Origin of the sequence: Natronococcus sp. A-GB1 (assembly GCF_029688845.1) — an archaeon.
In the GTDB taxonomy this organism is placed as follows: Archaea; Halobacteriota; Halobacteria; order Halobacteriales; family Natrialbaceae; genus Natronococcus.
In genome coordinates this window covers 112,559-167,547 of record NZ_JARUKW010000002.1, presented here as the reverse complement: position 1 = coordinate 167,547, position 54,989 = coordinate 112,559, and the positions used below count along the sequence as shown (strand labels likewise).

At 65.1% G+C, this 54,989-nt stretch carries 55 protein-coding genes, 1 tRNA gene and 1 pseudogene (2 of these 57 running past the window's edge); 32 read left to right on the top strand and 25 right to left on the bottom strand.

Going from position 1 to position 54,989, the window contains the following annotated elements; translation table 11 throughout:
• Nucleotides 1-809, bottom strand: the 5' portion of a protein-coding gene (locus tag QA600_RS03495; protein ID WP_278290571.1) for an alkaline phosphatase. The gene continues 727 nt to the left of window position 1, outside the view; 809 of the gene's 1,536 nt are visible here — the first part of the coding sequence; it begins with the start codon at nucleotides 807-809; its stop codon lies beyond the left edge, outside the window.
• A 103-nt stretch (nucleotides 810-912) separates the two neighbouring features.
• Nucleotides 913-6,624: a DNA-directed DNA polymerase II large subunit gene (locus QA600_RS03490; protein WP_278290570.1), complete on the bottom strand. Its 5,712-nt coding sequence runs from the start codon at nucleotides 6,622-6,624 to the stop codon at nucleotides 913-915.
• A 359-nt stretch (nucleotides 6,625-6,983) separates the two neighbouring features.
• Here QA600_RS03490 and QA600_RS03485 point away from each other — a divergent pair, with 359 nt between their 5' ends.
• From QA600_RS03485 to QA600_RS03460, 6 genes are all read left to right on the top strand, one after another.
• Entirely contained in the window at nucleotides 6,984-8,663 is a 1,680-nt protein-coding gene (locus QA600_RS03485) for an ABC transporter substrate-binding protein (RefSeq protein WP_278290569.1), read from the top strand.
• A 95-nt stretch (nucleotides 8,664-8,758) separates the two neighbouring features.
• Nucleotides 8,759-9,757: an ABC transporter permease gene (locus QA600_RS03480; protein WP_278290568.1), complete on the top strand. Its 999-nt coding sequence runs from the start codon at nucleotides 8,759-8,761 to the stop codon at nucleotides 9,755-9,757.
• Between the two features lie 2 nt (nucleotides 9,758-9,759).
• The gene (locus QA600_RS03475; RefSeq protein WP_278290567.1) at nucleotides 9,760-10,761 is read left to right on the top strand and encodes an ABC transporter permease; all 1,002 of its coding nucleotides are present in this window, start codon (nucleotides 9,760-9,762) and stop codon (nucleotides 10,759-10,761) included.
• Nucleotides 10,762-10,763: 2 nt separating this feature from the next.
• Nucleotides 10,764-11,879, top strand: a complete 1,116-nt coding sequence (locus QA600_RS03470; RefSeq protein WP_278290566.1) for an ABC transporter ATP-binding protein — start codon at nucleotides 10,764-10,766, stop codon at nucleotides 11,877-11,879.
• Nucleotides 11,872-13,203, top strand: coding sequence for an oligopeptide/dipeptide ABC transporter ATP-binding protein (locus QA600_RS03465; protein ID WP_278290565.1), 1,332 nt, complete (start codon nucleotides 11,872-11,874; stop codon nucleotides 13,201-13,203). Before QA600_RS03470 ends, QA600_RS03465 begins: the two co-directional genes overlap by 8 nt.
• 175 nt (nucleotides 13,204-13,378) lie before the next feature.
• Nucleotides 13,379-13,534, top strand: coding sequence for a hypothetical protein (locus QA600_RS03460; RefSeq protein WP_278290564.1), 156 nt, complete (start codon nucleotides 13,379-13,381; stop codon nucleotides 13,532-13,534).
• Nucleotides 13,535-13,586: 52 nt separating this feature from the next.
• Here QA600_RS03460 and QA600_RS03455 read toward each other — a convergent pair whose 3' ends face one another.
• Nucleotides 13,587-14,087, bottom strand: coding sequence for a hypothetical protein (locus tag QA600_RS03455; protein WP_278290563.1), 501 nt, complete (start codon nucleotides 14,085-14,087; stop codon nucleotides 13,587-13,589).
• 78 nt (nucleotides 14,088-14,165) lie between these two features.
• Nucleotides 14,166-14,327 (bottom strand): hypothetical protein, encoded by a 162-nt coding sequence (locus QA600_RS03450; RefSeq protein ID WP_278290562.1) that lies wholly within the window; start codon nucleotides 14,325-14,327, stop codon nucleotides 14,166-14,168.
• A gap of 119 nt (nucleotides 14,328-14,446) precedes the next feature.
• Between QA600_RS03450 and QA600_RS03445 the strand changes: the two genes are divergently transcribed.
• From QA600_RS03445 to QA600_RS03420, 6 genes are all read left to right on the top strand, one after another.
• Nucleotides 14,447-15,298, top strand: a complete 852-nt coding sequence (locus QA600_RS03445; protein ID WP_278290561.1) for a CBS domain-containing protein — start codon at nucleotides 14,447-14,449, stop codon at nucleotides 15,296-15,298.
• Entirely contained in the window at nucleotides 15,291-17,066 is a 1,776-nt protein-coding gene (gene glyS, locus QA600_RS03440) for a glycine--tRNA ligase (protein ID WP_278290560.1), read from the top strand. The genes QA600_RS03445 and glyS overlap by 8 nt, the downstream gene beginning before the upstream one ends.
• A 93-nt stretch (nucleotides 17,067-17,159) precedes the next feature.
• Complete coding sequence (locus tag QA600_RS03435) at nucleotides 17,160-17,465, top strand: acetamidase/formamidase family protein (protein ID WP_345782005.1); 306 nt, start codon at nucleotides 17,160-17,162, stop codon at nucleotides 17,463-17,465.
• A 174-nt stretch (nucleotides 17,466-17,639) separates the two neighbouring features.
• Nucleotides 17,640-18,767 carry a bacterio-opsin activator domain-containing protein gene (locus tag QA600_RS03430; RefSeq protein ID WP_278290559.1) on the top strand — a complete coding sequence of 376 codons (1,128 nt, stop codon included), beginning with the start codon at nucleotides 17,640-17,642 and terminating at the stop codon, nucleotides 18,765-18,767.
• A gap of 47 nt (nucleotides 18,768-18,814) precedes the next feature.
• Nucleotides 18,815-19,147 carry a HalOD1 output domain-containing protein gene (locus QA600_RS03425; RefSeq protein ID WP_278290558.1) on the top strand — a complete coding sequence of 111 codons (333 nt, stop codon included), beginning with the start codon at nucleotides 18,815-18,817 and terminating at the stop codon, nucleotides 19,145-19,147.
• Nucleotides 19,148-19,244: 97 nt separating this feature from the next.
• Entirely contained in the window at nucleotides 19,245-19,829 is a 585-nt protein-coding gene (locus QA600_RS03420; protein WP_278290557.1) for a dolichol kinase, read from the top strand.
• A gap of 246 nt (nucleotides 19,830-20,075) precedes the next feature.
• On the opposite strand, the gene QA600_RS03415 is transcribed toward QA600_RS03420, so the two are convergent.
• The 3 genes from QA600_RS03415 to QA600_RS03405 form a co-directional block, all read right to left on the bottom strand.
• Nucleotides 20,076-20,375: a hypothetical protein gene (locus QA600_RS03415; protein ID WP_278290556.1), complete on the bottom strand. Its 300-nt coding sequence runs from the start codon at nucleotides 20,373-20,375 to the stop codon at nucleotides 20,076-20,078.
• A gap of 437 nt (nucleotides 20,376-20,812) precedes the next feature.
• The gene (locus QA600_RS03410) at nucleotides 20,813-21,079 is read right to left on the bottom strand and encodes a hypothetical protein (RefSeq protein ID WP_005554906.1); all 267 of its coding nucleotides are present in this window, start codon (nucleotides 21,077-21,079) and stop codon (nucleotides 20,813-20,815) included.
• A 27-nt stretch (nucleotides 21,080-21,106) separates the two neighbouring features.
• Nucleotides 21,107-21,751 carry a helix-turn-helix domain-containing protein gene (locus QA600_RS03405; protein ID WP_278290555.1) on the bottom strand — a complete coding sequence of 215 codons (645 nt, stop codon included), beginning with the start codon at nucleotides 21,749-21,751 and terminating at the stop codon, nucleotides 21,107-21,109.
• 83 nt (nucleotides 21,752-21,834) lie between these two features.
• On the opposite strand from QA600_RS03405, the gene QA600_RS03400 reads away from it, so the two are divergent.
• On the top strand, nucleotides 21,835-22,767 hold the full coding sequence (locus QA600_RS03400) for a hypothetical protein (protein ID WP_278290554.1): 933 nt from the start codon (nucleotides 21,835-21,837) through the stop codon (nucleotides 22,765-22,767).
• A gap of 40 nt (nucleotides 22,768-22,807) precedes the next feature.
• Here the strand turns inward: QA600_RS03400 and QA600_RS03395 are convergent, their stop codons facing one another.
• Entirely contained in the window at nucleotides 22,808-23,308 is a 501-nt protein-coding gene (locus tag QA600_RS03395) for a TspO/MBR family protein (protein ID WP_278290553.1), read from the bottom strand.
• A 64-nt stretch (nucleotides 23,309-23,372) separates the two neighbouring features.
• Nucleotides 23,373-23,600, bottom strand: coding sequence for an antitoxin VapB family protein (locus QA600_RS03390; RefSeq protein WP_278290552.1), 228 nt, complete (start codon nucleotides 23,598-23,600; stop codon nucleotides 23,373-23,375).
• 99 nt (nucleotides 23,601-23,699) lie between these two features.
• Here QA600_RS03390 and QA600_RS03385 point away from each other — a divergent pair, with 99 nt between their 5' ends.
• From QA600_RS03385 to QA600_RS03375, 3 genes are all read left to right on the top strand, one after another.
• Nucleotides 23,700-26,156 carry a DEAD/DEAH box helicase gene (locus QA600_RS03385; RefSeq protein WP_278290551.1) on the top strand — a complete coding sequence of 819 codons (2,457 nt, stop codon included), beginning with the start codon at nucleotides 23,700-23,702 and terminating at the stop codon, nucleotides 26,154-26,156.
• Between the two features lie 274 nt (nucleotides 26,157-26,430).
• On the top strand, nucleotides 26,431-28,029 hold the full coding sequence (locus QA600_RS03380; protein WP_278290550.1) for an HTTM domain-containing protein: 1,599 nt from the start codon (nucleotides 26,431-26,433) through the stop codon (nucleotides 28,027-28,029).
• 76 nt (nucleotides 28,030-28,105) lie between these two features.
• The gene (locus QA600_RS03375) at nucleotides 28,106-28,522 is read left to right on the top strand and encodes a thiol-disulfide oxidoreductase DCC family protein (RefSeq protein WP_049891584.1); all 417 of its coding nucleotides are present in this window, start codon (nucleotides 28,106-28,108) and stop codon (nucleotides 28,520-28,522) included.
• Here the strand turns inward: QA600_RS03375 and QA600_RS03370 are convergent.
• The 5 genes from QA600_RS03370 to QA600_RS03350 all read right to left on the bottom strand — a co-directional run bounded on the left by QA600_RS03370 (nucleotide 28,519) and on the right by QA600_RS03350 (nucleotide 32,050).
• The gene (locus QA600_RS03370) at nucleotides 28,519-29,259 is read right to left on the bottom strand and encodes an Sjogren's syndrome/scleroderma autoantigen 1 family protein (RefSeq protein WP_278290549.1); all 741 of its coding nucleotides are present in this window, start codon (nucleotides 29,257-29,259) and stop codon (nucleotides 28,519-28,521) included. The two genes, QA600_RS03375 and QA600_RS03370, sit on opposite strands and share 4 nt — an antisense overlap.
• 41 nt (nucleotides 29,260-29,300) lie before the next feature.
• Nucleotides 29,301-29,723, bottom strand: coding sequence for a GNAT family N-acetyltransferase (locus QA600_RS03365; protein ID WP_278290548.1), 423 nt, complete (start codon nucleotides 29,721-29,723; stop codon nucleotides 29,301-29,303).
• 38 nt (nucleotides 29,724-29,761) lie between these two features.
• Nucleotides 29,762-30,196: an ester cyclase gene (locus QA600_RS03360; RefSeq protein ID WP_278290547.1), complete on the bottom strand. Its 435-nt coding sequence runs from the start codon at nucleotides 30,194-30,196 to the stop codon at nucleotides 29,762-29,764.
• Nucleotides 30,197-30,334: 138 nt separating this feature from the next.
• Nucleotides 30,335-30,781: a TIGR00725 family protein gene (locus QA600_RS03355; protein ID WP_278290546.1), complete on the bottom strand. Its 447-nt coding sequence runs from the start codon at nucleotides 30,779-30,781 to the stop codon at nucleotides 30,335-30,337.
• A 45-nt stretch (nucleotides 30,782-30,826) separates the two neighbouring features.
• Complete coding sequence (locus QA600_RS03350) at nucleotides 30,827-32,050, bottom strand: MFS transporter (RefSeq protein ID WP_278290545.1); 1,224 nt, start codon at nucleotides 32,048-32,050, stop codon at nucleotides 30,827-30,829.
• A gap of 181 nt (nucleotides 32,051-32,231) precedes the next feature.
• Here QA600_RS03350 and mdh point away from each other — a divergent pair, with 181 nt between their 5' ends.
• Nucleotides 32,232-33,146, top strand: coding sequence for a malate dehydrogenase (mdh, locus tag QA600_RS03345; protein ID WP_278290544.1), 915 nt, complete (start codon nucleotides 32,232-32,234; stop codon nucleotides 33,144-33,146).
• Nucleotides 33,147-33,279: 133 nt separating this feature from the next.
• Nucleotides 33,280-33,486: pseudogene (locus tag QA600_RS03340) on the top strand (HAD-IA family hydrolase); the annotation flags it as partial.
• A gap of 92 nt (nucleotides 33,487-33,578) precedes the next feature.
• Here the strand turns inward: QA600_RS03340 and QA600_RS03335 are convergent.
• Complete coding sequence (locus QA600_RS03335; protein WP_278290543.1) at nucleotides 33,579-35,030, bottom strand: cytochrome P450; 1,452 nt, start codon at nucleotides 35,028-35,030, stop codon at nucleotides 33,579-33,581.
• Nucleotides 35,031-35,110: 80 nt separating this feature from the next.
• Between QA600_RS03335 and QA600_RS03330 the strand changes: the two genes are divergently transcribed.
• Nucleotides 35,111-35,764 (top strand): helix-turn-helix domain-containing protein, encoded by a 654-nt coding sequence (locus QA600_RS03330; RefSeq protein ID WP_278290542.1) that lies wholly within the window; start codon nucleotides 35,111-35,113, stop codon nucleotides 35,762-35,764.
• Nucleotides 35,765-35,772: 8 nt separating this feature from the next.
• On the opposite strand, the gene QA600_RS03325 is transcribed toward QA600_RS03330, so the two are convergent.
• Nucleotides 35,773-36,018 (bottom strand): ferredoxin, encoded by a 246-nt coding sequence (locus QA600_RS03325; RefSeq protein ID WP_278290541.1) that lies wholly within the window; start codon nucleotides 36,016-36,018, stop codon nucleotides 35,773-35,775.
• Nucleotides 36,019-36,209: 191 nt separating this feature from the next.
• Here QA600_RS03325 and QA600_RS03320 point away from each other — a divergent pair, with 191 nt between their 5' ends.
• From QA600_RS03320 to QA600_RS03310, 3 genes are all read left to right on the top strand, one after another.
• Complete coding sequence (locus tag QA600_RS03320) at nucleotides 36,210-36,566, top strand: hypothetical protein (protein ID WP_278290540.1); 357 nt, start codon at nucleotides 36,210-36,212, stop codon at nucleotides 36,564-36,566.
• Complete coding sequence (locus QA600_RS03315; protein WP_278290539.1) at nucleotides 36,563-37,297, top strand: DICT sensory domain-containing protein; 735 nt, start codon at nucleotides 36,563-36,565, stop codon at nucleotides 37,295-37,297. Before QA600_RS03320 ends, QA600_RS03315 begins: the two co-directional genes overlap by 4 nt.
• Before the next feature lie 91 nt (nucleotides 37,298-37,388).
• Entirely contained in the window at nucleotides 37,389-38,597 is a 1,209-nt protein-coding gene (locus tag QA600_RS03310) for an inorganic phosphate transporter (protein ID WP_278290538.1), read from the top strand.
• A 2-nt stretch (nucleotides 38,598-38,599) separates the two neighbouring features.
• On the opposite strand, the gene QA600_RS03305 is transcribed toward QA600_RS03310, so the two are convergent.
• Entirely contained in the window at nucleotides 38,600-39,034 is a 435-nt protein-coding gene (locus QA600_RS03305; protein ID WP_278290537.1) for a universal stress protein, read from the bottom strand.
• Nucleotides 39,035-39,146: 112 nt separating this feature from the next.
• Here QA600_RS03305 and QA600_RS03300 point away from each other — a divergent pair, with 112 nt between their 5' ends.
• The 3 genes from QA600_RS03300 to QA600_RS03290 all read left to right on the top strand — a co-directional run bounded on the left by QA600_RS03300 (nucleotide 39,147) and on the right by QA600_RS03290 (nucleotide 43,258).
• Nucleotides 39,147-41,492, top strand: coding sequence for an ATP-dependent DNA helicase (locus tag QA600_RS03300; RefSeq protein ID WP_278290536.1), 2,346 nt, complete (start codon nucleotides 39,147-39,149; stop codon nucleotides 41,490-41,492).
• Nucleotides 41,492-41,989, top strand: a complete 498-nt coding sequence (cgi121, locus tag QA600_RS03295; protein WP_278290535.1) for a KEOPS complex subunit Cgi121 — start codon at nucleotides 41,492-41,494, stop codon at nucleotides 41,987-41,989. Before QA600_RS03300 ends, cgi121 begins: the two co-directional genes overlap by 1 nt.
• Before the next feature lie 117 nt (nucleotides 41,990-42,106).
• Nucleotides 42,107-43,258, top strand: coding sequence for an LEA type 2 family protein (locus QA600_RS03290; protein ID WP_278290534.1), 1,152 nt, complete (start codon nucleotides 42,107-42,109; stop codon nucleotides 43,256-43,258).
• Nucleotides 43,259-43,274: 16 nt separating this feature from the next.
• Here QA600_RS03290 and QA600_RS03285 read toward each other — a convergent pair whose 3' ends face one another.
• Together QA600_RS03285 and QA600_RS03280 are read right to left on the bottom strand one after the other, a co-directional pair.
• On the bottom strand, nucleotides 43,275-44,036 hold the full coding sequence (locus QA600_RS03285; RefSeq protein WP_278290533.1) for an iron-sulfur cluster assembly protein: 762 nt from the start codon (nucleotides 44,034-44,036) through the stop codon (nucleotides 43,275-43,277).
• The gene (locus QA600_RS03280) at nucleotides 44,036-45,100 is read right to left on the bottom strand and encodes an amidohydrolase family protein (protein ID WP_278290532.1); all 1,065 of its coding nucleotides are present in this window, start codon (nucleotides 45,098-45,100) and stop codon (nucleotides 44,036-44,038) included. Before QA600_RS03280 ends, QA600_RS03285 begins: the two co-directional genes overlap by 1 nt.
• A gap of 152 nt (nucleotides 45,101-45,252) precedes the next feature.
• On the opposite strand from QA600_RS03280, the gene QA600_RS03275 reads away from it, so the two are divergent.
• Nucleotides 45,253-46,296, top strand: coding sequence for an NAD(P)-dependent alcohol dehydrogenase (locus tag QA600_RS03275; RefSeq protein ID WP_278290531.1), 1,044 nt, complete (start codon nucleotides 45,253-45,255; stop codon nucleotides 46,294-46,296).
• Between the two features lie 13 nt (nucleotides 46,297-46,309).
• Here the strand turns inward: QA600_RS03275 and QA600_RS03270 are convergent, their stop codons facing one another.
• A complete protein-coding gene (locus QA600_RS03270; RefSeq protein ID WP_278290530.1) occupies nucleotides 46,310-46,840 on the bottom strand; it encodes a GNAT family N-acetyltransferase in 531 nt (176 codons plus the stop codon).
• A gap of 110 nt (nucleotides 46,841-46,950) precedes the next feature.
• Between QA600_RS03270 and QA600_RS03265 the strand changes: the two genes are divergently transcribed.
• Nucleotides 46,951-48,303, top strand: coding sequence for an NADH:flavin oxidoreductase (locus tag QA600_RS03265; RefSeq protein WP_278290529.1), 1,353 nt, complete (start codon nucleotides 46,951-46,953; stop codon nucleotides 48,301-48,303).
• 4 nt (nucleotides 48,304-48,307) lie between these two features.
• Here the strand turns inward: QA600_RS03265 and QA600_RS03260 are convergent, their stop codons facing one another.
• From QA600_RS03260 to QA600_RS03250, 3 genes are all read right to left on the bottom strand, one after another.
• A complete protein-coding gene (locus tag QA600_RS03260; RefSeq protein WP_278290528.1) occupies nucleotides 48,308-49,051 on the bottom strand; it encodes a rhodanese-like domain-containing protein in 744 nt (247 codons plus the stop codon).
• A 127-nt stretch (nucleotides 49,052-49,178) separates the two neighbouring features.
• Nucleotides 49,179-49,251 (bottom strand) — tRNA-Gln (locus tag QA600_RS03255).
• Between the two features lie 111 nt (nucleotides 49,252-49,362).
• Nucleotides 49,363-50,154 (bottom strand): hypothetical protein, encoded by a 792-nt coding sequence (locus QA600_RS03250; RefSeq protein WP_278290527.1) that lies wholly within the window; start codon nucleotides 50,152-50,154, stop codon nucleotides 49,363-49,365.
• A 112-nt stretch (nucleotides 50,155-50,266) separates the two neighbouring features.
• Between QA600_RS03250 and QA600_RS03245 the strand changes: the two genes are divergently transcribed.
• From QA600_RS03245 to cysE, 4 genes are all read left to right on the top strand, one after another.
• On the top strand, nucleotides 50,267-50,857 hold the full coding sequence (locus QA600_RS03245) for an IMP cyclohydrolase (protein WP_278290526.1): 591 nt from the start codon (nucleotides 50,267-50,269) through the stop codon (nucleotides 50,855-50,857).
• 97 nt (nucleotides 50,858-50,954) lie between these two features.
• On the top strand, nucleotides 50,955-51,353 hold the full coding sequence (locus tag QA600_RS03240) for a hypothetical protein (protein ID WP_278290525.1): 399 nt from the start codon (nucleotides 50,955-50,957) through the stop codon (nucleotides 51,351-51,353).
• Nucleotides 51,354-51,398: 45 nt separating this feature from the next.
• A complete protein-coding gene (locus tag QA600_RS03235) occupies nucleotides 51,399-52,067 on the top strand; it encodes a metallophosphoesterase family protein (RefSeq protein WP_278290523.1) in 669 nt (222 codons plus the stop codon).
• 218 nt (nucleotides 52,068-52,285) lie between these two features.
• A complete protein-coding gene (gene cysE / locus QA600_RS03230) occupies nucleotides 52,286-52,795 on the top strand; it encodes a serine O-acetyltransferase (RefSeq protein WP_278290521.1) in 510 nt (169 codons plus the stop codon).
• A 4-nt stretch (nucleotides 52,796-52,799) separates the two neighbouring features.
• Here the strand turns inward: cysE and QA600_RS03225 are convergent, their stop codons facing one another.
• Both QA600_RS03225 and QA600_RS03220 read right to left on the bottom strand, forming a co-directional pair.
• Nucleotides 52,800-53,183, bottom strand: coding sequence for a hypothetical protein (locus QA600_RS03225; RefSeq protein ID WP_278290520.1), 384 nt, complete (start codon nucleotides 53,181-53,183; stop codon nucleotides 52,800-52,802).
• A gap of 53 nt (nucleotides 53,184-53,236) precedes the next feature.
• On the bottom strand, nucleotides 53,237-54,625 hold the full coding sequence (locus tag QA600_RS03220; RefSeq protein WP_278290519.1) for a phosphoglucomutase/phosphomannomutase family protein: 1,389 nt from the start codon (nucleotides 54,623-54,625) through the stop codon (nucleotides 53,237-53,239).
• 89 nt (nucleotides 54,626-54,714) lie between these two features.
• On the opposite strand from QA600_RS03220, the gene QA600_RS03215 reads away from it, so the two are divergent.
• Nucleotides 54,715-54,989, top strand: partial view of an NAD(P)H-dependent oxidoreductase gene (locus tag QA600_RS03215; protein ID WP_278290518.1) — the start only. The gene runs 310 nt beyond the window's last position; only the first 275 of its 585 coding nucleotides appear in the window; the start codon lies at nucleotides 54,715-54,717; its stop codon lies beyond the right edge, outside the window.

The window sequence follows — 54,989 nt, the reverse complement described above, 5'->3', positions numbered from 1 at the left end:
TCCACGTCTGCGAGTTCCTCGTCGGTCTCGACGATCCGGTACCCCTGCTCTTCCGCGGCGCCGAGCAAATCCCGACCGTCGTCGCGCTGCTCTGGGTCGAAGTGGGCCTTCCCGCCGCCCAACAGGACGTCGACGTCGGCCGCGTCGATGTACTGTTCGGCGATCTCGTCCTCCATCGACCGGTGGGGGACGTGGGCGGCGAACGCAGCCGGCGTCGCGTGGGTGATCCGCGTGGTCGTCACCAGCCCCGTCGCGAGCCCCGCGTCGCTGGCCGCCTCGAGGATCGTCTCGACGGGAACGAACTCGCCGTCCTCGTTCCTGATGCCGCCGATCGCGCCGTTGTACGTCTTGACCCCGGCGCCGATCCCGGTGGCCGAGGCGGCGCAGTCGATCGCGCCCGGACTCGTCGCTCCGGCCGCCGAGTCGATGACGACCTCGTTAGGATCGTCGGGGAAGACGGTCATCGTCCCGTGGGCCTCGTGGCGGTCCATGTGCAGCGGCGTCTCGGACGGATCGGCGTTCAGCGGGAACTGCTCTGGGTCCTCCTGGTAGGCCTTCAGGTAACGGGCGCCCGTGACCTGAGTCGGGCCCATTCCGTCGTGGATGAACGTGATCGCGTTTCGACACTCCTCCGCGCGATCCGCGTCGCTCTCCTCGTCACCGTCGTCGGCGGCCGCTCGACCGGAGAGGGCAGCACCCCCGGTGAGTGCACCGACTCCCTTGATGAACGATCGCCGCTCGGTCGCGACCGACGGGAGCGCCTCCGGATCGGGTTCGATACTACCACTACAACAGTTATCGTGGCTCATAAAAGGGTGTCAACATACCACACTATTTGATTTCCGCCTTCTAATTAATGGTAAATATAAGATCCGTCCAGACGGAGAGTGGCCGGCGAGCGACGACGCGAAATTACATGAAGTCCTCGATCCCGGACTGCTTGTTTTTGTCGTTCTCGAAGATGCTCTCGAGCGATTTCTCGAGCACCTCGAGGCGCTGTTTCGTGTAGTCCCGGCAGTCGTACTCGTCAGCAACCTGGATCGCGGTCTGCATGTACTTGTTGACCGACCCCTGGTGGACGGTGAGGTTGACGCGGCCACCACACTTCCGGCAGTCCCCCGTCAGGGGCATCCGGCGGAACTTCTCGCCGCAGTCGAGACAGCGGGTCTCCTGACGCGAAAAGGCCCGCAGGTTCCCGATCAGATCCGGCAGGAAGTGGTACTCGATCACCCGTTCGGCGACGTCGGTCTCGTCGACGGCCCGGAGCTTCCGGGAGAGCTCGAGCTGGGCGTCCATCTTCTCCATCATCGACCCGAGCGTCTTGTACGCCGAGAGGTCGGGTCCCATCGCGATGTCGGTGACGTCGTGGGTGTGTTCGAACCCGGTGTACTCGAGGTCGGTGCCGAGGGTGTCCTCGCCGATCCGAATGTCGACCTCGCCGGGGTCGGCCTGCTCTAAGGTCGCCTCGTAGAACTCGCGGGGGTACTGCGAGGCGATGTCGATGTTGTGGGCCTCGTCGTCGATCTCGGAAGGGTCGATCCTCGAGGACATGACCAACGGTGCGTCCATCGAGTTGTGTGCGTAGAGCCAGTTCGCTGTGAAGATCGGATCACCGCCGACCTGCAGATCGTAGAGATAGCCGTCGTACTCGACGCGTTTGATATCAGTAATCCGAAGGTACGAGAGATCACCGTCGACCAACGGCCGGATTTCCTCGAGTTTCGTCTCGGCTTCGTTCGGAAGATCGCGACGATCGAGTTCGTCGATGATCTCCTCGAGTTTCTCGAGCGAGATGTTGTCGCGTCGCTTCAGATACTTCGGAATCAGCTGTTTGATCCCCTCGATCTCCATCTCACGGATTCCCATCAGTTCGTCGGGAATGGAGACGACGAGACTTTTCGGCTGGTACGGTTCGTTCCCGTCGAGAATTTGCTCGAGCGGATTTCGGGAGGCACCCCCGGAGACGGAGACCGTATAGATCGGTTGTCGTGACGAATCTCGCTCGCGATGCGAGACGTTCGCGACGAGTCCGAGGCGGTGACAACAGAAGACGATCCCGTCTTTGACGTTCTCACTCGTCGTGTGGAATTCGATCGACGTGTAGTTGTCGTCGCTGGATTCGGAGCCATCGCCAGCGATGAATCCGCGCAAGAAGGCGAGGACGACGTCGCGTTCGGCTCGGAGGATACGGTCGGGAACGATCTTTTCGCTCGAGTTGTACGAATCGCAGTCCTCGAAACCGAGCTCGTGCAACACGTCGAAGAAGACGGCCGGAAATGCGACCTCGTAGGCCTTGTTCGACCAGCGAACGCTTGGCTCGCAACCGAGCACGGACTCGGTCGTCTCGACAACTCGATCGACGAGTTTCTCGTCCGCGTTGTGGATCGCCGGTCGCGTTCCCGAAAGCGATCCTTCCGCGACGAACATCCCGAGTAGCCACGCGAAGTTCTCGTCGACGTCGATGTGGCGATCGATGCAGTCCGACGATCCCTTCCAGCCGATCGAACAGCCAGCGGGGAGATCGGCATCGTCGTGTTCGGATTCGATTTCTTCGAGCGTTTCACGACAGACTTTCTTCTTCGAGAGCCGGTAAGAGAGGCCACCGTCGAAGGCAACGCGTGTATCACCGCCGCGTTCCGCGTCGTTCCAGACTTCGGTCAGCCACTCCTCGTGCTCGGTATCGAGTAACACGTACGGATCGTCGACGCATTTGAGCGTATCGATCGTCGTTTCGATCGGTTCTACGCCGAGATTTTGTGGTGCAACGATGAGGTCTCCTTTCTCGAGGTCGGAGCCGGCGATCTCCTCGATCCCGTCGTCGTACCGGAAGAGGCTGTGATCGGTCGTGATCTCGAGTTCGCGTCCGAACTGCGTGGAGATCCGTAGTAGCTCCTCGTCGTCGTCGGCCTCGTACCGGATCGCCTTCTCGATCGGCTTCGGTGCCGCCTCGTGCTCGTCGTCGAACGCGTAGGTTGTCCATCCCTCGAGCGCGGCGGCCTTCTTGTGGAACTTGCCGTCGATCTCGATCGGGACGTCGAGTTCGTCCCAGAACTCGTCGAAGGTCATGAACCGCAGGTTACCGTCGGGATCGAACGCGATCAGTCGCGAATCCTCCGCGACGCTGCCGCCGCGCTTGTCCGGGAGATACGACCGGGAAAAGTTCAGGAGTCCGTCCATAAGCAACATTACGCAGTCCTCGTCCCCGTCGCATTGCGCCGTGTGCAGTCCGTTCGCCACGAGCGTGTTCGTGTCCGAAACCGTGAGACAGTAGGTGTACTCGACATCGGATGGAACGATTTCGACTCGTTTCACTATATCAACCGTCTGACCGCTACCGTCCGCGATACCCGCTGTTCGTGTACTCGAGTTCGCTCCGTTCGTCGAGCCAGCGCCCGCCGGAGTCGGAATCTCGTCGTCGGCCTCGAGTTCGCTTGCGACGACCCGCTCGAGACCGTCGTTCCAGACGACCATCGTGTGGTCCGGTGTAACCGTCAACGACCGACCGTTGCGAGTTTCGACGCGGATCAGATGGTCGGGTGCGGGATGTTTCGAAACAGCTTCGACCGACCGGGTTACGTGGCGTCCGTCGTCATCGATCGACGGAACGGCGACGGATCCGTCGAACTCCTGAATCAACGTACCGAAATCGTCTTCGCGAGGATCAGTCAGTCGCGACTCGACGAACGTCTCGATCGATTCCTCACGGACGACTCCCGATTCATCTTCGTAACGAATCGTTGTCTCAGGGTGGAAGCAATTGCGGCGTTTCGCGGCGTGAAAGTACGGATGTGCGTATCCGACCGCAGCGCTCGTGAATCCAATCACTCTTCCGACAGTTGCCGCACTCGTGTGTGGCGCCATCCCGAACACCAGCTCGCCGACGAGCTCCTGTCGATCCTCGAGCTCGTAGAACGGCTCGAGCCCGTAGTACTGCTCGAGGAGGTCGTCGATGAAGTCGGCGGTCTGCATCATGTGCTCGGCGGCCCCGTCCGAGAGGACGATATCCTGTACCTTCAGCTCGACCAGCTGGTCCTCGTGGACGAGAGGGTCGCCGTGGATGTCCGTCTCGTAACCGAGCGCCTGGAGCTGGCCGACGTCGACGTCGAGTTCGGTGGCCCGTACGGAGGTGACGGGCAGGTCGGTCATGTCGTATCGGACGGTGCCGTCCTTGAACGACGAGACGTCGTGTTTGGCCCGCAACACGCCCTTCTCGATGGGCTCGGGGACTTTCGTCGTCGAGGTCAGCCCCTTCACGCCCTTGAGGATCTCGAAGGCGTTCTCGCGCTCGCCGACCGACTCGAGGGCGTCGCGATACTCCTCGTTGAGGTCGACCTCGCGGCGCTCGACGCAGGTGGCCTCGACCTCACAGCGGCCACACTCGACGCGACCCGCCTCGTCAGGTTCGATCTGCGTCTCGCAGTCGGGACAACGGTAGTCGGGCGTCGTCCGTTCGTTACAGTCCGGGCACCGGTTCTTGAACGTCTCCGTTCCGCAGTTCTCACAGCGCTGGCGACCGATCTCGAGTTCGACGACGCCGGGTGTATCCGACATCGTCTCGGCGTGTTTGGCCGCGTCCGCGACGTTGCGCTGTGGACCTCCGGCCTCGCCGATCGGGAACAGGGTGTGGACCGGCGGGCTCAGGTCCCGGCGCTCCGACTTCTCGGGACGGCCCATCCGATTGCCGATACGCGTGGGCGCGCGCTCTCGAACCGCGAAGGGGGCGACCTCGTTGACCGCCTCGATGGCGTTGTCGCCTTCCTCCTCGTGGCCCCACGTGCGGGCACGCTCGGAGAGGTCGCCGTCGCTCCAGGTGCGCTCGAGTTCGACGCTCGGACGTCGATCCCGAGCGTCGGGGTCGGCCGCCGCGCCGTCGGCGACCGTTTCCCTGGGCTCGCAGCCGATCGTGTGCGCGAACGGTTTCCAATCGTCGATCTCGATCCGGCCGTCGTCGGGACGCTGGCGGTGCTCGACGATGATCGCCTCGAGGGCCTCGCGGACGGCGTCGTCGTGGTCGAGGACGAGCGTTCCGTCGCCGCTGTCGGCGCGTTCGATCCGACCGTTCGCGACCGCGTCGGCGAGCCTACGGAACTCCGCGACGGAGACGTCGTGCCAGAGGTAGGTGTACTGCGGGTGAAGCGGCGCGTCGTACGACGTTGCCCACTCGAGGGCCCGGTCGGCCTCGGGGTTCTCGAGGTCGATCCGGGGGTCGTCCTCGAGGGCCTGGACGTCCGCACCCGCGGCCTCGAGATCCTGGATCCACCACTCGAAGACGTACGATGCGGGCGAGAGGGGATGGTTGTTCTCGACGAACTCGCCGTAGTTGACCAGGTACTCGCCGGCGTCGAGGATCCGCTCGACGCCGTTTCTGATCTCGAGGGCCTCCTGGGGGTCGTCGATTCGGCGGACGTCGCCGTTGGCCAGTTTGACCGTCGGGCCGTCGATCGTGTCGACCGGGACGATCCCGTGGGCCTTACCGGGTCGCTCGGTCTTGATCTGGGTCCCGGTCGCGAGGAAGTCGTCGAGGAGGTGCATCGTCGCGGGGTGGACCCCGCCGGTCGCGAAGCCGTGGTTGCGCGCGCGGCCGTACCGGAGCCGGAAGCCGCCCGCGGCGCTCGGATGCGAGAAGACGGGACGGCCGGCGATCAGATCGCGGAGGAACTTCTGGGAGGGCTTCGCCCGGACGGGGCCCTCGGGGTCGGCGGGCTCCGTCTCGCGCTCGCCGTCACCGTCGGACTCATCGTCTGCCTCATCATCTTCGTCCTCCGCCGCGTCGGCCGCGTCGTCGGCGTAGTTGCCGTCGATGAGGTCCTGGAGCCAGGGCCAGTCGATCTCGTCGAGCGCGGAGGTGTAGCGCTGGATCTTCGGGGCCTTCAGGGCGATCCCCTCGGCCAGGACGAGACACATCCCGCCGCGGGCGTTGTTGGTGTCGACGCGCTCTAAGTCCCGGAACCCGGAAACCTCCTCGTCGCCCGTGGCCTCCCCGTCGAGCATGATTGGGAGGTGTTTGGCGATGAACTTCGTCTCCTTATCCTTCGGAGTGTACTGTAGTCCCGTCTCCTTGTCGTAGAGGCCGATCTCCTCGGCGTAGCGTTCGACCTCCTCGCTGCGAGCATCGTACTGTTCGATGCCGACGAGTGCGCGCGTGTAGTCGGCGACGAGCACCGAGAGGGCCTGGGCGGTCCCGCCGGCCGAGCGGATCGGCCCCGCGTAGTAGACGTTGACGAACTCCGTGCCGTCGTCGTTCTCGAGCAGTTCGACCCTATCGATCCCCTCGATGGGGGCGGCGACGACGCCCTCCGTGAGCAGGGCGACCGCCGTGCGAACCGCCCCCTCGACCTTGCCGGCTCTCGTCTCGTAGTCGCCGACTCGCCCCTCCGCAAAGTCCTCTGCGAGCTCTAGAGCGGCCTCCTCGCGGCTCATCTCGCCCTCGAGTTCGCGGACGCGCTCGGCGACACCGTCGATCCCGAGGATGTTCTCGACGCGGTCGGCCATGTCCTTGGCGACCGGGATCTCGACTTCGGGTTCGGGATCGGCGCCCCGCTCTTTGGCCCGTTCGGCGACGTCGAACGCGGTATCGAGCTGGGACTCGAGTCGGCGGAAGTAGCGTTCGTCTTCCTCGCGCATCTCAGAACCGGTGGTCGAGTTCGGTCGTCTCGTTACCCTCGTGCTCGGCGCTGGCGACGTCCACGTCCTCGGTCGCGGGTTCGGCGGCTCGATAGTTCATACGAGACTACTGTGGCGGCCGAGTGAAAAAGCACACCGGTCCGGACGACGGAGAAATATTCGGTGCGGCCGACCGATCGTGCGAGGAACACCGGCGGCTACGTCCGGCAGGAGTTTGTAATTATAAACCCCGATGTTTTAAAAAATCAAGAGTGATGTCCACAAGTGGATGTTGTTGTATAATATCGAGTATTGGTCGCTCGTCTTTTGAGTGGGAACCAAAACATATATACTTTGGTGCTACGGCCATTACTGTGAGAATGGCAAACAATCAGCAGGTATGGACCCGACGGCACATGCTCGCCTCGGGTGCTGCGGTTTCCGCAGCGGCTGTTGCAGGGTGCATCGGTGGGAACGGCGACGACGACAACGGCAACGGTAACGGAGAAGACGAGGTCGCGGACATCAGCGAGTATCAACACGACGGGGAGGAGCCTGACGACGAGGATCGGAGCGACCAACTCGAGTTCCTCCAGCCAGCTGACCGCGACGAGGACTTCGACCCCGTCGTCACGTTCGACTCCTACAGCCAGCAGGTCGTCAACCTCGTGTTCGACGGCCTCTACGAGTGGGACGACGGCCTCGAAGTCGAGCCGAAGATCGCTGACGGGATGCCAGAGGAGGACGACGACGGCGAGACGTACTATATCGACATCCAGGAGGGTATCGAGTTCCACAACGGCGACGAGGTCACTGCAAGCGACGTCGCCCACTCCTTCCTGGCCCCGGTCGAGGAGGAGACCGAGAACGCGGCGACCTACGCGATGATCGAGTCGGCCGAGGCGATCGACGACTACTCGCTCGAGGTCAACCTCGAACACCCCTACGGTCCCTTCACGCTCTCGACGGTCGCGATCAACGTCGTTCCCGAGGAGGTCCGAACGGAGGACACCGACGCGTTCAACACGGATCCGATAGGTTCGGGTCCCTTCCAGTTCGACGAGTTCCAGGAGGGCGAGTACGTCGAACTCGAGCGCTGGGACGACTACTGGGACGAACCGCAGCCGTATATCGAACGAATTCGGTTCGAGGCAACGCCCGACGACGCCAACCGCGTCGCACAGATCCTCGCTGGCGACACCGACGTCATCGACACCGTGCCCGCGACGGAGTGGGACGAGGTCGACGGCGCCGACGGAGTCCGGATCCACGGCTCCCGCAGCCCGTCGTACATGTACCTGGCGTTCAACTGTAACGAGGGCGAAACGACCGATCCCGACGTGCGACGTGCGGTCGGTCACTCGTTCTCGATGCAGGATTTCGTCGACGACCACCTCGGTCCCGCGGCTGACGCGCTCTCGAGCCCGGTCCCGCAGATCACCAACGAGGAGGGTGGCTGGGACTTCCCGGTCGACGACTGGCAGGAGCAGATGCCCGAGTACGATCCGGATCAGGCCGAGGAACTCCTCGAGGAGGCCGGCGTTCCGGACGACTGGGAGCCCCGAATCATCGCACCCGAGGGTGGACCCCGCGAGGCGCTGGCCGAGCGGATCGGCTCGCGACTCAGCGAGATCGGATACGGCGCCGACGTCCAGGGCATGTCGTTCGCGACGCTCGTCGACACCTACCCGACCGGCAACGCCGACGACTACGAGATGTACCTGCTGGGCTGGACCGGTGGTCCCGACCCCGACGTCTACTACTACAACCTCTTCCACGAGAGCCAGGAGGGCGTCGGCCAGGGGCACTTCTACGAGGGGCAGGGCGAGTTCCACGACAACATCCTGAACGCCCGCGAGAGCGCCGACCAGGAGGAACGACGTGAGCTGTACATCGACGTTACCGAGGAGATCATCGAGTACATGCCAGTGTTGCCGGCCTACTCCGAACACAACACGATGGCAGCCCGTGAGGAGGTCCAGGACCTCCACGCACATCCGTCGGTGAGCTACAACCCGCGCATCGTCTCCGAGTACCAGAACACCTGGATCGACGAGTAACGTCGCCACACGCCAGCCTTTGCCTCTCGTACTCGAACCGTTTTGTACGGAAGGAATTAACTAACCCGAAAAATAATCCAATTACAGCCCGATATATGGGACTCCTTCGCTACACGACCTATCGACTCATTCAAGCGATCCCGGTTCTGATCGGTGTCTCTATCCTTACGTTCGCTCTCGCTAACCTGACCCCCGGCGATCCGGTCAGGCTCATGCTACAGGGACAGGAAGCCGATCAGGAGACGATCGAGCGGCTCGAAGCACAGTACGGCCTCGACCAACCGATACACGAGCGGTATCTCACCTACATGGGGGGTCTCGTGCAGGGCGATATGGGCCATAGCTTCCACCGGAACGCGCCGGTCTCTGAGCTGATCGCCAACCGGATCGGCCCGACCCTGCTGCTCGTACTCTCGGCGTACGTGTTCGCGCTCGCCACGTCGATCCCCCTCGGTATTATCGCCGCCAAGCGACGCAACGATCCCTTCGATCACGTCTCGCGCATCGTTGCGCTGTTCGGCGTGAGTACGCCGTCGTTCTGGATCGGGATCATGCTGATCCTGATCTTCGCGGTTCAGCTCGGTTGGCTGCCCTCCAGCGACCTCGTCTATCCGTGGTGGTCGCCGGAGACGTACGGCCACGACGGGTACGGCGAACACTTCTATCAAGTGATACGCCACCTGCTGTTGCCGATGATCGCGCTCGGAACGCTCCAGATGGCAACCCTGATGCGGGTCGAACGAACCCAGATGATCGAGTCGCTTCAGGGAGAGTACGTCAAGCTCGCGCGAGCCTACGGCGTCCCCGAACGGACGATCATGCGGAAGCACGCATTCCAGGTCGCTCAGCTGCCGATCATTACGATCGTCGGACTCAACCTCTCGACGGCGCTGGGGGGCTCCGTCCTCATCGAGTTCGTCTTCGATATCAACGGGCTCGGACGGCTGTTCTACGAGGCGATCATACAACTCGACTACCAGCTTATTATGGGAATTACGATGATCATCGCAACGATGTTCGTTATCGGTGTCGTCATCACCGACATCGCGTACGCCTACATCGATCCACGCGTCACGTACGGGGAGAGTGAATAATCATGGCGGTAGGTGAATCACAGATCGGAAGCGGCTCCGAACCGGCCGAAAAGGAAGTCGAACCCGACACCGGGTGGCGAAACACCGCCAGAAAAATAAAACAGGATACGACCGCCCGCTGGGGGATGTACGTTATCGGGTTCGTACTCGCTATCACGGCCTACACGCTCGTCGACGGCAATCTGTCTCGGCTCACGTTCGGCACGATGTCGGACTTTACCTTCGCCGAGGCACTCCCGTTCTTCGAGCACCCCGAGCGGCTGCCGGCACCGGGCGAGGCCGAGACGAACCAGCCGCCCGCGTTCCACGCCGACGGGTCGCTCTCGCACCCGCTGGGTACCGACCCGAACGGCCGGGACTACTTCACTCGGATCGTCTACGGGGCCCAGGTATCAGTCACCGTCGGGATCGCCGCGACGTTTCTCGGACTGGTCGGCGGCACGGCCGTCGGGGCCGTCGCCGGCTACTACGGCGGCTGGGTCGACGACGCACTGATGCGCGCCGTCGAGACGGTGTACGCGATCCCACCGCTGATCCTCATCATCGTCTTTACCGTCTTCGTCAGCGGCGGCAGTCCGGACGTCCAGTTCGCGATCGTCGGCGTCGGACTCGCGTTCGTGCCGGTGTTCGCCCGGATCATCCGCAGCGAGGTGTTGTCAGTCCGCGAGATGGATTACATCGAAGCCGCGCGGGCGGCCGGGGTAAAGGACCGAAACATCATCCTCCGGCATGTCATCCCGAACAGCTTCGCACCGGTGATGGTTTATGCGACCCTCCAGATCGGCGTGACGATCCTCATCGTCGCCGGTCTCTCGTTCCTCGGATTCGGGGCACAGCCCCCGACGCCGGACTGGGGCGAGATGCTTAACACTTCCCACGGATACATGCACTCGAACGTCTGGCTGTCGATCTGGCCAGGAGTAGCGATCATGATCACGATTATGGGATTCAACCTCTTCGGAGACGGTCTCCAGGACGCTCTCGATCCACGGCTTGAGGACTAACAATGAGTTCCGAACCACTACTTCGCGTCGAGAATCTCAAGACGCAGTTCTTTACGAACGCTGGTACAGTGCGCGCAGTCGACGGGATCTCCTTCGAGGTCCACGAGGGCGAGATCGTCGGCCTCGTTGGGGAGAGCGGCGCCGGTAAAAGCGTCGCCTCGATGAGCCTGTTACGGCTCGTCGAACACCCCGGCGAGATCGTCGCCGGCGAGATTACCTACAAGGGGGAGACGCTCTTCGGCCTCGAGGAGGGCCCCGACGGCGAACTCCGCGAGCGCGAGGACATGCTCTCGAACCAGGCAGTGCGAGATCGGATCCGGGGCAACGAGATCGCCGTCATCTTCCAGGACCCGATGGAGTCGCTCAACCCCGTGTTCAAGGTTGGCGGGCAGATCCGGGAGTTCATCGAACTCAACCGCGATCTCTCGGGGAAGGAGGCCAAGGCGGAAGCAATCCAGATGCTCCGGGAGGTCGGCATTCCCGACCCCGAGGAGCGCTACGAGGAGTACCCCCACCAGTTCTCGGGCGGGATGCGCCAGCGCGTGCTAATCGCGATGGCGCTGGCCTGCGAGCCGAGTCTCATCATCGCCGACGAGCCGACGACGGCGCTGGACGTCACCGTCGAGGGCCAGATCATCGATCTCGTCGACGATCTCCAGGAGAAGTACGACACGAGCTTCGTCTGGGTCACCCACGATATGGGCGTCGTCGCGGAGATCTGCGACCGAGTCAACGTCATGTATCTCGGGGAGATCATCGAGCAGGCACCGGTAGACGAACTGTTCTACGACACCAAACATCCCTACACGCAGGCGCTATTGAAGTCGATGCCACGGCCCGACCGCACGGTCGAGGAGCTCGATCCGATCGAGGGTGTGATGCCCGAAGCGATCTCGCCGCCGTCGGGCTGTCGGTTCCACCCGCGGTGTCCGGACGCCAGGGAGGTTTGTCAGCGAGTGCATCCGGAGCCCAAAGAGGTCGACCGCGCCGACGGATACCCGCACAACGCGGCCTGCGTCAAACACGACGTCTTCGACGTCGGCTACGACGAGAGCCCGCCGCTCGAGACGGAGCCACAGCTGACCGCGAGCACGCCCGGAGGTGAGAACGGTGAGTAGTCCGGCCGAGTCGGGGCCGACAAACGAGCCCGGCAGCGAGCCGCTGGTCCGCGTTCGAAATCTCAAGAAGTACTTCAACCAAGATTCGGGCCTTCTAAGCGGGATCTCGTTCGACTCGAGCCAGTTCCCGCCGATCGACGTCGGCCAGCAGCGGGTCAAGGCCGTCGACGACGTGGACTTCGAGATCCGACGGGGTGAAACCCTGGGGCTCGTCGGCGAGTCCGGCTGCGGAAAGAGTACGCTCGGGCGGACGCTGTTGCGGCTGCTCAAGCCGACCGAGGGAACGATCGACTTCAAGGGCGAGGACCTGGCGGAAATGACCGGCGAGGAACTCCGCCAGAAGCGCTCGGATATCCAGATGATCTTTCAGGATCCCCAGGCGTCTCTCGACCCGCGGATGAAGGTCGGCAAGATCGTCGAAGAGCCGATGCAGGCCCACGGAATGTTGGACGGCGAGGGCCGCGAACAGCGGGCGAAGGAACTGCTCGAGAAGGTCGGGCTCGACCCCCACCACTACAACCGCTACCCCCACGCGTTCTCCGGCGGGCAGCGCCAGCGGGTCAACCTCGCGCGGGCGCTGTCGGTCGATCCTGAGTTCATCGTCTGCGACGAGCCCGTCTCGGCGCTCGACGTTTCGATCCAGGCCCAGGTGCTGAACACGATGGAAGAGCTCCAGGAAGAGTTCGGGCTGACCTACCTCTTTATCGCCCACGATCTCTCGGTGATCCGGCACATCTCCGACCGGGTCGCCGTGATGTATCTCGGCAACATCGTCGAACTCGCCGACAAGGAAGAGCTGTTCGAGAACCCCCAACATCCCTACACGAGGGCGTTGCTCGACTCGATCCCCGTCCCCGATCCTCGGGAGCGAGACGCCCGGGGGGTCCTCGAGGGCGAGGTCCCCAGTCCGGTCAATCCGCCGTCGGGCTGTCGATTCCGCACCCGGTGTCCGCGTCTGATCGCCCCCGAGGGGTACGAGTGGACCGACGAGGAGTGGGCCCACACCCGAACGTTCATGCGCTCGGTCAAGCGTCGGACGTTCGAGCCGATGCCCGCGGGCGAGCTCCGGCAGGAGTTCTTCGGTGGTGACCTTCCCCATGGCGAGGCCGGCGAGATCGTCACGGAGGCGATCGATCTCGTCGCGACCGATCACGACGACAGCGAGGAGCACGACGAGGACCACGACGACTGGGAGGAGGCCCGCGAACTGCTGCTCGAGTCGTTCGCCCGCGAGAGTATCTGTGCGACCGAGCGACCGGCCTACGAGATCCAGCCGGAGTACGGTACCGATACTCACTTCGCGGCCTGTCACCTCCACCGCTGATCTCCGGCGACCTTCTCCGAGGCGTGCTCCGATCCGTGAGCCGTAGGCTCGTTGGGTTCGATCGCTCCGCTCGACGCCGTTTGATAGGGTGAGACGTATCCCGTGGGAACTATCATACAGAACTATCTTTGGTGGTATAAAGTCTTAAGCGGCCGACATCACTATTAACTCGTGAATGAGTAAGATTATGTCAATCCTGGCGACGACCACGGTGTTCGGTATGAAGGTGCGACGAGCGATCGACAACTCGCCGGAGTTCACCGGCGTTCAGACGAGCGACGACGGCCGACCCGAGACGCAGGCTCCGGCCGGCGGGATGCTCACCGGGTAGTCGGCGGTCGTACTCGAGCGGAATCAGCATTCAATCGACGCAACGGGTTTTGTCAACGGATCGTGACGGTCGTACTGTCGCTCGGTCGGAAGCTTCCCTCGTGAGTCGCCACGAAGACCCTGATCTCGTACTCATCGGGATCGGGAACGACCGACTCGCGGTAGTCCCCGCGGTGGCGTTCGAACCGACCGTTCCAGACGAACGACGTTCGCTTCCGTTCCCCGCCGCCGAACGAGAAGGAACTCGGCCGACTGCGGGTGTAGCGATCCTCGTCGCTGGCCTCGAGGAGCCCGTCGATCGTCCACCCCCAGCGGCGCTGTTCGGGTGTCGGGATATCGATCGGCACCGGCAGGGGGTTCTTGAACTCGACGGTGATCTCGACGGGGTCGTCGCGGTCGTAGACCTGCCGATCGGTTTCGACGGAGACCCGAAGCAGCCGTCGCGCCAGCGCCGTCGGAACCAGCGCGGCGAGGAAGTTCGCGGTCGTGTACCTGGAGTCGTCGTCGGCGCCGGATCGTTCGCTCCGGTCGCTCCGAGGGGTCGGTCCAACCATCTATCGAAAAGCAAGCGCCTGAGGTGCAAGTACTGTGGGGAGACGGAACCGCTACTCACCGGAGTTCGGGCGACCGGTTCACCGCATCGACGGCAGCGTCGGCGCGTCGTCGGCCCGCATCGAGAGCCACGCGTCGTCCACCGAGATGTCCGCGATAACGTAGCGGTCGCCGAACTCGGTCGGATCGACCGCGCCGACGACCGTCTCGTCACCGGCGAGAGTGAGATCGGATGACATCATACATGAATGTGAATGCCTGACACATATAAACGCGTCGGAACGGACCGTTCACCGTCGGCGCGCCCGTCCGCAAATGAAACACTGGGTTTATACTCATTTTCGCCGTACCGGGTACCATAATGAACGTAGCCGACGCGATGACGCCTCGAGAAGACGTGGTGACCGTCGAGTTACCAGGCACTCGCGAGGACGTCCTCGAGTACCTGCAGGAACAGTCGTTCTCGTCAGTTCCGGTCGTCGCGGAGGAAGGGGGCAGCATGGAGTACCGCGGCCTGGTCTCCCGAGACGTCCTGATCGAACAGCCCGACGAGGACCAGCTCGTCATGCTGATGGACGACGTCCCGTCGACGACGGCCGACACCTCCCTCGAGGAGGTCGCCCGACTGATGTTCGACGAGGGCGAGCGCCGGATTCCCGTGGTCGACGGGGAGTTCGAGGGAATCGTCACGGTGACCGACGTCGTCCACGCGATCGCGACCGGCGACCAGGAGACCGACGACACCGTCGAGGGCCACTCGAGCGGGAACGTCAACACGACCTACGAGGGTGCGCCGCTGCCGGTCGCCGAGCGCGAGCTGTACTACGCGAACGTTCCCTACACCGTCGCACTCGACGACGACGGCGAGATGAGCGGCGTCCTCACCGAGGTCGACATCATCGACGTCGCCCGCATCGTCGAGGGCGAGGAGGAGACCGGTGACAACTTCCCGGATCAGGACGCCCAGTGGTCCTGGGAGGGGATCAAGGGCGTCGGGAGTCGCTACCTGCCGACACGGGACATCGAGATCCCGAACGGCGCCGTTCGGGAGTTCATGAGCGAAGACGTGGTGACGGTCTCGGCACAGACGTCGATCCAGGAAACCGCCCAGCGGATGATCAGCAACGATATCGAACAGCTCCCGATGGTGACGGGCGAACAGCTCGTCGGCGTCGTGCGAGACGTCGACCTCCTGGAGGCCCTCTATGAGTGAGGCGAACGACTCCGACGCGACCGACCAGCCCACAAGCGAGAAGCTGGTCGAACTCGCCAAGCGGCGGGGGTACTTCTTCCAGTCCTCGGGCGCCTACGGCGGCGTCGGCGGCTTCTACACGTTCGGTCCGCAGGGTGCATCTCTGAAGGGCAACGTCGAGGACGCCTGGCGCGACCGCTTCGCCGTCGCGGAGGGCAACATGGAGATCGACGCCCCGACGATCATGCCCGAGCCGGTGTTCGAGGCCTCAGGTCACCTCGAGGGGTTCGACGACATGCTCGTCGAGTGTCCCGAGTGTGGTGAGAGCCACCGTGCAGACCACGTCGTCGAGGACAACACGAGCTACGAGGACGCCGAGAGCCTCCCCATCCCGGAGGTCGAGGAGGTCATTGCCGAGTACGAGCTCGTCTGTCCCTCCTGTGGTGCGGGACTGGCGGGCCAGGCCGTCGAGACGTTCAACCTGATGTTCGACACGAACATCGGCCCCGGCGACTCCCAGCCGGGCTACCTACGTCCCGAGACCGCCCAGGGGATCTTCGTCGAGTTCCCACGCCTGAAGGAGTACGCCCGCAACCAGCTGCCGTTCGGCGTCACCCAGATCGGTCGCGCCTACCGCAACGAGATCAGTCCGCGCCGATCCATTATTCGGACGCGCGAGTTCACCCAGGCCGAACTCGAGTACTTCGTCGATCCCGAGACCGACGAACCGCCCCTCGAGCGCGTCGAGGACGTCGAAGTTCGTCTCTACCCCGTCGGCGAACAGAACGACGAAAACGGGTCGGAGATCGAGACGACGATCGGCGAAGCGGTCGAAGAGGGCGTCATCGCCGACGAGTGGGTCGCGTACTTCCTCGGGGTCGCCAAACCCTGGTACGAAGCTGTCGGCGTCGACATGGACCGGTTTCGGTTCCGCCAACACCTCTCGGGCGAGCGGGCCCACTACGCGGCGGACTGCTGGGACGCAGAGAGTGAAATTGATGGAAACTGGATCGAGATGGCCGGCTTCGCCAACCGGACCGACTACGACCTCTCGAAACACGAGGAGTACTCCGAGGACCGCTTTACGATCTTCAAACAGTACGACGAGCCAAAGACCGTCGAACGGGCGACCGTCGATCCCGACATGAGCTACCTGGGACCGGAGTTCGGCGGCGCGGCGGGGGACGTCGTCAGCGAACTCGAGACGCTGGCCGAACGGGACCGTTCGGCGTTCGAGGGCAAGACCGTCGAGGTCGAACTCGAGGACGAGAGCCACGAGCTCCCGGTCGAGAAGACCGGGTTTTCGGTCGACGAGGAGACGATCGCCGGCGAACACGTCACGCCCCACGTCATCGAACCCTCCTTCGGCGTCGATCGGGTCGTCTACACCGTGCTCCATCACGCCTACAGCGAGGACGAGGTCGACGGTGAGGAACGAACCTACCTCGAGCTCGATCCCGAGGTCGCACCCACCTTCGTCGGCGTCTTCCCCCTGCAGAGCGACGACGAGCTCGAGGCCGTCGCGAACGGTGTCGTCGACGACCTCCGCGAGGCGGGGCTCTCCGTGACGTATGACGACTCGGGTAACATCGGTCGGCGCTACCGCCGCCAGGACGAGGTCGGGACGCCGTTCTGTGTAACGGTGGACTACGAGACCGTGGAGGCCGAGGAGACGACCGTCACCGTTCGCGAGCGAGATTCAACCGAACAGAAGCGACTCGCGGTGGATAAGCTCGCCGAAACGCTGGCCGCGATCCGAAACGGCGACCGCGAGTTCGAGGCACTGTAGCGTCGCCGTCTCTCGAGGTCGATCGGAGGAGCGGCCGCCAATGCAACGATCGTCGCTACATCCTTATTCTACTGGCGCGCATACCGTACTCGAATGTCAGGCGAGACGTACTCGGTGGACCATCGGGTGAGCGCGGACGACGCGGTTCACAGCAGTTGGGACAACGGCCTCGAGCCGATCCACCCGCTGACGGGACCGGTCGGGATCGAGGGAGCCCGGTCGGGCGACGTCCTCGAGGTCGAACTGCTCGAGCTCAAACACGAGGAGTGGGGACAGACGCTGATCATGCCCGACGCGATGGAGCTCGGGTCCCTCGCCGACGAGTTCCCGGAGCCGGATCTGTACGTCTGGGAGCTCGAGGACAGTGTCCCACGGTTCGTCGACGGGCTCGAGCGGTAGCACCGCAATGGAGGCGAACGGACATCGAGCCGGCGAGTTCCGCCACGGCGGGAACCTGTGGAACACACATATTCGCTGGGACCGTACCGACGACATGATTCCGCCTCGAGTCATCCCGTCGTCGTTCGACCACCCTACCGCGGCGCGTCAGCGTCGCCGACCGGAGGTGAGTCCGTGAGCGACCGATCGACGGACGGATCGACCGAGGGGTGGAGGGACGAGCGGGCGTGTACGCCACCGGAGGACCTCGCCCGACTGGTGTTCGACGTGAACCCGGTCGGCACCATTGTCGTCGACTCGAGTGGCACGATGGTCTTCGCGAACGAGCGAGCAGCCACGACACTCGACCTCTCGCGGGAGGAGATTACCGACCGAACGTACGACGCGGGCGAGTGGAACATCTACTACGACGACGGGCGACCCGTTCCGGACGAGGAAAATCCCGTGGCCCGCGTCTTCGAGACGGGCGAGCCGGTGTTCGGGTTCGAACACTGGATCGAACTGCCCGACGGCTCCGAACGGTGGCTCTCGAGCAACACCGCTCCCGTTCCGAACGAAGAGGGAGACGTCGAGTACGTCGTCGTGGCCTTCGAGGACGTGACGCAGCTGAAGCGACGCGAGAAGCGACTGACCAGCGACCACGTCCGCCGACTCGAGTTCCGCGCGAACGGGTCGGCGGTCCCGCCGTCGCTTCGAATCGAGGGCGGCGAGACGCGGATCGATATCGACTCGGTCGTCCCGCTGCCGGACGGGACGACCGTTCAGTACATGGGGACGGCGGATCTCGCCGCGAGCGACTTCGTCACCGCCGTCGAGGAGGTCCCTCACTACATCGACGCGCGATTGCTCAGTTCGACCGATGGCTACAACCGCGTCGAGGCTCACGCCGAGTCGACGACCGTCGCACAGGTCTTTCCCTCCCTCGGCGGTCGCGCCCGAACGATCGTCATCGATCCGGACGAGGTGCGGTTCCTCGGGGAGCTTCCGGGCGACGTCGACCCCCGGCTGGCCGCCGACGGGATACGGGAGTTCCACCGGGATGTCGAACTGGTGTGCGAGGATCTCGTCTACTCCCCGCACCTGCTGTACGACGTCGTCGCTGACGCGCTCACCGAGCGCCAGCTCGCCGTGCTCGACGCCGCGTACTTCGGCGGCTACTTCGACACGCCGAGAACGAGTACCGGCGACGAACTGGCGGATCGGTTCGGCGTGACGCGACAGACGTTCAACCAGCACCTTCGCAAAGCACAGCGGACGGTGTTCCGTCATCTCTTCGAAAAGTCGGGTGCGGAAGCACGCTGACTGGTCAGCGTCCCCCCTTACCACGACGTCAGTCATAGGGAGGAGCCGTGAACGATAATACGACCGAATCCGATTCGACGTCCGCTGCAGGGCTCGGTAAGGACGTCGTGGGATACGACCCAACCGCCGACGCGTCGTACGCCCGTTTCGGCACCGATTACACCACCGCCGTTATAGCGATCGTCGAGACCGTCGCGGCCGTCACGAACCGCAAGACCGAGGACCTCTCACCGCTGTTTGCGACCGTTGACCCCGAGGCGCTCGTCGACCTCGTCGCGTCGAACCGGGACACGCCCGTCGAGGTGACCTTTTCATACGAGGGCTGCCGGGTGATCGTCTCGAGTCACGGTACCGTGGCCGTCGAATCGCCGGACGAATGAGCCCGAGCTGCGCCCGGGAATCCAGATTCGAGTCCCGATAGCTCGGACGCAAACGTAACCGACGGACTGAAGGTACCGTCTTTCGAGGATTGCGGTGATGGCCGACGAACTGAAGCGCCGTCTCGTCCACTCGAGCGGGGCAGGGCTGGTCGCGCTGTACCTCCTCGCTAGCTTCCTCGAGCTCGGACTCACCTGGGACCGGTTTCGCGTACTGATGGTGTTCCTCGCACTCGGCGTCATCGGTCTCGAGTTCCTGCGGCTGCGGGTCGGCCTGGACTGGACGATTTACGACAAGCTCACCCGCGAGTACGAACAGGACCAGTTCGCCGGCTACGGCTACTACATGGTCAGCATGACGGTGGCCGTGCTCCTCTTTCAGCCCGCGATCGCCCTCCCTGCCATGTTAATGCTCGCGATCGGCGACCCGATCAGCGGCGCGGTTTCGGACGACACCCTCAAGACCATCAAGGGGCCGAGGGTCCTGATTACGATGTTCGTCGTCAGCGCCGTCCTCGCCGCCCCGTTCCTCTACGAGGCACCTCTGGCCGTGCTTGCCGCGGCGGTGGGGGCAACGATCGCCGACGGCATCAAGGTACAGATCGGCGACTTCATCGTCGACGACAACCTGACGATCCCGATCTACGCGAGCGTACTGGCGTACCTGGCACTCGAGTTTCTGTAGCGGTAGACGGTACGGGATCGGTGTCCGGAGTCTGCAATCGGTGCTAATGCGGCGGTGAACATCACCGACAGCGGATAGGGAACTAAGCGGGAGTCACAGAGCGGTCCGCATACCTTTCTCGACGACCCGACGTAAGCGGTACGTACAGGGCAAGTAGGTAACGGCGCAGTACTCGATTCCACAGATAGCTGTCAAAAACGTCTGCTGAATAGAGGGTGGGGGAGTATCAGGAAGGTAACCGTGCCCTTAGCTGGGTTCGTGTGCCCAGAGGCGATAATAAAGCAGTTCAGTAATGGGCATTGCCCAGATGAACGCGACTGTAAACTGAGTGAAAGTCCCGATATGCTGGTGGGGCACAATCAACCACACGACGATGGTGGCCACAGAGATACAAACGAGGGCTACAATTGATGCCGTCACGCTGTTGGCATTCTGAAGGTTGATGTCGGCCAGTCCAATGGCTGCCACAATCCCGAGAAATATACCTACTGCAATAGCCACTAGCGTTGCCTCAAGCGAGACAATCCGACGGGCAGGCTCAATCATCAGTAATAACGGGGTTAGAGCGAGCGAAAACAGAAACGACCGAAGAATCCGTGTCCGCTCGTCAGCACCCAGTAACGGATGTGACCCAGTGGAAGTCTCTTTCATAAGAAGTATTACAGACTGTGCGGACATCTGTTTTCCTACCGCACTGAACGCACCGTTACATTCGCACCCTCTACGTAGCGGTTGGTTCGCCGAAATAGGGATGGAAACGACCCCATGAGAACGGTTCTATGACGCTCTCGAGTAAGCCGAGTACAGTACGGCATCCACCGGGAGCGTTCGTCCGTCGCACTCGCCGAGAGCGAACCAACTGGTGGGTCCGAACCGAACGCGGTCTTCTCATCGGAGGGTTTCGCGAGACGAGGCGTTGGCGGCGTACCCGTGGTGTTCGTCGCCGTCACGACCGCTCGAGGACGGCGATCGTGCTCGAGGAATTACTCACGATTCCGGTCGTGGCGCGGTTGGGCCTTCCGAAACAGAGGCCACGCGAGAGCTAGCAAACCGGCGAGAAGAACAATAAAGGCGGCACCGATGGACCCGCCCGACAGCCCGAGACGGGACAATCCGAACGTCCCGCCGATCGCTAGCGCGAGAACGACTATGAGCACCGCGTGAACGCTCCCGAAAGCGCCGGTCGGGTTCGAATCGCCGTACATGCCCGAGAGACACATCATGTGTCCAAGTGTTTTGTGGAGGTCCATATCCCGCTCGTCCGTTCTTCGGGTTGCTCACGGCTCCCCGTCGAGGACTCCCGCAACTGCTCGGGACTCGCCCCGCCGCAACAGTTCGGAGGCCGTCGAGACGGCACACTCGAGTTCGGCCGCGACGGCCTCGATCCCGTTCCGGCGCGGCACCTCGTAGTAACCGAGCTCTCGAGCGACCTCGAGGGCCTCGCGCTGGCGGTCCGAGACGCTCCCGGAGACGGTCAGCTCGTCGCGGGCCCACAGGACGTCCAGCGAGACGCCGTCGGGAACCGTCTCGAGGATCGTGCCGAGATCGTCAGGGTGGCCCACGAGCGTCAGTCGCATCGTTCGGTCGGAGCGAACCTCGATCGGTGGGACGACGACGACCGTCTCCTGTGCGAGCGCGTCCAGCAACGAAGCTCCCTCGGGGCCGAGCTCCTGGCGCAGGTAGAGGAAGAAGCCGTCCTCGGCAGGCGTGAGTTCGTACTCGTGAACCCGCTCCCTGTCGGCTATCAGCGGCTCGTAGGCCGCAGGCTCGCCGTCGACGAACGACGTGATCGTCTCGACGCCGTCGACGGCCTGCCCACCGAGGATCAGCTCGCGCTCGAGGGCGGGCGACGAACAGATCCCCTCGTGGATCGGGGAAAGCGCATCTCGCTCGTAGCGCAGTTCGATGCCGACTGACTTCACGGTCGGTCGTACGGACGGAGCATACTTGAATGGCCGATGGGTTTCGGGAACACTGCGAACGTCGCTCGCGTCGACGATCCAGTATGGCACTCGAATCGTGGGGATGCCGGAGTCTCGCGCTGGGAACCGTCGTCGTCGCCGGCCTGGGCTACGTACAGTATCGCAGGCGTCGCGGATCAGTAGTGAGCGACTCGAGGTATATCACCGAGCGCCACGCGAGCGCGTTTCTCGTCCGCCGGCGCGTCGACGGTGATCGCCTCGAGTCGGTTCGCGAAGCCGTTGCAGAGCGCTGTGCCAACCCCGACGACCCCCGACCACTGCTCGGCCTCGAGGGCGCGACCACGGCCTCGCTGATTCTCGACGCGGGCGACGATCCCGAGCTGCTCTGGTACGTCGAGGTTCCCCGCTCCGCGACGGCCGACTGGGAGAATCCGGAGTCGCGGGTCGAGGCGGCGTTTCCCCTCGAGCACGACGCCCTCGCCGCCACGGAGACTCGCGTCGATCGGGAGCTGCTGGTCCACGCGGTCAACCCGCACCGACCCCGCACTACAACGGGAGCCGACGACGGCCCCCTCGTCGTCGGCGGGGCGGGGCTCGAGGACGGCGTCGACGTCGACCTCGTCCAGTTGCACCTGAAACCGGGGCTGGCCGAGCGGCTCGCGGATCGGTTCGCGGGCCTCTCGCGGCGCGTCACAGCCGGCGAGATCGAGCTCGGCCCCGTCGAGCGCTGGAGCGGGGCGATGCTCGAGGCCGAGAACATGTACACCGAGTCGATCGTCCTCGAGCGCCGACCCGACGGCTACGTCCTCTGCGGGTACATGGAGACCGAGGCGATGGGTGGGGTGTACGACGCCTACTACGACACCTGGAACCCCGTCGCTCGACTGTCGGAGCTGGTGTTCGGACGCGTGCTCGAGGAGCCGGCCCAGATCCTCGAGTACCCGCTCGGGACCGGGCTCGAGGTGCTCGCACACGCGGTCGATCCGAACCGGCCGCGTCTACCCGGGGAGTGTTGAGGGGGTATCGAGAGCTGAGGGTGCTCGCTGCGGTTCCACATCAGGCGTTCAGCCGCCAGATTTCGAATTTGAGCACGGCGGCGAACGTAATCCAGGCGAGGTAGGGAACGAGCAAGGCGGCGGCGCGACGGTCGACCTGCCGGAAGGCGACGATGGTCGCAACGACGAGCACCCAGAGAGTGACGATGATGCCGAACGCGACGAGCAGTCGCTCGAGCGAGAAGAACGCGGGCGTCCAGGAGACGTTGACCGCCATCTGGGCGACGAACAGGCCGAGCGCGAGCCGTCGTCCGTCGCTGTCGCTGCGCCAGACGAGCCAGAGCGCGACGCCGAGCAGGGTAAACAGTAGCGTCCAGACGATCGAGAAGGCGATGCCGGGCGGGTAGAACCAGGGCTTGTCGAGCGCCTGGAACCAGGCCGTGTCCGACGACGAGATCAGGGCGGGCGCGCTGCCAACGGCGTTGACCAGGACGACGAAGCCGATCGCCGTGAGGATCGAACGGGGCTCCGGCAGACTGAGAGTGTCCCTCGAGGTTTCCATACACCCTCGACGGGCCGCAGGCGCTTGGAAGATTCGTTGCAACGCACGACGCGAGTGAACGGCGTCAGTCCCGGCAGCAGCGCTCGAGGCCGACGTCGCGCTTCAGTTCGACCCGAGTTTGCCGCGCACACTCGGACGCGTCGCTGTCACGCCAGTATCCGGCTCCGGTATGGACTCGCCGATGCCGCCCATCGAGCAGGGGGGAGACGACGTCGTCGAACGTCTCGTCCGCCCCCCGTAGCGACTCGAGTTCCGCGTAGGTCGATTCGAAGACGCAGATTCGTTCGCTCACGAAATCATCATCGCTCCGTTTCGGCAAAGACGTTTCCGTCGGCTTCACTTTCACCCCGATACGCGAACCCTTATTCGCGGCGAGGATGAACGCCCGGCAATGGCAGCGACGGACGAGGACGGCGGCCAGCCGACGATCGACCACCCTCTGCTCGAGCCGAACTTCCTCGAGCGCCGGCTCTACCAGCTCAAGCTCGCGGGGACGGCCGCGAACCACCACACGCTCGTCTGTCTCCCAACGGGACTGGGGAAGACGACGGTAAGCCTGCTGGTGACCGCCCGCAGGCTCGAGGAGGTCGGCGGCACGTCGCTGATGCTCGCCCCTACCAAGCCCCTCGTCCAGCAACACGCCGAGTTCTACCGCGAGGCCCTCCAGATACCGGACGACGAGATCGTCGTCTTCACCGGCGACGTCAGCCCCGACGACCGAGCGGCCCTCTGGAAGGACGCGACGGTCGTGATGGCCACCCCCCAGGTGATCGAGAACGATCTGGTCGGTAGCCGAATTTCGCTCGCCGACGTCACCCACTGCACGTTCGACGAGTGCCACCGCGCGACCGGCGACTACGCCTACAACTACATCGCCGAGCGCTACCACGCCGACGCCAACGATCCGCTCGTGACCGGAATGAGCGCCTCGCCTGGCGGCGACGAGGAGGCGATCCTCGAGGTCTGTGAGAACCTCGGCCTCCAGGAGGTCGAGGTGATGACTGAGGAGGACGCCGACGTCGCGGAGTTCACCCACGACACCGACGTCGAGTGGGAACGCATCGAGCTTCCCGAGGAGGTCCTCGAGATCCGCGACGCCCTGAACGAGGTGATCAAAGATCGCCTCGAGAAATTAAAGGAGCTCGGAGTGGCCTCCTCGACCCAGCCCGACCAGTCCCAGAAGGATTTGAACCGGATGCGCGCGGAACTCCAGAAACTGATCAACAACGACCAGTCGGAGGGGTTCGAGGGGATGTCCGTCCACGCGGAGGTGATGAAGCTCCGCCAGGCCGTAACCCTCGTCGAGACCCAGAGCGTCGAGGCCCTGCGGCGGTACTTCGACCGCCAGCGCAACCAGGCTCGCTCCTCGGGAGCCTCGAAGGCCAGCCAGCGGATGGTCTCTGACCCCCGGGTTCGAGAGTCGATGCGAAAGGCCGAGCGCTTCGACCAGCTCCACCCCAAGTATCGGAAAACGCGGATGCTGCTCGCCGAGACCCTGGGGCTCGAGGGCGGCGACCGGGTAATCGTCTTCACCGAATCGCGCGACACCGCGGAGGCACTAACCGACTTCCTGAACGAGAGCTTCGACGCGAAGCGGTTCGTCGGCCAGGGCGACCGCGAGGGGTCGGACGGGATGACACAGAAAGAACAGCAGGAGGTCCTCGACGCCTTCCGGGGCGGGGAGTTCGAGGTGCTCGTCTCGACGTCGGTCGCCGAGGAGGGACTGGACGTCCCCGAGGTCGACCTCGTCCTCTTTTACGAGCCCGTCCCGACGGCGATCCGGTCGATCCAGCGCAAGGGCCGCACTGGACGCCAGTCGGAGGGACGGGTCGTCGTCCTGCTGGCAGAGGACACCCGCGACGAGGCCTACTTCTGGATCTCGAAGCGCCGTGAGAAGGAGATGGAGTCCGAACTCCGTGAGCTAAAGGGGATGGCCGACGACCTCGAGGAGGAACTCGACGACGCCCAGCAGTCGCTCGCGGCGTTCGAGAGCGGAGCGGAAGTAAATCCCGAGGGCGGAAAACCGCAACCGGGCAGCGGGACCTCCAGCGGAAACGGGGGGGTCGACGAGCGACCGGGGCTGCAGGAGTTCGCCGAGGAGAGCTCGGACTCGAGCAGTGGTGGCGACGGCTCGGACAGCACCGACTCAGTCACGGAAGGAAGCGTCGAGACCCACGAACCCCACGCCGAGGGCGATGCGGTCGAGGTCGTCGCCGACCAGCGCGAGATGGACGCCAACATCGCACGGGAACTCTCGAGACGCGAGGAGTACGAGATCCGCCTCGAGACCCTCGAAGTCGGCGACTACGTGCTGTCGGACCGGGTCGCCGTCGAGCGCAAGTCCGTCGCGGACTTCGTCGACTCGCTGGTCGGCGGCGACCGCTCGGTGTTCGAGCAGGTCGGCGCGATGGGCCGTCACTACGCCCGCCCGATCGTAATCGTCGAGGGCGAGGGGCTGTACGAACAGCGGGACGTCCATCCGAACGCCGTCCGTGGCGCGCTCTCGAGTCTGGCCGTCGACTTCGGCGCGAGCGTCCTCCGGACCGAAAGCGAAGCCGACACGACCGAGCTGCTTGCGGTAATCGCCGGCCGCGAACAGGAGACTTCCAACCGAGAGGTGTCGGTCCACGGCGAAAAACAGGCGAAGACGATGGCCGAACAGCAGGAGTACGTCGTCTCCTCGATCGCCGAGATCGGTCCCGTCACCGCTCGAGCGCTGCTCGAGGAGTTCGGCACCGTCGAGGCGGTGATGATCGCGACCGAGGACGAACTAACGGCTGCCGACGGCGTCGGCCGGGTGACCGCCGAACGGATCCGCGACGTGATCGGCAGCGAGTATACGGGATGACGGAGGCGAACGCTACCGGCCGGATCGAACGCAGCGATCGATCCTCACGAACGGAACATATATACTGGTTGCGTATCGATTATCGTGTAGAATGGCCGCCTCGTTCCCTCCACGGTGGGGGCGCGGGAACCCCGCGCTCTCGACCCGAAGCCGGGCGGCCAGCCAAGGGTGCCAATGATGGGCGACGACTCGCACGGCGAGTACAGTCACGAGACCAGACGCTCCTCCGAACGCGATACGGGGAGAGACCGGCCGACCGCGGCGCGGGCGAGCGATGAGTAACGGCGCGCTCGACCCCCGCTCGCTTTCGGCTCGAGTCCGGCGAGGCGTCGCCGACCGGGTCCGGATCGACACGCGAACGCTCGCGGTCTTTCGGGTGGTCGTCGGGCTGTTGATCGTCGCTGACCTGCTGCTTCGGAGTCGAAACTTTTCGTTTTATTACACGAACGACGGAGCCGTCCCCCAGTCGCTGGCACAGGCGATGAGCTCCGAGGGGGCGATCTCGATCTATCACTACACGACCGATCCGACCGTCATCGCCGGCCTGTTCGTGCTCCAGGGATTGATCGCCGTTCAGCTCATCGTCGGCTACAAGACCCGGATCGCCACGATTCTCTCATTCCTGCTCGTGGTCTCGCTCGACCACCACAACCCGCTGGTGTTGAGCTACGCCGACACGCTGTTCCGGCTCCTGTTGTTCTGGGCGATCTTCCTGCCGCTCGGCGAGCGGTGGTCGATCGACGCCGTCCACGCCGACCGGGAGCCCCGGGCGGGGATCGCCAGCGTCGCGTCGGCGCTTATTCTCGCCCAGATGGTCGTCATGTACTTTGTCAACGGCTACCACAAGGCCCAGGACGAGCTCTGGACGAGCGGCGAGGCGACGCCGCTGATCATGGGCCTCCACGACACGACGTTTTTTCTCGCCCCCTACCTCCGAGAGTTCCAGACGTTGCTCCAGATCGGCGGACTGACGTGGTTCTACATGCTGGTGTTCTCCTGGCTGCTGTTCGTGCTGCGTGGCCGGCTACGGATGGCTCTCGTCGGGATGTTCGTGGCCTCGCACGCCTCGTTCATCGTTACGGTGCGGATCGGTGCGTTCCCCTACGTCGCGATCGCCGGCGTCATGTTGTTCCTTCAGGCACAGTTCTGGGACGATCTGAAGGCGGTCGCTCGCTTCCTCGAGCTCGATCTCGACGGGCTCGAGGTCCGCCGGGAACGGCTCGTGCGGTTCGCGAGACGCGTTCCGGACGTTCGGTTCGGCGGCGAACGCCAGCGACGCGCGAGGGAGCTGGGCTACAACGCGGCGCTCGGGATCGTCGTGCTGTCGATCGTGCTGTTCGTGGCCCTCTCTACGGTTCCGCTCGGCGGCCTCGCCGACGAGGAGACCGTCGTCGAGGAACAGATCGAGGACCGCGCCCAGCAGTTGAGCATCGACCAGCCCGACTGGAGCGTCTTCGCACCGACCCCGCGGACGACCGACAGCTACTACGTCTTCCCGGCACAGACCGCCGACGGCGAGGTGGTCGACGTCTACAACGGCCAGGCGTCGGTCTCCTACGACCGACCATACGAGGGAAGCCAGCTCCAGGAGCAGTACGGCTCCTACCGCGAGCGGTTCTACATGAACAGCGTCCGGCGCGGCGGAATCCAGGGAACCAGCGACGCCGACGAGTACCTGGCGGAGTACATCTGTACGAGCTGGGAGGAAGAACACGGGACGGAGCTCACCCACGTCAACATGTATCAGGTGGTCGAGACCGTCACCATGGACACCGTAAGCGATCCGAGCGACCGCGACCGGGAGATCAGACCGGTCTCCGCACACGGCTGTGGCGACAACGAGCCGACGGAAATCCAGCCGCCTGACTCCTAAGAATCGAGCCGTTGGGTCCGTGCGGTCTGTGTCTCCGACCGGAATGCTGAACTGCGATCGACTCCAACTCCTGGCAATGAGCGAGGAGATTCCCGACGAGGAGCCGATCGTCCTCTTCGACGGCGTCTGTAACCTCTGTGCCGGATTCGTCCAGTTTATCGTGCCGCGGGACGACGAGGAGGTCTTTCACTTCGCGTCGCTGCAGTCCGACGTCGGCCAGCGGCTGCTGGCCGACCACGGCCTCGCCGAGGCCCACCTCGATTCGATCGTCCTGATCGAAGGCGAGGACGCATACGTCAAGTCCGCGGCCGTTCTCCGGATCGGCGAGCGCCTCGGCGGCGTCTACGCGCTCGGGCGACCGCTGCGATACCTCCCGCGACGGCTCCGAGACTGGGGGTACGACGTCGTCGCCGCCAACCGCTATCGCGTGTTCGGCAAGAAAGACCAGTGTATGATGCCGACCGGAAACGTCCAGGAGCGGTTTCTCGACTAGCGCAGCGTCTCGAGGGTTTTCCCGGCTTCCCGGGCAGCCTCAAGACACTCCCGGGCGTAGCGGGGATCGTCCGTTTCGCTTGCCTCCCGTGAGAACTTCTCGAGAGCCGCGACCAGCGAGGCGCGGGCATTCTCGAGGTCGCCGGTTCCCGACGACGCTCGCGTTCGCGAGTCGGTCGGCCGTCGTGACAGTTCGCCGGGGCGATGCGGCTCGTCGTGGTGTCCGTCTCGCTGTGCTCGATCGGACTCCGGATCGCGAGACGGGTCGTCCTGGGACTGTGTTCTGACCTCTCCGTCGGCCGTCGAGCTCGACGGCGGCGAGGACGGGCGTGCGCTCGCGTCGCCCGCCGGGTCGGTGTCAGCGGTCTGCCCCTGGCCCGGACGCTCGGGTGCCGTCTCGGGGCCGTCCTCGTCGGTCTCGGACCGCGTGCCGTCGATCTCGGGCTGGGGGCGATCCGATTCCTCGTCGGCGTCGTCCCGTGGGGCCACGTCCTCGGCCGGCTGGGCCTCGAGATTCGTCCCCTGGACGGCGTCGGGGTTGCCGTGACAGCTGGGACAGAACGTCGTTCCGTCCTGCTGAAAGAGGGGATCGCCGCAGGTGCCACAGTGGCTGTTGGTCATCGTCGCTCCCTTGAGCAGGAGGTCACTCATCCGCTGGGTGGCCTCCCGCTCTGCCTTGTCGCGCTCGTACTTCTCGCGAAGCTTCTCGCGCTCGGCTTCCTTGTCGAAGTCGCTCATACCCGTTCGAAGGCGGCCCAGCGGCGAAAAACCTGCGGACCCTACTCCGTGCGGCGGTACATCCCCTTTGAGGCGGGGCGGACGTCCTCGTACCCGAATCGCTCGTAGAAGTCGTCGACGTCCGCGATCAGGGTGACGTACGCCTCGGGGGGCGCCTCGCGCTCGAGGTAGCCCTCGAGTCGCCGGACGATCCGCGTGCCGAGTCCGCGTCCCTGGTGATCGGGATGAACCGCGATATCCGAGAGCAGGTACACCGTGCCGCCGTCACCGACAATTCGCCCCATTCCGACGGTCTCGTCCGTGGGTTCGTGGACGGCGACGGCGCCGAACAACGAGTTCGGCAGCCCCCGCTCGATCCCCTCGAGCGAGCGAGGAGTCATTCCGGTTGCCTCGCGTAGGGCGGCAAACGTGTCGGGTTCGGGGAGTCGATCACGAATTACGTACGGATCGGAAACGTCGCTCATGTCGGCGTCCAGATCCGGCGGGGAAAAAGCGATACCGGTCAGGTTCGGAGGTGGGCCGGGGGGTCGACGACCTCGAGTTGCTCGAGCAGTCCGAGCCGGTCCTCCTCGAGCCAGACCTCGGCGATCTCGCCGTCCTCGATTCGGTACATGGCCATGCCGGTCCACTCCGCGACGTGGCCCGTCGGCTCCACGTCGCGGTACGCGCCGGTGTGGGTCCCGCCGACCGTGTACCGGACCGCGACCAGATCGCCCTCGGTGACCATCGTCTCGGTCGTCCCCGAGTAGTCCGGCAACGGCTCGAAATGGGACTCGAGCTTCTCGAGGAGTTCGTCGACGCCGTGGCGTTCGTCGTGAATGCCGTGCTCGACCACGTCCTCCGCGAGGAGTTCCGAGAGGGGTTCCCGATCCCGGTCGTTGAACGCGGCCAGATACTGTCGAACGAGTTCCGTGTTGGATTCGGTCTGGGTTGCCATGTGCTCACCTCGTGATCGCTCTGAGCGGTCGGTCGCTCACGTCGCTCCCGGAACGTCGGTTGTAGCGTCGACGTTCCGGGTGTTATCTGTTATCGTGCATCACGGAGACAGTCCGAAGGACGCGACTCGAGGCGAGGCTCAGTTCGAAACCGCGGCTTCGACGGCGTCGACCGCGATCTCGGGCGTCTCGACGGTTTCGACGCCGGGCAGGTCGTGGGTCTCGAGGCCGACGACGGGACGGTCGTAGACGCCGGCGAAGCCGATCTCCGAGAGGGTGCCGTGGCTCCCCGCGAGCGCGATCACCGCCTCGCCGTTCAGCGGGACGAGCGCGTTCCTGGCGTGGCCGAGCCCGGTCGCGATCGGGACATCGACGTACTCGTTCGCATCCTCCGGTCGCTCCGTCGGGAGGATGCCGATCGTCGTCCCACCCTCCGCTTTGGCGCCCCGACAGACCGCCTCCATCGCGCCGCCGAGCCCCCCACAGACGACCGTGTGCCCTCGGCGGCCGAGCTCCCGGCCGACGGCCTCGGCTCGAGCGGTCGCCTCCTCCGTGATCCGTCCGCCGCCGATGACGCTGACGCGCATGCTCGGAGACGCGACGGCGAGCGGGAAGACCGGTTCGGTCCCGAACTACGGCGACGGGCGCCGGGATCGAACGAGGAGGATCGTGGCGAGGACGAGCCCGCCGGTCGGAAGCGCCGCGAGCGCGACGAACAGGAGGGCCGTGCCGCCGTAGGTGAGCGCGATCCCGGCGATCGACGCGCCCGCGGCGCCGATCCCGAACACGCCGAGGTAGGTGTAGCCGAACGACAGCCCCTGGACGTCAGCGGCGACGTACTCGCCGATCAGCGCCTGGTGGATCGGCGCCTCCATGAAGACGAAGAAACCGAGCAGCGCACAGATCGCGACCGTTGCGAACAGGCCGAACGACGTGACGACCGGGAACGACAGCGAGACGACGATCAGCGCGATGAAGACGGCGACGATCGTTCGCTCGGGCGAACGGCTGTCGCTCAGGCGGCCACCGGTGTACTGGCCCGCAGCGCCGACGAGCAGCAGGCCGGCATAGGCATACTGGCTCGGCTCGAACGTCTCACCCGCGATCTCGACGGGTTCGAACACCGGCAGCCCCGCCAGCACGTCGGGGAGGAACGTGAACAGCCCGCGGTAGTACGTTCCCGCGAGAACGGCGATGGCGAAGACGAGCAGGAAGCTGCCGACGAACAGTACCCTCGACTGCGCGACGATCGCCGAGAGACCGTCAGCGTCGGTCGCCGTCGACTCGTCGGGATCGGTCGCCGTCCGCTCGACGAACTCGAGACGGCCTGCGACGAGAATCGCGAGAGCGGCGGGGACGGCGAACAGTCCAGCGACGAGCCGCCAGTCGAGAAACGTAAGCAAGAGTGCAGCGACCAGCGGGCCGACGGCGGTGCCGACGTTGCCGGCGACGCCGTGGTACGCGAGGACGGTTCCCTGGCGCTCCGAACCGCGGGTGATCAGCGAGAGGCCGGCGGGGTGGTACAGGCTGGCTGCGGCGCCCCAGAGTACGAGCGCGACCGCGAGCAGCGGGAGCGACGGCGCGACCGCGATCAGCACGAACCCCCCACCCATCCCGGCCATCGAGAGGACGACGAGCCGCTTCGAGCCGTAGGAGTCCGCGAGCGCGCCGCTGGGGAGCGCTCCGATTCCGATGAGTGCGTAGCCGACGGCGACCACCGTCCCGAGGACGGCCGCGGAGACGTCGAACGCCTCGAGCCAGACGACGACGAACAGGGGGATCGTCAGCTCGTAGAGGTGGAACGTCGCGTGCCCGAGCATGGTAAAGCGGGCGATCCGGCGATCGTTCCGATCCATGAGATCGATAGCTCGGGCGAGGGATGATAGCGATTGTGAAAGTACTCGGATTTCATCTCCCCGTTCGACGGTCGAGCCCGACGGCGCATTTCGACGATTGACGTATAATCCATCGTCAGTCTCGGGTGAGCGTGGACGATCCGACGGATTTAACGCCTGGGATGGTGCAGTTTCACGTGGTATGACGAAAGTTAGCGTAGTCGGCGCGGCCGGCACGGTCGGTGCCGCCGCAGGCTACAACATCGCGCTCCGAGACATCGCGGACGAACTCGTCTTCGTCGACATCCCGGATCAGGAGGAGACGACGATCGGCCAGGCCGCCGACACGAACCACGGCGTCGCCTACGATTCGAACACGACGATCCGACAGGGCGAGTACGAGGACACCGCCGGTTCGGACGTCGTCGTCATCACGGCCGGAATTCCGCGCCAGCCGGGCCAGACCCGGATCGATCTGGCCGGCGACAACGCACCGATCATGGAGGACATCGGCTCCTCGCTGGCCGAGCACAACGACGACTTCGTCACCGTCACCACCTCGAACCCCGTCGACCTGCTCAACCGCCACCTGTACGAGGCCGGCGATCGGAGCCGCAAGCAGGTGATCGGCTTTGGCGGTCGGCTCGACTCCGCCCGCTTTCGCTACGTGATTGCCCAGCGCTTCGACGTCCCCGTCCAAAACGTCGAGGCGACGATCCTCGGCGAGCACGGCGACGCCCAGGTTCCCGCCTTCTCGAAGGTCCGCGTCGACGGGAGGGACCTCGAGTTCACCGACGACGAGAAGGAGGAACTGCTCGAGGAACTCCAGACCTCGGCGATGAACGTCATCGAGAAGAAAGGCGCCACGCAGTGGGGCCCCGCGACGGGCGTCGGTCACACCGTCGAGGCCATCCTCCGCGATACGGGCGAGGTGCTGCCTTGCAGCGTCGTCCTCGAGGGAGAGTACGGCCACGAGAACACCGCCTTCGGCGTTCCCGCGAAGCTCGGCGCCGACGGCGTCGAGGAGATCGTCGAGTGGGACCTGACGGAGTTCGAGCGCAACCAGCTCGGCGAGGCCGCCGAGAAGCTCTCGGATCAGTACGACAAGATCGCGTAGTCGGTTCGTCTCGAACTGCAACTCGACCGTTTTTGCACGAACATCCGACCGAAACGATCAGCTGGCCGTTCGGAGTATCGCTGCGCGTGACAGCGTACGACGCCCTGCTCTTCGACAGCGACGGCGTACTCATCGAACGCACGTCGACACCTACTACGGCCGCGAGATGACCGTGGAGAGCCTTCGACTGAAGAAGCCGAACGCACACTACCTCGAGCGCGCACTCGAGGATCTGGCGGCGTCACCGGAGTCTGCACTGTACGTCGGGGACAGCGAGAGCGATATCGTCGCGGCCGAACGGGCCGGGCTCGAGTCGACGTTCGTTCGCCGGTCGCACTGTTAGCACATCGACCTCGATGTCACGCCGGCCGACGAGATCGAGGACCTGCACGGGCTGAGGCGCTGGTCCTCGAGTAACGGATCGGAGAGCCATCACCGCTTTCGGACTCGCATCTCGACTGGACCGGAATCGAGCGATATCTTCGGCGTGGGATCGATCGACTCAGTCACTCGCTCGAGGTCGACGCGTCGAACCATCGTCGCCAGCGAGAGCTGGAGTTCGGTCATCGCGAACCGCATTCCGATGCAGTGGCGCGAGCCACCGCCGAAGGGGAAGTAGGCGTACTCGGGTCGGTCGTCGGGGTCAGCGAGGACGGTTCGCTCGTCCCCGTCCGCGTCCTCGTCGTTCGCCACCCATCGATCCGGCCGGAACACGTCTGGATCGGCCCACCATCGCTCGTCGCGGTGGATGCCGTACATGTTCAACTGGACCGTCGTTCCCGATCCGATCCGGTAGCCGGCGAGGACGGTCTCCTCGTGGGGCTCGCGCTGGAGGAACGGCAGCGGCGGATAGAGACGCATCGCCTCCCGTCCGACGGCCTCGGTGACGGCCAGGTCGGGCAGGTCCGCAAATGTCGGATCCCGCTCGCCACAGACAGCGTCGACCTCCCACTCGAGTCCCGACCAAACGTCCTCGGTGCCGGCCAGCAGCCAGCAAGCGTAGGTCAGCGCGGTCGCCGTCGTCTCGTGGCCGGCCAGCAGGAACAGCTGCAACTGGTCGGTGATCTCCTCGGCCGGCGGGCTCGAGCCGTCGGGGTACTCACCGATCGCGAGTAGCGAGAGCAGGTCGTCGCCGTCCGCCTCGGACCCGCGACGTTCGGTCACCAGCTCCTCGACCAGCGCCTCGACGTCGGCCGTTGCACGCCGATACTCGCGTTCGGCCCGGCTCGGAATCCACGTCGGGAGGACGGCGCGGGCGCCGAAGAACTCGCTGTCGCTGTACGCACCCATGGCGTGCACCCAGCGTCGCACGCGATCGGCGCGTCCGTCTCCGAACTCGAGATCGAACAACGACCGCGTCAGCGCTCGCAGCGTCAGGGTCGACATCGCCTCCCGGACGTCGACGACCTCACCATCCGACCAGCTCTCGACCAGCCGGACGGCTTCCACGACCATATCGTCGGCGTAGCTCCGGATTCGAGCCGGCGTGAAGGCGTTCTGGAGGAGCAGACGCTGGCGGCGCCAGCGCTCGCCCTCCGCGAAGAACAACCCCTCGACGTCGAGCAGCTCGCCGAACTCGTGCTCGAACCCGCCGCGCCAGAACTCGTCGTCGCGGGCGACGACCACCTCCTCGACGAGCCCCGGGTCCGAGACGACCACGAACTCGCGGCCAAAGGCCTCGTATCGCGCGACGTCGCCGTACTCGGGCATCGAGGAGAAGAACTCGAGCGGGTCGCGAACGAACGCGAGAGTACTGTCGACCAGCGGAAGCCCGCGCGGGCCGGGCGGTGGCGTTCCGGTCGGTGCTAGCGTCGGTCCGGTGTCGCCGTCCGCGTCGGCAGCCGACTGTTCACGGTCGTTCGCCGTCGTTTGCGGCTCGCTCATACCCTTCTTTCGAACCGAACGACTGTCGGTACTCTCGCGAAGCACTGAACTTCTTTATATCATCTCGTCGAACGACCGGTATGCAGTCGGCAGATCTCACGCTCCGACTTCCCCCATCGATGCAACTGCCGGCGCCCGAGGAACCACTCGAGTCGTTCCAGCGCGAGGAGGTGCTCTCCTGGGTGGTCGATACAGAGTCCGAAACCGTGCGCTTTCTCTCGCTGATCGTCGGCGACCCCGGTGCGCTCGGAAATCTGGCCGAGGATCTCGACTCAGTCCGTCGGTACGACGTCACGCCGGTCGACGGGGAGACGTTCTACGGCTACGTCGAGATGGACCTGCGGGCCGCCGACGCCACCCTGCTGGGAACGTTCGACGTCCCTGGGCTGGTTGTCGTGCCGCCGATGGTCTACACTGGTCGGGAGAACGTCCACGTTACCGTCCTCGGCGAGCCCGAAGCCATGTCGGGACTGCTCGAGCGCGCCCCCGACGAGGTCGGCATCGAGGTCGAACGAGTGAGCGAACACCAGCGCCGCTCGGAGACGCTGGCCGGCCGACTCACGGCCAGACAGTTCGAAGCGCTCGAGGTCGCCCGCGATGTCGGCTACTATGAGGTTCCCCGGAGCGGCGATCTGGCGACAGTAGCCGAGACGCTCGAGTGTTCCGAGAGCGCGGCGTCGACGCTGCTCCGGTCGGCGGAAGCCGAGCTGGTCGATGCAGCGTTACGGCGGTGAGGAGAGCGTCAGGGAATCAGCTGCTCGCCGTCGTCGTCGTAGATCGTGATCGCGTCGACGGGACAGGTCCGGGCCGCGAACTTCGCGTCGAGTTCGGCCTCCTCGGGCACTTCGCGGACGAAGAGTCCGTCCTCGATCTCCTCGCTACCCTCGAGGATCGCTTTCCCCGCTGACTTGTCCTTCTCGAAGGCGTCCCACTCGGCGACACACTGGTACATCCCGATACAGGTCTCCTCGTCGAACTCGACTTTCATGGCCGGGAGTTGGACCGATCGTCGTAAATCGTTAGCGGTCGTGACGGCCGGGCGCCGGATCCCGATCGTCGTCCAGGGGCGGCGAGCCGTGAGCAGCAAATATAATGTTATTTGATATACAGAATAGAGATACAGTCTCGCTTGGCATCGATACGGCTTATACGATCGAGGACCCTAGTTCACGAACAATTATGAAGAATAGCTTCGAGGATATTTCCGCGCTCGCGGACGCCGTATCAGAGCACGATATCGACGAGCTCCTCGGACTTCTCTCAACGCGACAGGTCCGGATCACGCTCGCGTACCTGTACGATCATCCGAACGCGACGGTGGACGACCTCGCCACAGCTATCACCGGTGCCGCCGCAGTCGACGATGGGCGGATCGCCGGCGAGTCGGAATATGAGCGAGCACATGTCTACCTCCATCATTCGGTCCTCCCCCGGCTCCAGGACCACGGACTGATCGAGTTCGACCCGGTCGACAGGACGGTCGAGGAGGTCGACGTACCACCGGCCGTCTACGACTTCCTCGGAGTCGGCGAATGAGCCTCGAGACACTCGGCGAAGCCCTCGAACGCGCCGAAGCCGAGCGAAAGCGACTCGAGGTACACGCGAGCGATAGCGACGTCGCGATCGACCTACAGCGCCAGTTCACGAGCCGGAACGTCGCGGTCGAGTACCGCCGAGCCGCGGCGTTCGAGGACGGATTCGTGGTAGTCCGCGATTCCGACGGCGGGTTTCGGGGCGCGCTGGGACTCGAGGCGTTCGACGCGCTCCTCTCGCCGTCGATCCACCCGCCCTGGACGCTCGAGGAGACGGACGTCGACCTCCGCGAACTGCTCGACTTTCTGGAGGGGACGCCGTTCGCTTCGGCCGACCGGCGACAGCTGCTCGCGGTCTCGAGGGAGATCGAAGAGCGAGCGTGGCGAGTCGCCGACGGGACCCTGTACGCCGGCTTCCAGCGCGAGGCGGCGTTCGCCGACCAGCTCGAGGTGTACGAGCGGCTGGCGACCCGCGGAGCGCTTTCCGTGACGGCGTTTCTCGACGATGCGTGGGACGAACCGCTCGAAGGGCCGTCGGTGGTCTCCGCGTCCGGCGAGATCGGTCGATTCTGGTTCGTCGCCTTCGAGGCCGCCGACACCGACCGCCAGAGCTGCGCGCTGGTCGCCGAGGAGCGCCAGCCCGGGAAGTACGACGGCGTCTGGACGTACGATCCCGCGTTCGTCGGCGAGCTGATCGAGCATCTCGAGACGAGCTACGAAGTTTCGGAAGTGTAGTCCCCCGTCGGTCCGCCGGGAGTGGGTCACCGGACGGCGGACGTAACGAACGAACGTTTTTGTTCCGTGATGCTAATCATCATGCAATCGAATGGTTGCTCTGTCGTTCGTCGTCCTCGTCGGAACCGCTGTTCTCACCTGTCTGTTCATGGCGTGGGTGCTGGGAGCCAACAGCAACTCGCCGCCGTTCGCACCCGCCATCGGCGCGAACGCGATCTCGACGATGCAAGCGGCGTTCGTCATCGGCCTGCTCGCCGCCGCCGGCGCGCTCATGCAGGGCGGGAGCATCTCCGAGACGGTCGGTGCGGACCTCATCGACGGCGTTACGATCACACCGCTTGCTGCCACCGCCGGATTGCTAACGGCGGCGACGTTCATGGCGGTCGGAATCTACACCCGATATCCGATCCCCGCGGCGTTCGCGACGACGGGCGCGATGGTCGGCGTCGGGCTCTCGCTCGGCGGCGATCCGGCGATGGCGACCTACCAGCGCCTCGGCACCTTCTGGCTGTTGGTCCCGTTTATGTCCGGTGGACTGGCGTACGCGACGGCAGTCACCCTGCGTCGTGACGACATCCCTGAGTCCGTCGGGGTCCCGCTGCTCGCGGGTATCGTCGGCGCGATCGTCGCGAACATCCGGCTGGGCGTTATCCCCGATCCGACGGCCGACCAGGGAACCCTCGCCAGGTTCGTCTCCCGGCAGTTCGGCGGCGGGCCGGTGTTAGTCGGCGACGTCGACTTCGGCACCGTGCTTGTGACGGTCGTCGTCGGTGTCCTCGCGTTCTCCTGGGTTCGCAAGCGGGTGCTCGACTCCGTCGAGGATGGCATCCGATCGTTCCTGCTGATCCTCGGCAGCATCGTCGCGTTCTCCTCGGGCGGCTCGCAGGTCGGACTCGCGACCGGTCCCCTCGAGAACCTGTTTCGGATCGAACTCGGGTTGCCGGGAATCACGCTGCTCGCGCTGGGGGCCGCCGGGATCCTCGCCGGCGCCTGGATGGGCGCACCACGGCTGTTGCAGGCGACCTCGCGGGAGTACGCGCAGCTCGGGGTTCGGCGCTCGATCGCGGCGCTGGTTCCGGGGTTCGTTATCGCCCAGCTGGCGATCGCGCTCGGCATCCCGATCTCGCTGAACAACATCATCCTCTCGGGAGTCATCGGCGGCGGGCTGGCCGCGGGCTCGGCCGGCGTCTCGAAGCGAAAGATCGGCTTTACCATCACGTTCTGGTTGCTGACGCTGGGGAGTTCGATCCTCGTCGGCTACGGGCTCTACCAGGCGCTCGCGGCGGTCATCGGCGGCTGAACTCACTTGAGGACGGTCACCGGCCGATCGGTTCGCTCGACGACCGTGGCGGCGACACCGCGACCGAGGAGTCGCCGCACCAGGCTTGAAGACTTTCTGTCGTGGCCGCGCATGACGACCTGATCGATGTCGTGATTCGTCGAGTATCGGGGAATGACCGTCCCGGGTCGGCCCGCCGCGGTTTCGATTTCGACTCGGTCGGTCGCGGACGGATCGGCGATCGGCGCGAGCAGTCGGGTCGCGCGATCCCGAGCCTCGTCGGCCCGGGCCTCGTCGCGCTCGAGCACCCCGCCTTCGCTCATCGGCGCGTCCAGCGGCGTGACGACCGCGAGCAGGGTGACGTCGGCGTCTGGGAACGTCTCGAGGGCGTGGGCGAGGGCCTCGTCCTCCCGCGGTCGGCCGACCGTGGGAACGAGGACGCGGTCTGGATCGGCCATGCGTTCGCTTCGCCCGCCACCGACATCGGTCTGTCGCCCGCGGGCGGTGTGCCAGCCATCGGTGAGCGGGAGAGACGACAGTTTAAACCGAAGCACGCGCCAACTGCGGGTAATGAACATTGAGGAGCTGTCGGGGCTCCCGCCCGGAGCGCTCGAGCACTTCCGAAGCGAGGGGATCGAGGAGCTCTACCCGCCCCAGGCCGAGGCCGTCGACGCCGGCACGACCGAGGGCGAGAACCTCGTCGCGGCCGTCCCAACGGCGAGCGGCAAGACCATGATCGCCGCGCTGTCGATGCTGTCGGCGATCGAGCGCGGCGGGAAAGCCCTCTATATCGTCCCGCTACGGGCGCTGGCCAGCGAGAAGCGCGAGGAGTTCGCCGCCTACGAATCCTTCGGCGTCGACGTCGGCGTGACGACTGGCAACTACGAGTCGACCAGCGACTGGCTCGCCTCGAAGGACATCGTCGTCGCCACCAGCGAGAAGGTCGACTCGCTCGTGCGAAACGGCGCGAGCTGGCTCTCCGAGCTGACCTGCGTCGTCAGCGACGAGGTCCACCTCATCGACGACCGGAATCGGGGACCGACGCTCGAGGTCACCCTCGCGAAGCTGCGCCGGCTCAATCCCGACCTCCAGACGGTCGCCCTCTCCGCGACCGTGGGAAACGCCGACGAGATCGCGGCGTGGCTCGACGCCGAACTCGTCGACACCGACTGGCGCCCGATCGACCTGCAGATGGGCGTCCACTACGGCAACGCCCTGAACTTCGACGACGGGTCGACCCGCGAGGTGCCCGTCGAGGGAAGCGAAAAGCAGGAGGCCGCGCTCGTCCGCGACATCGTCCAAGAAGGAGGGTCGTCGCTCGTGTTCGTCAACTCCCGGCGCAACGCCGAGGCCGCAGCCCGCAGGCTCGGACAGGTGACGAGCCGAGAGCTGACCGACGGCGAGCGCGACGAGCTGGCGGAGCTGGCCGACGAGATCCGTGAGGACAGCGACACCGAGACCAGCACGGACCTCGCCGACTGCGTCGAACGCGGCTCGGCGTTTCACCACGCGGGGCTCTCGAGCACGCAGCGCTCGCTCGTCGAGGACGCCTTCCGCGAGCGGCTGTTGAAGGTAATCTCGGCGACGCCCACTCTCGCTGCGGGGGTGAACACACCCGCCCGCCGGGTCATCGTCCGCGACTGGCGGCGGTTCGACCCGACCGCGGGCGGGATGGCCCCGCTCGACGTCCTCGAGGTCCACCAGATGATGGGCCGCGCTGGACGACCGGGGCTCGACCCCTACGGGGAGGCCGTGTTGCTCGCCAAGAGCCACGACGAGAGCGAGGAGCTGTTCGACCGCTACATCTGGGCCGAGCCCGAGCCCGTCCGGTCGAAGCTCGCGGCCGAGCCCGCCCTGCGGACCCACGTACTCGCCACGATCGCCTCCGGCTTCGCCCGCACCCGTGAGGGGTTGCTCGAGTTCCTCGAGGCGACGCTGTACGCGAGCCAGTCGACGGAGTCAGGTCGGCTCGAGACCGTGACGGATAGCGTACTCGACTACCTCGAGCGCAACGAGTTCATCGAACGCGACCGCGGAGATGGAAGCGACGACGCCGGCGCGTTTACGACCGCAGCCGACCTCGCGGACAGCGGTGGACGAAGCGAGGACCTCGAGGCGACCAGCCTCGGTCACACCGTCTCCCGGCTCTACCTGGATCCGATGAGCGCCGCGACGATCGTTCACGGGCTCGAGGACGCCGACGACCGCCCCACCGCGCTGGGGCTCTACCAGCTCGTTTCCCGAACGCCGGACATGTACGAGCTCTACCTCCGTTCGGGTGAGGACGAGAAATTCGGCGAACTCTACTACGAGCGCGAGGCCGAGCTGCTCGGCGATCGGCCGAGCGAGTTCGAGGAGGATCGCTTCGAGGACTGGCTCGCCGCGCTGAAGACGGGGAAACTGCTCGAGGACTGGGCCGAGGAAGAGGACGAGGAACGGATCACCGAACGGTACAAGATCGGTCCCGGCGACCTGCGCGGAAAGGTCGACACCGCCGAGTGGCTGCTCGGCGCGGCCGAGTCGCTGGCCGCAGAGATCGACAGCGAGTGGACCGTCGCCGTCCGCGAGGCCCGCGCCCGCGTCGAACACGGCGTCGGCGAGGAGCTGCTCGAGCTGGTTTCGGTCCGCGGCGTCGGCCGGAAACGCGCTCGAGACCTGTACGCGGTCGGCATCGAGGAGCCCGCCGATCTCCGCACTGCGGACAAGTCGGTCGTCCTTGGAGCGCTCAAAGGAGAGAAGACCGCCGAGAACGTCCTCGAGAACGCCGGCCGCGAGGATCCCTCGATGGACGGCGTCGAGGCCGACGCGTCGGCTGCGGCGACGGGCTCGGGCGACCACGACAACAGCACTGCCGAGACGGAGGCGACCGCGACGACCGACGACGAGGAGAACCAGTCCAGCCTGGGTGACTTCTGATGGAGCTGCTCGAGTGTACCCTCGCGATCGACGACCTCGATTCGTTCGTCGCCGACCTCGGCGCAATCGGCGAGACCCACGGAACCACCCTGCAGGCGTTCGACGCCCGCTACGTCGCCGGGCCTCACCACCTCGAGCGCGCCGTCGAACTGGCGGATCGCTCGATCGAGCGCGGCGAGAACGTCGCCCGTGACCGAGCCGTCGAGATCCTGCTGTACGCCGCGGGGCGCCGCCAGATCGACCGCGCGCTGGAGATGGGCGTCGGCGAGGGCGAGAATCGGGCCGTCGTCATCGCGGACGGGGGCGACGAGGCCGCAGCGCTCGAGAACGTCCGGGAACTCACGGCGTTCGGCGGGACGGCGACGACCCTCGAGTCGCCCGACGAAGAGACGCTCCAGGAGTTCTTCGAGATTCCCGACCGCGAACGGGCGGCGACCGACGCCTCGCTGGGCGCACTGGTCCGCGAGCGGGTGGCGCTGCTCGAGGTCGAGAAGTAGGCGGCGTCCGGTCGCGCTCGATCGTATCTCGAGTCCGACCGAACACTCGGAGCCAGCGCGAATAGTTTTCCTATCCATTCAGAAGAAATATATGATTTTTATTCATATTATATCTTCATGGAACGATATCTCGCGTTCGTCCTCGTGATCGGTCTCTGCCTCGCGGGTGCGCTCGGAGGACTCGCCGCGACGGGGGTAGTCGGGCTCCCCGACGCCGGCCTCGAGGACAACGCGTGGGGTGAGGTAGAGGAGGAACGCATCGAGGTGATCACGGCCGTTTGGATCGACAACCCCAATCCTGGCGTCGAACTCGACGACCTGGCCGTCGAGTACGAACTCGGCATGAACGACGTGGCTCTCGCAACCGGCTCGGCCGACGACGTCGCGGTTCCGTCGGGCAACTCGACGACGGAGCTCGGGACCGATCTCGAGTACGATCGGCTGCCGTCGTGGTGGGCTTCGCACGTTCGGAACGACGAGAGGAGCGCGCTCGAAGTCGACCTCACGGCTCATGCGACGGTCGGGCCCCTCTCGGGGTCACCCTCCCACACCCACGAGGACGAGGTCGAAACCGACCTCGAGTCGATGATCGAGGAGACGCTCGCCGAACAGGAAGGAGAGCACTCGCTCTCGCCGGCCGACTCGGAAGGTGGAACCATCGAGCCGACCGTCAAAATTCGGGACACTGACGCCGGGTGGGGAGAGGTGAGTGAGGAGCGGACGGAGCTCCACTTCACGTACGAGATCCACAACCCCAACGCCCATCCGCTGCCGACGCCCGCGATGACCGGCGAGATGGAGTTCAACGAGCGACCGGTCGCCGAGTGGGAGGCCCACGAGGTCGAGTTCCTCCGCGGGACGTACGATACGAACATCCCGCCGGGGGAGAGCCGCGAGATCACCTTCGTCGCCGAGTTAGACAACGACGAAGTGGTCGAGTGGTTCACAACTCACGTCGACGGCGACGAGTTCACCGAGGCCGAGCTCCGCGCGCAACTCGCGATGCACGTCGACGGCGAGACCGTGACGATTCCCGACGACGGGGACGCCATCAGCTGCGAGTACGGCGTGTGGACCGACATCTTCGTCGACCAGCGAAGCGAGATCGTGCGGGAACACTGCGAGTTCGTCCCCTGGGCGAGCCCCGACGACGAGACGTTCGCGGCGCTCGGCGCGACGGTCGATCCGATCGAACCTAACGGGTCGATCGGCGGCGAAACGGGCGACACGGACGAGGGCGGTGAGGGCCCGATCGCGGTCGAGTCCTGAACGCTCGGTCGGCGGGTCAGTCGTTCGCGACTCCCCCGAGCCGCCGTTCCCGGGACTTCCGGAGCCCGTCGCAGATCCCGCCCTGGCTCGACATGTTGACCTGCGCGAGCCGTCCGCGTCGGTGGACAAGTTCGAACTCGTCGGGGTCGATCGGCTCGCCCTCGGGAGTCAGGAACAGCGGGTCCGTCTCGTCGGCGACCAGGCCCGTCTCGCGGGCCTTCTCGAGGTAGTGGTCTACCGGTTCCGCGGGCACGGAGACGGCGACCGCTCGATCCGCGAGGTAGATCGATAGCCGGTCGTCGCCGTCGGTGCGCTCGAGGTCCTTCGGTCGGAGCGAGACGATCCTCTCGGGCTCGAGGCCCGCCTCGAGTAGCGCTTCGACGGCGCCGTACTGGCGGGCGGTTCTGGCCTTCCGATCGAGCTCCGCGCGGACGGCGTCGACGGTGTCCTCGGCGTCGGGAAACGCCTCCGGGAACGAACGGCCCGCGTTCACGCCACGGTTGATCTCGATCTCGTGCATGTGTTCGTGGAGGTAGATCCTCGCTCGCTCGACCGCCGGGAGTTCCTCGACCTCCGTGCGGGAGTCAGCCGCCATCATCCAGGCGAAGGCGGGCGAACACCACGCCGTCGGCAGCGTCAGGTGGACGGTGACGGTTCCGGCGTCGATCTCGATGGCGTCGATGTACTCGAGTGCGACGATCGAGCGGTCGAGTTCGGGATCGGTGACCCGGTCCAGTCGGTTGCGGACGGCCTCGCGGGTGGGTGTTGGGTCGGTCATCAGTCGTCGGCCGCCGCGGGGGCGTCGCTCGCGTAGTGGTCCTCGAGGCCGAACCGCTCGCTGATCTCGTCCTCGCGGAACTGTGCTTTCTTCTCATCGATGTCGATGTCGTACAGCTCGGCGGCGTTCTCGCCCATCACCTTCCGTTTGGTCTCGAGATCCCACTCGACGCCGTACTCCATCCGATCGTCTTGAGTGAGTTCGGCCTCGAGAACCGCCTCGACGAGCCAGTCGGGGTTCCAGATGGCGTAATCCGAGCCGAACAGGACCCGGTCCTCGCCGAGCCACCAGAGTAGTTCGGAGAGGATCTCGGAGAACTTCGCCGGACGGTTCTGGGCGAAGGGAGCGGCGACCGCGAGCCCGCCGTAGACGTTGGGCTCCTGGGCGGCGATCCAGCAGAAGTCGTCCAGTCGTGGGAGCCCGACGTGTTCGACGACGAAGTTGAGGTCCGGGAACGACGACGCGGCGTCGTCGACGTCGGCGACGTCGAACGCGTCGCGGTTCAGCGGCCTGATCGTCGGCCCCTTGTGGGCGTGAATGTTCTCGATGCCGAGCTCCTCACACTTCTCCAAGTACTCGAAGGCGGCCTCGTCGTCGAGGCGCCACCCCTTGGACTCACCGCGCCACTCCGCGGTGTACACCTTCACACCCTGGATGTCGTAGGTCTCGTTCAGTTCCTCGAGGTACTCCAGCCCCTCCTCACCGTCGCGGGGATCGAAGCTTCCGTTGAGGACGAACCGTTCGGGGTACTCGGTCGCGAGCTCGGCGTTTTGCTCGGTGGTGTTGAATCCCTCCCCGTAGAAGTCGGTGAGGTAGGTCGGCTGGAAGATCGCCATGTCGGCGGCGGCGTTCTCGAACAGGTCCTCGACCATCCGTTCGACGCCGTACTTGCGGTACTCCTCGAGGTCCCACTGCCGATCCTCGGGCGTGAACGTCGTGTGGTAGTCGTAGAAACACTGGATGAACTCTTCGCCGCCCTCGTGGGTGATGTTTCCCTCCGTCGCGTCCCACAGGTGGACGTGACCGTCGATAACGAAGATCTCCTCGCCGTTGTGATCGTACATCGCAGTATGGTGCTAGGTATCAACAACCATTATTCTTCGTGATGGATCCACGGACTCTCGTATCCGACATCCGTTTCGACGACGATCATATTCGATCAACAACACGTTGGGCGAACGTTTTGACACAGTACGTTGAAGCGTGGCATGATAACATGCAAGCAGCCCGTCTCCACGAGTACACCGACGACATGAGCGAGGCCCTCAAGGTAGAGGAGATCGACCGGCCGGAGCTCGAGAAATCCGACGAGATCCTGGTCGAGGTCTCGGGCGCCGGCTGGTGTCAGACCGACAACCACATCATCGAGGGAATGTGGGAGGAGTACGCCCCACAAGATCTGCCGATGACGCTGGGCCACGAGAACGCGGGCATCGTCGCGGAAGTCGGCGAGGAGGTAACCCTCGTCGAGGAGGGCGATCCGGTGATCTGTCACCCCGTCCAGACCTGCGGAATCTGTCGGCCCTGTCGGCTCGGGGAGGACATGTACTGCGAGAACAGCGCGTTCAACGGCCTCACCACGGATGGCGGGTTCGCGGAGTACCTTCAGACCAACGAACGCGCAGTGATCCCGCTCCCCGACGGCGTCGATCCGACCGAGATCGCTCCCCACGCCGACGCGGGGATCACGGCCTACCACGCCACGAAGAAGGCCGTTCGCGAGCTGAACCCCGGCGACACCTGCGTCGTCATCGGCGTCGGCGGACTCGGCCACATCGGGCTGCAGTGTCTCGACGCGATGAGCGCGGCCGATATCGTCGCCGCCGATCTGAAGGACGATGCCCTCGAGCTGGCCGAGGATCTGGGCGCTCGCCACACGATCAACCCCGGGGAGGACGACCTCGCCGAGAGCGTGATGGACCTGACCGACGACGAGGGCGCCCAGCAGGTGCTCGACTTCGTCGGAGCCGATCAGACGACCGGTGCGACACCCGACATGGTCGCGGCGGGCGGCGATCACCACGTGATCGGCTACGGCGGCCACATCCACGAGCCCTGCCAGGCGCTGGTCAACGGCGAGTTCTCGTTCAAGGGAACCCTGGTGGGGAAGTACGCCGAACTCCAGGAACTCGTCGCGCTGGTCGATCGCGGGGACGTCGAGCTCCGTACCGAAATTCACGACCTCGAAGAGATCAACACCGTCGCCGAGCGGCTCGAACACCGCGAGATCGAGGGGCGGGCGGTGATCACGCCGCCTTGAATACGCCCTCGAGTCAACCGTCGGTCCACTCCGCAGCCAGCAGTCCGTACCGAAAGAGATCGACGCGCTCGCCCTCGACGAACGCCTCGTCGCGAAACCGACCCTCCTCGACGAACCCGGCCTTCTCGAGGACGCGGCACGAGGCGGGGTTGGTCTCGTACACGCAGGCGAACACCTTCTCCAAGCGCCGTTCGCCGAACGCGTAGCGACACGCCTGCGAAACGGCGTCTGTCGCGTAGCCCCGGCCCCAGCAGTCGGGGTCGATCATGTATCCGAGCTCGATCGTCCCCCAGATCTCGTTCGGCTCGTGCAACCCGATCGATCCGACCGGGCGCCCGTCGACGACGATCAGAAAGTGGGACCCTTCCATGTCGTCGAGCGACTCGATCCACTCGCGCTCCTGGATTCGGTTCAGCGGGTCGGCGGCGCCGAGGTGACGGCGAACCCGCGGGTCGTTGACCAGTCCCGCCAGGAAAGCGGCATCGTCGCGCTCGATCGGCTGCAGTTCGACACGTTCGCCCCGAAGGAACGTCGTTCCCGCCATACTCGCCGCTCGATCGCGGTGTACTTGAAATTAGGGATGGTGTGTCACACAGTGCTATCGGGTCGAAAGCGACGCTAGCCTCTTGTGCGAACGCGTGATACGTCTCTGGCATGGCAACCCTCGAGGATCCGATCGAGATCGGCGGCTGTCGCGTTCCGAACCGACTCTACCGCGCGCCGCTGCTCGAGTGTGCGGGCAACGGCCCCGACGCCGTCGACACGCTGATCGAGGACCTCGAGCCAGCCGCAGCGTCGGGAGTCGGACTGCTCTGTCAGGGCGCGACGATCGTCCGCGGCGAGGGCGGCTGTGCGGCGCCGGGGATGACCCGCGTCCACGATCCCGACTTCGTCTCCCGACTCTCGCGGCTGACCGACCGGATCCACGATCACGGCAGCAAGCTCTTCATCCAGCTCGAACACGGCGGCCTACGGAGCATGGAGACCTGGCACGCCGAGTACCGCCGGGAGCATTCGGGGCTCGAACAGCTCGCGGTTTCGGAGCCACCCTGGCAGCTCCGGGCGCTCGATCGAGCCGGCTTTCTCTCGTACGATCCCCACGTCCTCGAGACCGAGGAGGTGTACGAACTCGCGGCCGACTTCGGTCGGGTCGCGGGATATGCGGCCGAGGCGGGCTACGACGGGATCCACCTGGCCGGCGCGAACATGGGGATCGTCCAGCAGTTCCTCTCACCGTTTTACAACCGACGCGACGACGAGTTCGGCGGCTCGCCGGAGGCCCGGCTTCGCTTTTTAGCTGTGATCTACGAGGAGATCCGCGAGCGCGCGGGCGAGCTTCCGGTGATGGCGAAGGTGCCCGCCGAGACTCCCGCCCCGCCCGCACCGATCGTTCGACGGAAACTCTCGCTCGAGGACGGGGTCGAGATCGCTCGCCGACTCGAGAAGGTCGGCTACGACGCCGTCGTCCCGGTACAGACGTCGGTCGTCTGGGACATGAGCATCGTCCGCGGGAAGTACCCCGACCGAGCGTGGGAGAACCAGGCGCTCCAGGAGGGGTACGACGCCGCGTTCGGGGGCACAGTGCGAAAGCGTCTCGTCGCCCTTGGAAACCGGCTCCAGTCGTTGCAGTACAACACCGAACCGGCCTGGAACGAAGCGTTCTGTCGACGGGTGCGCGAGCAGGTCTCGATTCCCGTTCTCGCGGAAGGTGGAATCCGCGAGCGTCGGGAGATGGATCGCCTGCTCGGCGGTGAGCCCGGAGCTGGCGCCTGTGACATGGTGGGGATGGCCCGCCCGTTCTACGCCGAGCCGCGACTGGGGGCCCGGTTGCTCGAGACGGAGTCCGCGAACGGCGGCGAGGACGTGCGCGTTCTCTGTGAGAGCTGTAACAACTGTACGGTGCCGCAGGTGACGGGTGCCCCGGGAATCTGTCGAACCCCGGCGGTGCTACGGCGACGCGGCGAACTCGAGCGAGAGGGCGCCTACGAACGAGGAACCGGCGACTGACCGTTCAGGCGGTAACGACGCCGTCGGTCGCCTCCTCGAGGGTTAGCTCCCGGGTGTAGTCCGGCGCATCGATCTCGAGCAGCGAGTCGGCCTCGAGGCCGGTGAAATGAAGCGTCAGCTCGTAGCTGCCGTCGTCCTCGACGGTGCTCAGCTCGCTCTGATCGGCGTCGACGGTTCGGGCGTGAACGTACTCGCCGGCGTAGGCGGGATCGGACCGACCACGCACCTGGTACGACGTCAGGCTCTGGGTCGCCCGCTCGCCCTCGACGGGATACCCCTGTGCGACCCACGCCTCGAGCCCCTCGTCGAACGCGTAGACGTTCTCGTAGCCTGCGTCGATCAGCGATGCGGCCCGCTGACCCGCCAGCGCGTGGGGACAGACGCAGTAGGTGACGATGCGGTCGTCCGTCGACCAGTCCTCGACCGGATCGCTCGAGACGCCGTCCGGAGCGCTGCTGAGCGCCGAACCCGTGATCCGGAGGTCCTCGTGCTGGTCGCTCCCTCGCGTGTCGACGAAGCGGGCCTCCCGTCGCTCGTACCAGTAGGCGACATCCTCGAGCGGTGCCAGCGGAACGTCGACGTCGCCGACCTCGAGAATCTCGTAGGCGTCGGTGTCGATCGACCGCTCTTCGGGTACCGAGTCCTGTTCGGGTCCGTAGCCGTCGGCGCTATCGTCGTCGCCGAGACAGCCCGCGATAGCCGCCGCCGTCACCGCCGTTCCCGTAGCGAGAAGCTCCCGTCGTCTCATCGACGACTTCTAGGGAGGCTGACCGAATATGGGTTCTGGTCGGGACGACGATCTGGGAACCCCTTCGTTTCAACTGGAGATCGACAGCGGGCGCTACGAAATGGGTCGAAACGAACTCGAGAGGAAGTAGTCCATCCTGGATTCGAACCAGGGTCGAAGCCCCCAGAAGGCTTCAGGATTGGCCGCTACCCCAATGGACTGCATCGCGTCGTCTGTCGGAGACGACCTATCTACTCGTAACGGCGGGTCCGTATTAGAGTGTTACGAACTCCGACGAACTATCGTCTGTCTCCCTAATCGGCCGACGGCGATCAGCGATCAGCAGCGGAGACATCGTGGTGTTCCTTTCGATGACAGTTCGCGCAGAGAACGGTACAGCGGTCGATTTCGGTTCGAATGCGTTCTCTCGATCGATCGTCCGAGATCAATCTCGCGACGGTCGCTTCCTTTCGATCAGTCGTATGGTGGAAGTCCAGAGACGCCGGAACCGATTCACCGCAGCGTTCGCACCCCTCGGCGCGTTTTCGGTCGTGAACCCACCGTCTGCGCTCCCGTTCCGGCGGCGTATGATGGAGCTTTCGATGGCAGTTCGCACAGAGCAGCGTACACTTTCGGATCTCTTCCCGGAGTGCATCCTTCCCGTATCCGAATGTGATCATTCGTCCGACTGCCATCCGTTTCGTTTCTCCGTCTCGGTGGTGGAAGTCGAGACAGGTCGGCGTATCAACGTCGCAACGCGAACAGCCCCGGTCACGCTTTTTCGTATTGAGCCACGAACGGAGGCCGGAACGACGGAACAGCGTCCGTTCGGTATTCCGCTCGACGTTCCGATAGTGCCACCGTTGATCGACCGAAAGCTCCTTCCAGACTGTATCCGGTGGCAAATCCACATCGTCCGGTTTCGGCAGTGTTCGGGAACCAGTAGACGGTTCGGTTGCCAGCCCGGCTCGCTCTTTCGCCGCGTTCCATCCGCCGACGGTTCGAATGATCGTCGCCGAAGCTGGCGTCAGTCCGAGATCCTCGTACTGCGCCTTCGACGGTGATTCGCCGAGTTCGTCCGCGGCGCGTCGCAGCGCCTCGAGACAGGCCTCCTCCGTCGCCATACCTGGAATTATCGTACTATTGACTATAAAATCTCGCCTCGTTCGATTACGCGGAGTCGACGATAGTGCACAGATCGACACACACTTCACCTCTCACTGTACAGCCACGTGTATGTACGTTGGACGATTCGTCGTCGTCGGCCCCGAGGTCGGCGCCTACCGCGTTTCCTCGAGATCGTTCCCGAACCGAAAGCTCACCGCTCGAGACGAGGCCATCACGGTGGGTCCGACCGCGGACGCCCCCGAGACGGACAACCCCTACGTCTCCTACAACTGCCTGCGGATCGTCGAGACGCCGACGGGCGAGACGGCCGCCTTCGGCAACGGCTCCCACGTCGACCCGATCGCCGAGAAGCTCGAGATGGGCTACCCCGCCCGGGACGCCCTCGCGGAGAGCCTGCTCGCGCTGGATTACGAAAAGGACGACTACGACACGCCCCGGATCGCGGCGACCCTCGACGAGAACGGCGAGGCGCTGATCGGTACCGTTCGGAAGGACGCCTTACTCGTCGAGACCGTCGAGGAGCCGACGCTGGTCGCGACCTACGAGGAGGACTCGCCGACAGCGTTCGACCTCGAGGCCAATACCGCTTCGGAGGCGGCGAGCGAGGTCTACGACCACGAGTTCGAACACGCCGTCTGTGCGGCCGGAATCGCCCGGACCGACGAGGGCTTCGAGACGGCAATCGAGAACGGCGACTGACTTGAGAGACGTCCGTCGGTTTTCCGATCGATTCCATCACCTGGCGATAGCCTTCCTGGCAGTATCATTATCAATCTTCACAGCGAACTGTTGGATCGTGGAGCGACGAACTACCGGCCGGTGGTCCTCGGTGGGGGCGCCCACGCGCCGACAGCTGGCGGGATCGGCGCTGACCGTCGCGCTCGCGGCCCTGAGCCTGTGGGTTGTCGAGTCAGTTTTCTGGCCCTGGATCGGCGTCGGTTTTGTCTCGTTCGCCGCGGCGACCGGTCCGGTTGCCGCATCTTCGGTTGGGTCTCGAGTCGGCGCGTGGTTCCGCGCTATCGGATATGAGGGCCGAGTGATCGCGATCGTGGCGTTCGTAGCCGCCGTCTGGATATCGGTCCCCCTCCTCGAAATTCCGGCGGGACCGCTGGTGAGCTTCGCGAACGGGGGATTGCTCGGCGTTTCCGCGGTCGTCTTTCTCGAGGCAGCGCGATCAGGCCTCGAGTCTGCGTAGCGCCCTGGCGAACCTACATACCGCTTGCACCCGTTGTTCCTGCCCATGAAGATCGGGCTCATCTCCGATATTCACGGCAATCGGATCGCCCTCGAGGCAGTCCTCGCCGACATGCCCGCAGTCGACAAACTCCTGTGTGCGGGCGACGTCGTCGGCTACAACCCCTGGTCGGGGGCCTGCGTCGACGAACTCCGCGAGCGTGCGGTGCCGACGGTGATGGGCAACCACGACGCCGCGGTCGTCGAGGAGACGCCGTTTCGCTTCAACAGCATGGCCAAAGCGGGAGTCGAACACGCCCTCGAGCAGCTCTCGGCCGAGCAGCTCGAGTGGCTCGCTGCCCTCCCCGAGGAACGACTGGAGTGCGATGGCCGGGTGAAACTCGTCCACGGTCACCCGGACGATCCGGATCGCTACACCCGCTACACCCGTCCAGCCGAGTTCTCGCCGCGACTGCTCGACGACGAGGACGTCCTCGTTTTGGGCCACACCCACGTGCAACACGTCGAGCGCTACGGCGAGGGTTTCGTCATAAACCCCGGCAGCGTCGGCCAGCCCCGCGACGGCGACCCACGAGCGGCCTACGCCGTCGTCGATCTCGAGGCCATGATCGCCGAAACCTATCGTGTGGAGTACGACATCGGCCACGTCAGGGATGCCGTTTCGGCCGCAGGATTGCCCAAGCAGATCGGGAGCCGGCTCGAGCGCGGGAAGTGACTCGAAAAGGTATCGTCGCCACCGGTTTATGATTCGGTCCGCGAAGCGAGTCCTTTTAGCCTGTCGATCGGAGTAGTGGAAGGTATGCCTTCGACCGGCCGCACCGGGAACGACGTTCGGAGCACCGCGTTCGCCGTGCCCGCTGGCGGTCGATACCCTTCACGGTCCCCGCTCGTACGAACAGCATCGAACAACCGCACGAGCAGCCTCGAGAACGCATGATCGGAAAGCTCCGCGAGGACGTACGGGCGATGTGCGACCGCGATCCTGCGGCAACGGGCTGTCGCGTGGTCTGGCTCACGTATCCCGGCGTCCACGCCGTCTGGGGGCACCGCCTCGCTCACCGCCTCTGGAACGGTGGGTTCGAACTCGTCGCTCGCGTGCTCGCCTATTTCGTTCGTATGGTAACTGGCGTCGAGATCCACCCCGCCGCGACGGTCGGACGCCGCGTCACGATCGACCACGGAATGGGCGTCGTCATCGGTGAGACGGCCGAGGTCGGCGACGACGTCCACATGTACCACGGCGTCACCCTCGGCGGGACGGCGAACGAACCCGTCAAGCGCCATCCGACCGTCGAGGACGGCGTCACGATCGGCGCGAACGCGACGCTACTGGGCGATATCACGGTCGGCGAGAACGCAGCCGTTGGTGCGGGATCGGTCGTCGCCGCCGATGTCGAGGCCGGGACGACCGTCGCTGGCGTTCCCGCGGAACGGATCGACTGAGTCGTTATTGTGTCTGATCGTCGTCGACAGTCCCCTCGGCACCTGCGGGCGAGTCCGAGGCGGGAACTCCCTCCTCGGATTCGACTCCCTCGTCGGTCCCGTTCTCGTCGTCCGCGCCGACGGCGTCGTCGGTCATCGACTCGTCGGGATCGGAGACGTAGCCGAGTTCGAACCAGAGCTTGGCCGTACAGTCCATCGGCTGGGTATCGAGCTCGACGTCTTCGTCGTGCTTGCTCAGGTAGCCGTTGCAGCGACCGTGTTTGACGACGTTCATCAGTGTCGCCTCGGAGCCACACTCCGGACAGTCGATGGTGTAGTTGCCCTGCTCGTTCTGGTGCCACGCGTCGGGCTCGAGTTCCGTGTACGCGGCCTCGTCGCTTCTGCTCATGTTCGTCGCTGGGATCCCTGTCCCGGTAAACGTGGGCCCGGATCTCGCAACCCTCAGACCAGCGGCTCGAGCAGCGCCTCGCCGGCCTCGAGCAGTTCCTCGACCCGATCCTCGTCGGTCGCCTCCGCGTACACCCGCAGCTTGGGTTCGGTGCCGCTCGGGCGAACCAGCAGCCAGGAGCCGTCCTCGAGCTGGAGTTTAAAGCCGTCGGCGGTGTTGACGTCCTCGACGGGCGTGCCGGCGACGTCGTCGGGAATTTCGTCGCCGAGGTCGTCGATCACGCGCGCCTTCTCGTGATCGGGGCAGGCGACGCTGCGCTTGTCCTGGACGACGGTGCCGTGTGCCTCGAGCAGTCGGTCGACGCGGTCGTCGATCGGTTCGGCGTCGTGCATCGCAGCAGCCAGTAGCGCCATCAGGACGCCGTCCTTCTCGCGAACGTGCCCGCGGATGGTGAAGCCGCCGGACTCCTCGCCGCCGACCAGGGCGTCGTGGTCGGCCATCCCCTTCGCGATCCACTTGAAGCCGACCGGGACCTCGTGGACGGCCTCGTCGTGGGCATCGGCGACACGATCGATGAGAAACGTCGTCGACACCGTCCTGACGACGGCCCCCGAGTCGCGCTCGAGCAGGTAGTCGTACAGCGCGGCGAAAAAGAGGTTCTCGTCGAGGTAGCCTCTGTCGGGCGTCACGATCGCGATCCGGTCTGCATCGCCGTCGTTGGCGATCCCGAGGTCGTCGGCACCGTCGGTCACGCGCTCGACGAGCGCCTCGAGGTTCTCCGGGGCGGGTTCGGGCGCTCCGCCGCCGAACTCCGGATCCTGCTCGCAGCGCAGCCGGTCGACGTCGGCACCGGCCCGCTCTAAGATGGCGTCGGTCGTCCCGCGGCCGCTGCCGTACATCGCATCGTAGGCGACCGACAGCCCCTCGAGGTCGACGTCGCCGATCGTCTCCTCGAGGAGGGCGAACGCGGCGTCGGCGTGGGGCGTGACGAAGTCGATCTCCTCGGCGCTTCCGTGCTCGTCCTCGGGGAGCGGGTCGGGCTCGGCGAGGCGATCCGCAACCGCGTCCATCACCTCGGGGAGCGCGGGCGAGCCGTCCTCGGGGATGAACTTCACGCCGTTGTACTCCGGCGGGTTGTGCGAGGCCGTGACGACCATCGCCCCCGCCAGATCTCGTTCGACGATCGCGTGAGCGAAAAGCGGCGTCGGTCGATCCCGGTCGGACAGCAGGACGTCGAACCCGTTGGCACACAGTACTCGAGTTAACTCCTCGGCGAACCCCCGCGAGGTCTCGCGGGCGTCGTAGCCGACCGCGACGGGACCCTCGAGCCCCTCGTCAGCGAGGTACGTCGCGACCGCCTGTCCGACCATCCGCACTCTCGGCGCCGTAAACTCCTCGAGGGGCGCCCGCCAGCCGTCGGTTCCGAACGAGATCGTCTCCATACTCCGCCCCTCATCGTCCGGTGCGAAAAAGGCGACGCTGTCGAGGGCGAAGGCAACGGGGTTTTGTCCGCGTCCTCGCTACCGATAGTATGACCAACGTTCTCGCTGTCTCCGGCAGTCTCCGGGACGAAAGCTACACTCGAACCGCCCTCGAGTACGTCCTCGACTCGGCCCGGGAGGCCGGCGCCGAGACGCAGCTACTCGATCTACGCGAGTACGACCTCCCCGTCTACGATCCCGATATCGACGATCAGGGCGACGGCGAGGCGGTAAAACGGCTCGTCCGTGAGGCCGACGCCGTCGCGCTCGGCTCTCCGGTCTACCACGGCTCGTACTCGGGGGCGCTGAAGAACCTCCACGACTA

What these genes read in the sequence shown, in the direction of transcription:
- QA600_RS03455 (WP_278290563.1), bottom strand. Translation starts at nt 14,087, where the DNA reads ATGGTTGGACCGACCCCTCGGAGCGACCGGAGCGAACGATCCGGCGCC.
- QA600_RS03490 (WP_278290570.1), bottom strand. Translation starts at nt 6,624, where the DNA reads ATGCGCGAGGAAGACGAACGCTACTTCCGCCGACTCGAGTCCCAGCTC.
- QA600_RS03400 (WP_278290554.1), top strand. Translation starts at nt 21,835, where the DNA reads ATGGCACTCGAATCGTGGGGATGCCGGAGTCTCGCGCTGGGAACCGTC.
- mdh (WP_278290544.1), top strand. Translation starts at nt 32,232, where the DNA reads ATGACGAAAGTTAGCGTAGTCGGCGCGGCCGGCACGGTCGGTGCCGCC.
- QA600_RS03275 (WP_278290531.1), top strand. Translation starts at nt 45,253, where the DNA reads ATGCAAGCAGCCCGTCTCCACGAGTACACCGACGACATGAGCGAGGCC.
- QA600_RS03450 (WP_278290562.1), bottom strand. Translation starts at nt 14,327, where the DNA reads ATGATGTCATCCGATCTCACTCTCGCCGGTGACGAGACGGTCGTCGGC.
- QA600_RS03475 (WP_278290567.1), top strand. Translation starts at nt 9,760, where the DNA reads ATGGCGGTAGGTGAATCACAGATCGGAAGCGGCTCCGAACCGGCCGAA.
- QA600_RS03300 (WP_278290536.1), top strand. Translation starts at nt 39,147, where the DNA reads ATGAACATTGAGGAGCTGTCGGGGCTCCCGCCCGGAGCGCTCGAGCAC.
- QA600_RS03335 (WP_278290543.1), bottom strand. Translation starts at nt 35,030, where the DNA reads ATGAGCGAGCCGCAAACGACGGCGAACGACCGTGAACAGTCGGCTGCC.
- QA600_RS03360 (WP_278290547.1), bottom strand. Translation starts at nt 30,196, where the DNA reads ATGGCAACCCAGACCGAATCCAACACGGAACTCGTTCGACAGTATCTG.
- QA600_RS03415 (WP_278290556.1), bottom strand. Translation starts at nt 20,375, where the DNA reads ATGATTGAGCCTGCCCGTCGGATTGTCTCGCTTGAGGCAACGCTAGTG.
- QA600_RS03245 (WP_278290526.1), top strand. Translation starts at nt 50,267, where the DNA reads ATGTACGTTGGACGATTCGTCGTCGTCGGCCCCGAGGTCGGCGCCTAC.
- QA600_RS03280 (WP_278290532.1), bottom strand. Translation starts at nt 45,100, where the DNA reads ATGTACGATCACAACGGCGAGGAGATCTTCGTTATCGACGGTCACGTC.
- QA600_RS03350 (WP_278290545.1), bottom strand. Translation starts at nt 32,050, where the DNA reads ATGGATCGGAACGATCGCCGGATCGCCCGCTTTACCATGCTCGGGCAC.
- QA600_RS03395 (WP_278290553.1), bottom strand. Translation starts at nt 23,308, where the DNA reads ATGGAAACCTCGAGGGACACTCTCAGTCTGCCGGAGCCCCGTTCGATC.
- QA600_RS03365 (WP_278290548.1), bottom strand. Translation starts at nt 29,723, where the DNA reads ATGAGCGACGTTTCCGATCCGTACGTAATTCGTGATCGACTCCCCGAA.
- QA600_RS03220 (WP_278290519.1), bottom strand. Translation starts at nt 54,625, where the DNA reads ATGGAGACGATCTCGTTCGGAACCGACGGCTGGCGGGCGCCCCTCGAG.
- glyS (WP_278290560.1), top strand. Translation starts at nt 15,291, where the DNA reads ATGAGTGAGGCGAACGACTCCGACGCGACCGACCAGCCCACAAGCGAG.
- QA600_RS03480 (WP_278290568.1), top strand. Translation starts at nt 8,759, where the DNA reads ATGGGACTCCTTCGCTACACGACCTATCGACTCATTCAAGCGATCCCG.
- QA600_RS03370 (WP_278290549.1), bottom strand. Translation starts at nt 29,259, where the DNA reads ATGAGCGACTTCGACAAGGAAGCCGAGCGCGAGAAGCTTCGCGAGAAG.
- QA600_RS03325 (WP_278290541.1), bottom strand. Translation starts at nt 36,018, where the DNA reads ATGAAAGTCGAGTTCGACGAGGAGACCTGTATCGGGATGTACCAGTGT.
- QA600_RS03265 (WP_278290529.1), top strand. Translation starts at nt 46,951, where the DNA reads ATGGCAACCCTCGAGGATCCGATCGAGATCGGCGGCTGTCGCGTTCCG.
- QA600_RS03460 (WP_278290564.1), top strand. Translation starts at nt 13,379, where the DNA reads ATGAGTAAGATTATGTCAATCCTGGCGACGACCACGGTGTTCGGTATG.
- QA600_RS03375 (WP_049891584.1), top strand. Translation starts at nt 28,106, where the DNA reads ATGAGCGAGGAGATTCCCGACGAGGAGCCGATCGTCCTCTTCGACGGC.
- QA600_RS03320 (WP_278290540.1), top strand. Translation starts at nt 36,210, where the DNA reads ATGAAGAATAGCTTCGAGGATATTTCCGCGCTCGCGGACGCCGTATCA.
- QA600_RS03355 (WP_278290546.1), bottom strand. Translation starts at nt 30,781, where the DNA reads ATGCGCGTCAGCGTCATCGGCGGCGGACGGATCACGGAGGAGGCGACC.
- QA600_RS03445 (WP_278290561.1), top strand. Translation starts at nt 14,447, where the DNA reads ATGAACGTAGCCGACGCGATGACGCCTCGAGAAGACGTGGTGACCGTC.
- QA600_RS03435 (WP_345782005.1), top strand. Translation starts at nt 17,160, where the DNA reads ATGTCAGGCGAGACGTACTCGGTGGACCATCGGGTGAGCGCGGACGAC.
- QA600_RS03485 (WP_278290569.1), top strand. Translation starts at nt 6,984, where the DNA reads ATGGCAAACAATCAGCAGGTATGGACCCGACGGCACATGCTCGCCTCG.
- QA600_RS03260 (WP_278290528.1), bottom strand. Translation starts at nt 49,051, where the DNA reads ATGAGACGACGGGAGCTTCTCGCTACGGGAACGGCGGTGACGGCGGCG.
- QA600_RS03315 (WP_278290539.1), top strand. Translation starts at nt 36,563, where the DNA reads ATGAGCCTCGAGACACTCGGCGAAGCCCTCGAACGCGCCGAAGCCGAG.
- QA600_RS03310 (WP_278290538.1), top strand. Translation starts at nt 37,389, where the DNA reads ATGGTTGCTCTGTCGTTCGTCGTCCTCGTCGGAACCGCTGTTCTCACC.
- QA600_RS03330 (WP_278290542.1), top strand. Translation starts at nt 35,111, where the DNA reads ATGCAGTCGGCAGATCTCACGCTCCGACTTCCCCCATCGATGCAACTG.
- QA600_RS03290 (WP_278290534.1), top strand. Translation starts at nt 42,107, where the DNA reads ATGGAACGATATCTCGCGTTCGTCCTCGTGATCGGTCTCTGCCTCGCG.
- QA600_RS03305 (WP_278290537.1), bottom strand. Translation starts at nt 39,034, where the DNA reads ATGGCCGATCCAGACCGCGTCCTCGTTCCCACGGTCGGCCGACCGCGG.
- QA600_RS03420 (WP_278290557.1), top strand. Translation starts at nt 19,245, where the DNA reads ATGGCCGACGAACTGAAGCGCCGTCTCGTCCACTCGAGCGGGGCAGGG.
- cysE (WP_278290521.1), top strand. Translation starts at nt 52,286, where the DNA reads ATGATCGGAAAGCTCCGCGAGGACGTACGGGCGATGTGCGACCGCGAT.
- QA600_RS03270 (WP_278290530.1), bottom strand. Translation starts at nt 46,840, where the DNA reads ATGGCGGGAACGACGTTCCTTCGGGGCGAACGTGTCGAACTGCAGCCG.
- QA600_RS03385 (WP_278290551.1), top strand. Translation starts at nt 23,700, where the DNA reads ATGGCAGCGACGGACGAGGACGGCGGCCAGCCGACGATCGACCACCCT.
- QA600_RS03235 (WP_278290523.1), top strand. Translation starts at nt 51,399, where the DNA reads ATGAAGATCGGGCTCATCTCCGATATTCACGGCAATCGGATCGCCCTC.
- QA600_RS03380 (WP_278290550.1), top strand. Translation starts at nt 26,431, where the DNA reads ATGAGTAACGGCGCGCTCGACCCCCGCTCGCTTTCGGCTCGAGTCCGG.
- QA600_RS03225 (WP_278290520.1), bottom strand. Translation starts at nt 53,183, where the DNA reads ATGAGCAGAAGCGACGAGGCCGCGTACACGGAACTCGAGCCCGACGCG.
- QA600_RS03250 (WP_278290527.1), bottom strand. Translation starts at nt 50,154, where the DNA reads ATGGCGACGGAGGAGGCCTGTCTCGAGGCGCTGCGACGCGCCGCGGAC.
- cgi121 (WP_278290535.1), top strand. Translation starts at nt 41,492, where the DNA reads ATGGAGCTGCTCGAGTGTACCCTCGCGATCGACGACCTCGATTCGTTC.
- QA600_RS03410 (WP_005554906.1), bottom strand. Translation starts at nt 21,079, where the DNA reads ATGGACCTCCACAAAACACTTGGACACATGATGTGTCTCTCGGGCATG.
- QA600_RS03285 (WP_278290533.1), bottom strand. Translation starts at nt 44,036, where the DNA reads ATGACCGACCCAACACCCACCCGCGAGGCCGTCCGCAACCGACTGGAC.
- QA600_RS03470 (WP_278290566.1), top strand. Translation starts at nt 10,764, where the DNA reads ATGAGTTCCGAACCACTACTTCGCGTCGAGAATCTCAAGACGCAGTTC.